The organism is Olivibacter sitiensis DSM 17696, from assembly GCF_000427965.1.
Lineage (GTDB): Bacteria > Bacteroidota > Bacteroidia > Sphingobacteriales > Sphingobacteriaceae > Olivibacter > Olivibacter sitiensis.
Map to the genome: position 1 here is coordinate 1 of NZ_ATZA01000024.1, position 57,671 is coordinate 57,671.

General features: G+C 46.3%; 49 protein-coding genes (1 of these 49 running past the window's edge). 10 read left to right on the forward strand and 39 right to left on the reverse strand.

Annotated features, from left to right (window positions below; translation table 11 throughout):
- The coding region (locus A37S_RS24650; protein WP_028298265.1) for a transposase at nt 1–218 on the forward strand (218 nt) is incomplete at its 5' end.
- 269 nt (nt 219–487) lie between these two features.
- On the opposite strand, the gene A37S_RS0113030 is transcribed toward A37S_RS24650, so the two are convergent.
- From A37S_RS0113030 to A37S_RS0113040, 3 genes are all read right to left on the reverse strand, one after another.
- The gene (locus A37S_RS0113030; RefSeq protein WP_211229792.1) at nt 488–1,303 is read right to left on the reverse strand and encodes a DUF4249 family protein; all 816 of its coding nucleotides are present in this window, start codon (nt 1,301–1,303) and stop codon (nt 488–490) included.
- Nucleotides 1,304–1,356: 53 nt separating this feature from the next.
- Nucleotides 1,357–3,675 carry a TonB-dependent receptor gene (locus tag A37S_RS0113035; RefSeq protein ID WP_036602472.1) on the reverse strand — a complete coding sequence of 773 codons (2,319 nt, stop codon included), beginning with the start codon at nt 3,673–3,675 and terminating at the stop codon, nt 1,357–1,359.
- A gap of 63 nt (nt 3,676–3,738) precedes the next feature.
- Nucleotides 3,739–5,658 (reverse strand): sigma-54-dependent Fis family transcriptional regulator, encoded by a 1,920-nt coding sequence (locus A37S_RS0113040; RefSeq protein ID WP_028297372.1) that lies wholly within the window; start codon nt 5,656–5,658, stop codon nt 3,739–3,741.
- A gap of 309 nt (nt 5,659–5,967) precedes the next feature.
- Here A37S_RS0113040 and A37S_RS0113045 point away from each other — a divergent pair, with 309 nt between their 5' ends.
- Complete coding sequence (locus A37S_RS0113045) at nt 5,968–7,008, forward strand: zinc-dependent alcohol dehydrogenase family protein (protein ID WP_028297373.1); 1,041 nt, start codon at nt 5,968–5,970, stop codon at nt 7,006–7,008.
- A 140-nt stretch (nt 7,009–7,148) separates the two neighbouring features.
- Here the strand turns inward: A37S_RS0113045 and A37S_RS0113050 are convergent, their stop codons facing one another.
- From A37S_RS0113050 to A37S_RS0113155, 22 genes are all read right to left on the reverse strand, one after another.
- Nucleotides 7,149–8,591: a phytoene desaturase family protein gene (locus tag A37S_RS0113050; RefSeq protein ID WP_028297374.1), complete on the reverse strand. Its 1,443-nt coding sequence runs from the start codon at nt 8,589–8,591 to the stop codon at nt 7,149–7,151.
- Between the two features lie 42 nt (nt 8,592–8,633).
- A complete protein-coding gene (locus A37S_RS0113055; protein ID WP_028297375.1) occupies nt 8,634–9,401 on the reverse strand; it encodes a hypothetical protein in 768 nt (255 codons plus the stop codon).
- 74 nt (nt 9,402–9,475) lie between these two features.
- Complete coding sequence (locus A37S_RS0113060) at nt 9,476–10,732, reverse strand: YeiH family protein (protein WP_028297376.1); 1,257 nt, start codon at nt 10,730–10,732, stop codon at nt 9,476–9,478.
- Between the two features lie 72 nt (nt 10,733–10,804).
- Complete coding sequence (soxC, locus tag A37S_RS24655; protein ID WP_051293149.1) at nt 10,805–12,043, reverse strand: sulfite dehydrogenase; 1,239 nt, start codon at nt 12,041–12,043, stop codon at nt 10,805–10,807.
- Complete coding sequence (locus A37S_RS0113070) at nt 12,040–12,573, reverse strand: peroxiredoxin family protein (RefSeq protein ID WP_028297377.1); 534 nt, start codon at nt 12,571–12,573, stop codon at nt 12,040–12,042. The genes soxC and A37S_RS0113070 overlap by 4 nt, the downstream gene beginning before the upstream one ends.
- A 36-nt stretch (nt 12,574–12,609) precedes the next feature.
- The gene (locus A37S_RS0113075; protein WP_245586378.1) at nt 12,610–13,236 is read right to left on the reverse strand and encodes a c-type cytochrome; all 627 of its coding nucleotides are present in this window, start codon (nt 13,234–13,236) and stop codon (nt 12,610–12,612) included.
- The gene (locus tag A37S_RS24660; protein WP_051293151.1) at nt 13,226–13,987 is read right to left on the reverse strand and encodes a HesA/MoeB/ThiF family protein; all 762 of its coding nucleotides are present in this window, start codon (nt 13,985–13,987) and stop codon (nt 13,226–13,228) included. Before A37S_RS24660 ends, A37S_RS0113075 begins: the two co-directional genes overlap by 11 nt.
- 16 nt (nt 13,988–14,003) lie before the next feature.
- Entirely contained in the window at nt 14,004–14,231 is a 228-nt protein-coding gene (locus tag A37S_RS0113085) for a MoaD/ThiS family protein (RefSeq protein ID WP_028297379.1), read from the reverse strand.
- A gap of 14 nt (nt 14,232–14,245) precedes the next feature.
- A complete protein-coding gene (moaCB, locus tag A37S_RS0113090) occupies nt 14,246–15,166 on the reverse strand; it encodes a bifunctional molybdenum cofactor biosynthesis protein MoaC/MoaB (protein ID WP_157278640.1) in 921 nt (306 codons plus the stop codon).
- A complete protein-coding gene (locus A37S_RS0113095) occupies nt 15,129–15,605 on the reverse strand; it encodes a molybdopterin synthase catalytic subunit (protein ID WP_051293154.1) in 477 nt (158 codons plus the stop codon). The genes moaCB and A37S_RS0113095 overlap by 38 nt, the downstream gene beginning before the upstream one ends.
- Nucleotides 15,602–16,819 carry a molybdopterin molybdotransferase MoeA gene (locus A37S_RS0113100; RefSeq protein WP_028297382.1) on the reverse strand — a complete coding sequence of 406 codons (1,218 nt, stop codon included), beginning with the start codon at nt 16,817–16,819 and terminating at the stop codon, nt 15,602–15,604. The genes A37S_RS0113095 and A37S_RS0113100 overlap by 4 nt, the downstream gene beginning before the upstream one ends.
- A 2-nt stretch (nt 16,820–16,821) precedes the next feature.
- On the reverse strand, nt 16,822–17,439 hold the full coding sequence (locus tag A37S_RS24665; protein WP_036602453.1) for an ABC transporter ATP-binding protein: 618 nt from the start codon (nt 17,437–17,439) through the stop codon (nt 16,822–16,824).
- Nucleotides 17,436–18,107 (reverse strand): molybdate ABC transporter permease subunit, encoded by a 672-nt coding sequence (gene modB, locus A37S_RS0113110; protein WP_028297383.1) that lies wholly within the window; start codon nt 18,105–18,107, stop codon nt 17,436–17,438. The genes A37S_RS24665 and modB overlap by 4 nt, the downstream gene beginning before the upstream one ends.
- 3 nt (nt 18,108–18,110) lie before the next feature.
- On the reverse strand, nt 18,111–18,881 hold the full coding sequence (modA, locus tag A37S_RS0113115; protein WP_028297384.1) for a molybdate ABC transporter substrate-binding protein: 771 nt from the start codon (nt 18,879–18,881) through the stop codon (nt 18,111–18,113).
- Nucleotides 18,882–18,889: 8 nt separating this feature from the next.
- Complete coding sequence (locus tag A37S_RS0113120) at nt 18,890–19,423, reverse strand: molybdopterin-dependent oxidoreductase (RefSeq protein ID WP_084163896.1); 534 nt, start codon at nt 19,421–19,423, stop codon at nt 18,890–18,892.
- Nucleotides 19,424–19,440: 17 nt separating this feature from the next.
- Nucleotides 19,441–20,424 (reverse strand): GTP 3',8-cyclase MoaA, encoded by a 984-nt coding sequence (moaA, locus tag A37S_RS0113125; protein WP_028297386.1) that lies wholly within the window; start codon nt 20,422–20,424, stop codon nt 19,441–19,443.
- Nucleotides 20,425–20,435: 11 nt separating this feature from the next.
- Nucleotides 20,436–22,124, reverse strand: a complete 1,689-nt coding sequence (locus A37S_RS0113130) for a hypothetical protein (protein WP_028297387.1) — start codon at nt 22,122–22,124, stop codon at nt 20,436–20,438.
- A gap of 27 nt (nt 22,125–22,151) precedes the next feature.
- Entirely contained in the window at nt 22,152–23,519 is a 1,368-nt protein-coding gene (locus A37S_RS24670; protein WP_036602478.1) for a hypothetical protein, read from the reverse strand.
- A 13-nt stretch (nt 23,520–23,532) separates the two neighbouring features.
- On the reverse strand, nt 23,533–24,864 hold the full coding sequence (locus A37S_RS0113140; RefSeq protein WP_028297388.1) for a RagB/SusD family nutrient uptake outer membrane protein: 1,332 nt from the start codon (nt 24,862–24,864) through the stop codon (nt 23,533–23,535).
- Between the two features lie 10 nt (nt 24,865–24,874).
- Nucleotides 24,875–27,928 (reverse strand): SusC/RagA family TonB-linked outer membrane protein, encoded by a 3,054-nt coding sequence (locus A37S_RS0113145; RefSeq protein WP_028297389.1) that lies wholly within the window; start codon nt 27,926–27,928, stop codon nt 24,875–24,877.
- 608 nt (nt 27,929–28,536) lie between these two features.
- Nucleotides 28,537–30,087 carry a RagB/SusD family nutrient uptake outer membrane protein gene (locus A37S_RS0113150; RefSeq protein ID WP_028297390.1) on the reverse strand — a complete coding sequence of 517 codons (1,551 nt, stop codon included), beginning with the start codon at nt 30,085–30,087 and terminating at the stop codon, nt 28,537–28,539.
- A gap of 4 nt (nt 30,088–30,091) precedes the next feature.
- A complete protein-coding gene (locus tag A37S_RS0113155; RefSeq protein ID WP_028297391.1) occupies nt 30,092–33,094 on the reverse strand; it encodes a SusC/RagA family TonB-linked outer membrane protein in 3,003 nt (1,000 codons plus the stop codon).
- 603 nt (nt 33,095–33,697) lie between these two features.
- Between A37S_RS0113155 and A37S_RS0113160 the strand changes: the two genes are divergently transcribed.
- Complete coding sequence (locus A37S_RS0113160) at nt 33,698–36,127, forward strand: heavy metal translocating P-type ATPase (protein WP_028297392.1); 2,430 nt, start codon at nt 33,698–33,700, stop codon at nt 36,125–36,127.
- A gap of 73 nt (nt 36,128–36,200) precedes the next feature.
- Nucleotides 36,201–36,413, forward strand: coding sequence for a heavy-metal-associated domain-containing protein (locus A37S_RS0113165; RefSeq protein WP_028297393.1), 213 nt, complete (start codon nt 36,201–36,203; stop codon nt 36,411–36,413).
- Here the strand turns inward: A37S_RS0113165 and A37S_RS0113170 are convergent.
- The 3 genes from A37S_RS0113170 to A37S_RS24675 all read right to left on the reverse strand — a co-directional run bounded on the left by A37S_RS0113170 (nt 36,410) and on the right by A37S_RS24675 (nt 39,666).
- Nucleotides 36,410–38,194 (reverse strand): family 2A encapsulin nanocompartment cargo protein cysteine desulfurase, encoded by a 1,785-nt coding sequence (locus A37S_RS0113170; RefSeq protein ID WP_036602457.1) that lies wholly within the window; start codon nt 38,192–38,194, stop codon nt 36,410–36,412. The two genes, A37S_RS0113165 and A37S_RS0113170, sit on opposite strands and share 4 nt — an antisense overlap.
- Before the next feature lies 1 nt (nt 38,195).
- The gene (locus tag A37S_RS0113175; protein WP_028297395.1) at nt 38,196–39,122 is read right to left on the reverse strand and encodes a family 2A encapsulin nanocompartment shell protein; all 927 of its coding nucleotides are present in this window, start codon (nt 39,120–39,122) and stop codon (nt 38,196–38,198) included.
- A gap of 67 nt (nt 39,123–39,189) precedes the next feature.
- Nucleotides 39,190–39,666 (reverse strand): DUF4395 domain-containing protein, encoded by a 477-nt coding sequence (locus A37S_RS24675; protein ID WP_051293158.1) that lies wholly within the window; start codon nt 39,664–39,666, stop codon nt 39,190–39,192.
- A 462-nt stretch (nt 39,667–40,128) separates the two neighbouring features.
- On the opposite strand from A37S_RS24675, the gene A37S_RS0113185 reads away from it, so the two are divergent.
- The gene (locus tag A37S_RS0113185) at nt 40,129–41,157 is read left to right on the forward strand and encodes a methionine ABC transporter ATP-binding protein (RefSeq protein WP_028297396.1); all 1,029 of its coding nucleotides are present in this window, start codon (nt 40,129–40,131) and stop codon (nt 41,155–41,157) included.
- Nucleotides 41,150–41,803: a methionine ABC transporter permease MetI gene (gene metI / locus A37S_RS0113190; protein WP_028297397.1), complete on the forward strand. Its 654-nt coding sequence runs from the start codon at nt 41,150–41,152 to the stop codon at nt 41,801–41,803. The genes A37S_RS0113185 and metI overlap by 8 nt, the downstream gene beginning before the upstream one ends.
- Before the next feature lie 16 nt (nt 41,804–41,819).
- Here metI and metQ read toward each other — a convergent pair whose 3' ends face one another.
- The 7 genes from metQ to A37S_RS0113230 all read right to left on the reverse strand — a co-directional run bounded on the left by metQ (nt 41,820) and on the right by A37S_RS0113230 (nt 48,841).
- The gene (gene metQ / locus A37S_RS0113195; protein ID WP_036602461.1) at nt 41,820–42,656 is read right to left on the reverse strand and encodes a methionine ABC transporter substrate-binding lipoprotein MetQ; all 837 of its coding nucleotides are present in this window, start codon (nt 42,654–42,656) and stop codon (nt 41,820–41,822) included.
- A 53-nt stretch (nt 42,657–42,709) separates the two neighbouring features.
- On the reverse strand, nt 42,710–44,923 hold the full coding sequence (locus A37S_RS24680) for a transferrin receptor-like dimerization domain-containing protein (RefSeq protein WP_036602483.1): 2,214 nt from the start codon (nt 44,921–44,923) through the stop codon (nt 42,710–42,712).
- 13 nt (nt 44,924–44,936) lie between these two features.
- Nucleotides 44,937–45,953 carry a TlpA disulfide reductase family protein gene (locus tag A37S_RS0113205; RefSeq protein WP_028297399.1) on the reverse strand — a complete coding sequence of 339 codons (1,017 nt, stop codon included), beginning with the start codon at nt 45,951–45,953 and terminating at the stop codon, nt 44,937–44,939.
- 424 nt (nt 45,954–46,377) lie between these two features.
- On the reverse strand, nt 46,378–47,052 hold the full coding sequence (locus tag A37S_RS0113215; protein WP_157278642.1) for a pirin family protein: 675 nt from the start codon (nt 47,050–47,052) through the stop codon (nt 46,378–46,380).
- Between the two features lie 11 nt (nt 47,053–47,063).
- Nucleotides 47,064–47,555: a hypothetical protein gene (locus A37S_RS24685; protein ID WP_051293160.1), complete on the reverse strand. Its 492-nt coding sequence runs from the start codon at nt 47,553–47,555 to the stop codon at nt 47,064–47,066.
- A gap of 3 nt (nt 47,556–47,558) precedes the next feature.
- Nucleotides 47,559–48,281: a dioxygenase family protein gene (locus A37S_RS0113225; protein ID WP_028297401.1), complete on the reverse strand. Its 723-nt coding sequence runs from the start codon at nt 48,279–48,281 to the stop codon at nt 47,559–47,561.
- A 92-nt stretch (nt 48,282–48,373) separates the two neighbouring features.
- Nucleotides 48,374–48,841, reverse strand: coding sequence for an NUDIX hydrolase (locus A37S_RS0113230; RefSeq protein ID WP_028297402.1), 468 nt, complete (start codon nt 48,839–48,841; stop codon nt 48,374–48,376).
- Nucleotides 48,842–48,948: 107 nt separating this feature from the next.
- Between A37S_RS0113230 and A37S_RS0113235 the strand changes: the two genes are divergently transcribed.
- Nucleotides 48,949–49,701, forward strand: coding sequence for a ThuA domain-containing protein (locus A37S_RS0113235; RefSeq protein ID WP_036602464.1), 753 nt, complete (start codon nt 48,949–48,951; stop codon nt 49,699–49,701).
- Here the strand turns inward: A37S_RS0113235 and A37S_RS0113240 are convergent.
- The 3 genes from A37S_RS0113240 to A37S_RS0113250 are packed head-to-tail and all read right to left on the reverse strand — an operon-like array spanning nt 49,695 to nt 52,615.
- The gene (locus tag A37S_RS0113240) at nt 49,695–50,225 is read right to left on the reverse strand and encodes an adenine phosphoribosyltransferase (RefSeq protein WP_028297404.1); all 531 of its coding nucleotides are present in this window, start codon (nt 50,223–50,225) and stop codon (nt 49,695–49,697) included. The two genes, A37S_RS0113235 and A37S_RS0113240, sit on opposite strands and share 7 nt — an antisense overlap.
- Nucleotides 50,215–51,153 carry a helix-hairpin-helix domain-containing protein gene (locus A37S_RS24690; RefSeq protein WP_051293162.1) on the reverse strand — a complete coding sequence of 313 codons (939 nt, stop codon included), beginning with the start codon at nt 51,151–51,153 and terminating at the stop codon, nt 50,215–50,217. The genes A37S_RS0113240 and A37S_RS24690 overlap by 11 nt, the downstream gene beginning before the upstream one ends.
- A gap of 40 nt (nt 51,154–51,193) precedes the next feature.
- Nucleotides 51,194–52,615: an APC family permease gene (locus A37S_RS0113250; RefSeq protein WP_028297405.1), complete on the reverse strand. Its 1,422-nt coding sequence runs from the start codon at nt 52,613–52,615 to the stop codon at nt 51,194–51,196.
- A 346-nt stretch (nt 52,616–52,961) separates the two neighbouring features.
- Between A37S_RS0113250 and A37S_RS0113260 the strand changes: the two genes are divergently transcribed.
- From A37S_RS0113260 to A37S_RS0113270, 3 genes are all read left to right on the forward strand, one after another.
- Complete coding sequence (locus tag A37S_RS0113260; protein WP_028297407.1) at nt 52,962–54,434, forward strand: amino acid permease; 1,473 nt, start codon at nt 52,962–52,964, stop codon at nt 54,432–54,434.
- Between the two features lie 252 nt (nt 54,435–54,686).
- Nucleotides 54,687–55,262, forward strand: coding sequence for a MarC family protein (locus A37S_RS0113265; RefSeq protein WP_028297408.1), 576 nt, complete (start codon nt 54,687–54,689; stop codon nt 55,260–55,262).
- Between the two features lie 123 nt (nt 55,263–55,385).
- Nucleotides 55,386–56,642, forward strand: a complete 1,257-nt coding sequence (locus A37S_RS0113270; protein ID WP_028297409.1) for a cation:proton antiporter — start codon at nt 55,386–55,388, stop codon at nt 56,640–56,642.
- A 50-nt stretch (nt 56,643–56,692) separates the two neighbouring features.
- Here the strand turns inward: A37S_RS0113270 and A37S_RS0113275 are convergent, their stop codons facing one another.
- On the reverse strand, nt 56,693–57,671 hold the 3' portion of the coding sequence (locus A37S_RS0113275; RefSeq protein ID WP_245586379.1) for an RsmB/NOP family class I SAM-dependent RNA methyltransferase. It continues 176 nt past the right edge of the window; 979 of the gene's 1,155 nt are visible here — the last part of the coding sequence; its start codon lies beyond the right edge, outside the window; it ends in the stop codon at nt 56,693–56,695.

A 57,671-nucleotide genomic window follows, 5' to 3' on the forward strand; every position in this document is an offset into this window, starting at 1 on the left:
TCACCGAGAAATCGGACGCCAAAACCACCAAGGAAACGCTCAAATGGGTACATATCGCTATCAGCAATGCAAAACGGACATTGCTGGGCAACTACCATAAAATCAAAAGGAAGTACCTCCAGCTCTACCTCAACGAGTTCATTTATAAGCTCAATAGACGGTATTTCGGAGACAAACTGTTTGACAGAATGGTCATTGCAAATATAACAGGTGCGTAAACGGAGAATCAGTAAAAAAAATAAAAATCTATAGAAAAAAAATAAAAAGAAGCGATTCAATTGGATATAAAACGCCATTCGATATACTTATCTAAGATATAGGTAGGCTACAAGCAATTGTTATAGTTATTTTACTCCAATAAGCTATATTGCCAACCCAAAGCTTATCCTTAGGTTTGGCTTATATAGATCGTTATGGCCATTCTGGCAAAAGACCATGTAAAAAACACATCAAGCGAAAAAAGCATCAGACTTCACTTAAATAGCACCTATGGCGCCACCACCTCTTTGCGTTGTATCGTATGCGCACTGAAGTAGCCCAAGGCATTCCCTCTCAAATTGCTCACGGGATTGGCGGGTGTGGCGGAGTTGCTATCGCCCGTGGCGCTATTGGCCAAGCTGAAAAAATATTTGTAAACCGCGGCATCTGTGGTCAACATCTCTACCCTCACCACGTCGCCACTTTTTATTTTATCCTCATCATCTTCAGCCTCCGTAAGGACATATAGACTGAGCGAATTGGCATTGCCATCCGTAAGTTCGTCATTGAAGGCAAAAATCTGTTTGATCTTCCGATCGTTCACGTACAGCACAAATCGATAGTAATTGGGCACTCCGAAAGGGTCCATAAAATCAATGGTGGCCAGTTTTTGGATCTCGCCAAAGATAAGTTCTTCCCTGATATAAAGGCTATCCATCCTAATCAGATCGGGCATGGTAGAGCTAGCGGTGATCTGCTCATCGCCTATTTGTACACGGAGGTGATAGGTCGTCCCAGGCGTGCCTAGCCATGTAGGTGAAGTATATTCACCAGGAGCCGTTTCTTCCAGATCAATTGAGTTTGTCCCATCGCTCATGCTGACGATAGCACCGCTCACGGTAGCTCGGGTATTATCTTCATCAAAGTCCTTGGTTTGGCTGATCAGTACCTTAGACCCGCCTTCCTCATCGGTCACTACCGCTTCGACGACATACCTTTTCTCCACGCCATCCAGCCGGATGTCTATCTCCTTTTCGCAGGAAAACAAGATACCCGAGAGTATGATTAATACCGACATCCATATATAATTGTCAATCCGTTTCATATTTATGTTTTGCTTGTTGCTATATCGATTCAATAGATCCATCATATTTTTGATTACTTGAACTTGAAATTGTAGGAAACAGAAGGGATAAACCGGAAAAGGGAAATCTGATTGGCTACGGTCCTATTGGGATCGTCCTTGCTATCCTGAAACTCGATTACATAGGCATTCTCCCGACCATAGGCGTTGTACAGGCTGAAACTCAACTCCGAGCTCCATCGCTTTTTCTGCTTAAGCTGCCAAGTGGCTCCCAGATCGAGCCGATGGTAGTCGGGCATTCGGTATCCATTGCGTTGCGTGTAATAATAGGTGGTTTGGTCATCGATAATGTACTTCCCCGCGGGAAAGGTTATGGCGTCTCCCGTGTAATATACCCAATTGGCAGATAAGGTCCATTTCTTGTTCAGCTGGTACATGGCCACGATGGCTATATCGTGCGTCCTATCCTGCCTGGCATTGTACCATTCGCCATTATTGATGCCATCTATCTGCCTTTCGGTCTTGGAAAGGGTGTAACTGATCCACCCGCTCAACCTGCCCGACTTTTTCCTAAGTAGCCACTCTATGCCATAGGCTCTACCCTTTCCATAAAGCAGCTCGGTTTCTATGGCGTTATTGCCATTGTACACATCGGCGCCATCGCGATAATCGATCTGGTTCTGCATGGTCTTGTAATAGGTTTCCACGTTCAGTTCATAGCGGTTGCCCGCCAAGTTGCGATAGTACCCCAAGGCGAACTGATCGGATACCTCTGGCTTGACAACATTGGTACTGGCTATCCACTTATCCGTAGGGCTCGCCGCAGTACTATTGGCAATGAGGTGCAGGTTTTGCGTATTCCGCACATAGGATCCTTTGACGGACGAATAGTCGTTCATCTGATAACTGGCCGCCAGGCGCGGTTCCAGATTAAGGTAGGTTTTCACAAATTCGCCCCGATCGTAGCGCATGGTATCGATCACCCGACCCTCACCATCCACATCATAGAAATCGCCCTCTCCCAGAATGCTGAATGCGCTAAGGCGCAGGCCATAGGTGAGCTGTAGCTTATCCGAGGCTTTCCACGTGTCCGTGGCAAACAGGGCATTTTCCCAGGAATAACGCTTTTGCATGAATATATCATTGACACTCGATTCTTCGTTCGCAACCACTTCCCCGGGACGGATGGTATGGTATGTGGAGTTGAGCCCAAACCTGACGTTGTTCCTATTGCCGGCATTCCATTGAAATTCCTGCTTGAGCTGGTAATCTTCTATACTGGAATAGATATTGAACTTATTCGTACCGCTGTTGATACCGATATTGTAATCGTAATTGCTATAAATCATTGACGTATTGGAAAACAACCTGCTGTTGAAAATATGGTTCCACCGCAAGGTGCCCGTCGTATTGCCCCAGTCCAGGCCGAATACGTCTCCTACCCCCAAGCGATCCTTGCCCAGATAACCGGAAAAGTACAAATGATCTTTGTCGCCGAGATGAAAATTCAGCTTGGCGTTTAAATCATAGAAATACAGCTGATTGTTGTTGATGGACGAATCGCTGGACAGCTTCAAGAACATATCGAAATAGGTTCTCCTGCCCGATACCAGGAACGACGATTTGTCTTTCTGTATGGGGCCTTCCACATTGAGCTTTGCCGAGATGAGCCCCAGGCCACCGCTTACATTGAAGTCTTGGTTGTTGCCATCGTTCATCTTGACATCTAGTACCGAAGAGAGTCGACCGCCGTACTGTGCCGGCATCCCACCTTTGTATACGGTCATATCCTTGATGGCATCCGAATTGAAGGTGGAGAAAAAACCCAATAGGTGCGATGCATTATAGACGGTTGCCTCATCCAGCAATATCAAATTCTGATCGGCACCACCGCCCCGTACGAACATACCACTATTGCCATCCCCGGCGGGCTTTATACCAGGCAGCAACTGTATGACTTTCAGCACGTCCCGCTCGCCCATCAGCACCGGCACATGTTTCACTTCCTGTAAATCTACCTGCTCCACGCCCATCTGGGGGGTTCCCAAACTCCGCTCTTGGGATGACGAAATGACCACCTCGTCCAGTGCCTGGGCAGCATCGTCCAGGCGGACATGCAACACGACATCTCCAGATGCCCTGATGGTATCACTGTAAGTGGTAAACGATACGTAGCTCACCACGAGCTGGTATGTACCAGCGGGTATTTGTAGGGAAAAGAAACCGTACTCATTGGTTTTCGTACTGAATTTGCCATCAACGCTCACCGTGGCGCCGATAATAGTCTCGCCTTTGCTTTTTGACCTGACCGTGCCGCTTAGCGTGACCTTGTTCTGCGCATACGAATGAATAGAAATAAAAAAAATAGGGATCAATAACCAAGTTAACTTCATATCTGCCATTTATTTTAAGCAAGACGTTCAACATGGATAGTACCCCTATGTCATAAAAAAAGATTATTCAGATGCCAATGTTCGCAATTTGCGATAAATGGTCATTCTGGAAATCTGAAGTATTTCTGCCGCCCTACTCATATTGCCACCGGTTTGTTCCAGTACGGATCGTATCAATAGGAGTTGTTCCTGGGCGTCAAGATCTTTAGAATAAGACTTTTTGGTATCATTTTGTTCCTGCTCAAACCGGATGATCCTTTCCTGCAAATGCTCGGCGGTTAGTTCCAGTTCACCTTTCAGCGCAAAGACTGCATACTGTGCTGCATTTCTAAGCTCACGTACGTTTCCCGGCCACGGATAACGAAGCAAACTTCGTTGAGCACTTGGATGTATATATACATGAGACGAAACATGCTCTTCCAAAAAATGCTTGAAAAGGGGTAAAATATCCTCCCGTCGATTCTTAAGATCTGCTATGGCAAGGTCAATCACATGCAACCTAAAGTATAGATCTTCCCGAAATCGCCCCTGCGCCACTTCCTCTTCCAGATTTTTATGCGTAGCGGCAATAATGCGCACATCTACAGGCACGCCTTTCTCTGCCCCCAAAGCATATACCATGTTATCTTCCAGTATTCGTAACAGATAGGGCTGTACGTCCAAAGGTAGCTCTGCAATCTCATCCAAAAACAAAACGCCTTTATGAGCCTGTACGAATTTTCCCTTTTTGCCTTTGCCATCCGCCCCAGTAAATGCTCCGGCAACATAACCAAACAGCTCGCTCGCAATCAATTCCCTAGAAACCGCCCCACAGTTCATGGCGACAAATGGCCCTCCACGCCTCTGAGATTGCTGATGAATAAAGAGTGCCAACTTTTCCTTTCCCGTGCCAGTACTGCCATGAATAAGAACCGGAAAGTCATACATGGCTGCCTGTTCGGCTTTTTTCAGGCAATTTATAAAACTGGCAGACTCTCCTATAATTCGATTGGCATACACATTTTCATTATCGATAGAAGATAAACCACCTTGTACTGGTTTGAAAACCGCTATGCCTCCTAATAATTGGGTATCCATTGCATGAGGAGAAATCACAATCTCCCACTCCTTTCCCTCCTCTTCTTTATAGTGCATGGTTACTTTGAAATTGAGATACATTTGGCTCGTTTCCGGCAATCTAAAATGACTTCTGAAATTCATCCCTTCACGCGCTCCCAATAGTACCTGCGCCAACCTATTGCATCTCGTGACTTTACCATTTATATCGAAAACAAGCACAGGCCGTGTATTCTCCAATAAATGGTGGTAGGGCGTGTACATCGCTTTCTTCATATACTCCTGTTCGATGGCATTTTCTATCAAAGCTTTTGCCGTATATACAACGCCAAAATTATGAGCACCCAGCAAATCCTTTCTCCCGGTAAAATCCAATATACCTAAGGGATTACCGGTAAATGGGTCGACAATTGGAATTGCAGTACAAACCAAATGATGCCAGCCTTCGCAATAATGTTCGGCGCTAAAAATCGTAACGGCAGATAAACTCTGCAAAGCCGTACCAATGGCATTGGTACCACAATTGGATTCATCCCAAATGGCTCCGTTAGTGAAATTCAATTTATCGAATTCCTTTATCGTGCCACCGTCCGCTTCCGTTTTCAAAATGGTGCCTTCACTATCAGCCAATACCATAATAAGACCGTGCATATCAAACTGATTGGACAACATTTTGATGATGGGCTGAGCAATGGACAGAAAGTGCCCGTTTTTTTCACGACTGATTTTTAGGGCATGATCTGACAACTGCTGAGGAGCCTGATTCAGGTTCATCGCCACATTGTTCTTTTTACAACGCTCCCATGAACTCGATACTACATCACGTAACGACATAAATGTTTCGCCCTTTAAGGCATAAGAATGCCATGCCTGTTGTATAGATTGATCGATCTCGTTATATCGGTCAATTTGCAATAATGGATACATAATAGCTACCTCCTAGTTTATGATTGGCCCAAATTAATCCCAAGCAAAAATAATCATAATTACTTTGAAATAGCAATCCTCCTCCCCGGTTACTTATTGTCCATATAAGGCAAGTGACTGTAACGAAACACTGAAACATGTTACGCATATACTATAAACATGTTTCAAGGCGTGATCAACATAAAAACAACAAAAACCTGCTATTCAACACATTAATAAAACAGGCACAAATATGGCATGGGAATGAAAAATAGGGCATTCCCTTGACTAATGGGATTGCTCTTTGCAACATAAGAACAATATAAAAAAATGAAATCACTAGTATTTAATGGCGATCACGACATTGCCTTGGAAGAGAGACCAATACCAAAACTTCTAAAACCAACAGATGCCATCGTTAAGGTCTTGAAAACAACCATTTGCGGAACAGATTTAGGAATTTACAAGGGCAAGAACCCCGAGGTAGCCAAGGGCCGTATCTTGGGACACGAAGGAATAGGAATCATCGAGGAAGTGGGTGAAAGTGTGACACAGTACAAAAAAGGCGATAAAGTATTGATTTCATGTGTCACCTCTTGTGGCTCGTGCGAGTATTGCAAAAAACAGCTATATGCACATTGCAAGGACGGGGGCTGGATTTTGGGATATATGATAGACGGCGTACAGGCCGAATACGTTCGCATACCCCATGCAGATAACAGCCTTTTCAAGATTCCCAACACCATAGACGATGAAGTAGCGGTATTGTTGAGCGATATATTGCCCACTGGGCATGAGATAGGTGTGCAATATGGCAACGTGAAGCCAGGTGATACCATCGCTATTGTAGGTGCTGGGCCTGTAGGCATGTCGGTGCTTTTGACTTCGCAATTCTATTCCCCTTCCATTATTATTGTTATCGACATGGATGAAAACAGGTTGGCCTTGGCAAAAGAACTGGGTGCCACTCATACCATCAATTCTGCCAATGAAAATGCCTTAGAAGCGGTAAAGAAAATTGCTGGTGAGGAAGGGGTTGATACGGCTATCGAAGCAGTCGGAATTCCACCGACATGGAATATTTGCCAGCAAATTGTCAAACCTGGCGGCCACATCGCAAACGTTGGGGTACATGGTGTGAAGGTAGACTTTGAAATCCAGAAATTATGGATTAAAAACCTGACGATTACGACAGGTTTGGTAAATACCAATACGACGCCTATGCTCATCAAAGCTGTTTCTGCCAACCGTTTTGACTTGAAAAGACTCATTACCCACCATTTTGATCTTTCTGAGATTGAAGAGGCATACCAAGTCTTCCTCAATGGGGCAAAAGAGAAAGCATTGAAAATAATCATAAACAACTCTTAGAAAGTACGAGAAAAGCACCGCAAACAAATACTAGTCTATTTGTGAAGTGCAGCAGAACAACTATTTCCCCCGGTAGCCGGAGCAAACTGCTTCGGCTATCGGGTTTTTAGCGGGTTATGAAAAACATTGCATTCATCCCGTTATAGGTGTACTTCTATACCAAACACATCTTTCAATGCCGTTCTAGCCGCATAAAAGCCGCTCATGCCGTGCACACCACCCCCTGGCGGCGTGGAGGCCGAGCAGAGATAGACTCCTTTTGCCGATGTACGGTAGGGAGAAAAGCGCAATACGGGTCTATTGAACAATTGTGCGAGATTGACCACACCACCATTAATATCGCCACCTATATAATTGGGATTGTAATGCTGCATTTCTTCCGTATTGAAGGTATGCTTGGCCAAAATGGTATCCCTAAAACCCGGGGCAAACCGCTCGACCTGCGCTTCTATAGCTTCGGTCATATCTCTGGTAGAACCATTGGGCACATGGCAATAGGCCCAGCCCGTATGCTTCCCTGCGGGTGCCCTGCTTTCGTCAAACAGGCTCTGCTGAGCCACGAGCACAAAGGGCTTGTCGGGATGTTGGCCTTTCCATACCTGAGACTCTGAATGAGCCACCTCTTCAAAGGTATTGCCCAAGTGTACCGTCCCTGCCTTGCGGCATGCTTCCGAGCGGAAAGGAATGGGGCTATCCAATGCCCAGTCGATCTTGAAAACGCCCATACCGTATTTATAGTCCTTCAATTGCCAACGATAGAAGCTAGAAAGTTCGTCGCCACAAATGGCCAGTAACTGCCTGGGCGTTACGTCCAGCAACACCGTGCGCGCATCGGGTAGGTCGCTCAAAGAGCTTACGGGACTATTGAGTTGTATCTCCCCTCCCAACGATTCGAAGTAAAAAGCCAAAGCATTGGCGATACTTTGCGAACCACCAATGGGTATAGGCCAGCCACCGATATGCCCGGCTGTGGAAAGTACCAGTGCAATGGCCGCCGATGTCTGGGCAGACAAAGGAATCATACTATGGGCTACGATACCCGCCCAGAGCCCACGGGCCTCCTTGGTCTTGAAACGGGCGGCGATCTGCTTGCCCGATTGCAAGGCCTTCCATCCAAAACCGGCCATGGCAAAAGGATGACGTGGCAGGGAAACCAAAGGCCCCAATACGTCCCTCTCTATTTGCGGCCAATGGCGTACAAGTGGGGCAAAAAGCTTTTTATAAGCACCTTCGTCCGCGCCAAATCCTTTAGCAGTTTCATCTAGCGACCGTAAAAGTGCCGCCGCATCATCTCCCGAATCAAAAGGGTGCGCCGCCAGTACAGTTGGCTGCACGTACTTTAGCCCATGTTGTTCCAGCGGAAGCGATCGCAAAAAGGGTGATGCTGCCCCCATGGGGTGGATAGCGGAACATACATCGTGGCGGAAACCCGGGAGCGTCAGCTCTTGGGTACGCATACCACCACCAACGGTGGCTTTCGCTTCGAGCAAAAGCACCGAAAGCCCCTCACGCTGCAAAGTAATGGCTGCAGCCAAACCATTGGGCCCAGCCCCCACTACCACCGCATCGTATCTTTTGGACATAAAATTTCAAATAAAAGATGATAGAACCGAAATGCAGACAGCCTACTGTATGACAAAATTAATCTTGTCTACCCCCGTATTGTTTCCTTTGGCATAAAAGGCATACACCAGCAATTCATAATTTCCCTTTTCCGAGATATCTATATCGCCATCGTACAAATTATCCTCGCTCAACTTACGCAAATCGTATTGCCCTATCTCAACACCCTCTTTTTTCAGGACAGCCTTGATCTCTATATCATCGGAATCCCATATCCCGCCTTTACTGATTACGCAACCGCAAAGCATGGTCAGGCTTACCTTAAAATTAAGTGCCTTGCCCTCCAAAGAGCTCAGCGGGATGAACTGATGAGTAGTAGGACTTAGAATATCAAGTATCAAGCCCGACAATTCAATAATGAGCCCATCGCCGACAATGTCTTTACCAGGAATGAGCCAAAACTGCGTAGTCCCTTTGATAGCCGCCCCCTTTCTGCTCAAGGGAGCTAGCACTTCCACGTCCAATAAGGTAGGCTCTTTGATATCCAGCGTGGCTTCAAATTTCGCCGTTTTCTCGTCTGTAAGCGCGTGCCCCCGTGCCAAGAGCGTTTGCAAGAGCAATTTGGTATCGCCAGAACTCCCCGTTGTTACCCCTTTTGCCAACAGTTCCCCTGTCAGATTATCTTTTATGACTACCGAAGCCCCTCCGATACCCGTTCCCATGAACTTGGCATCCTTTGCTTTTACCCGAACGATCAGCTTGGTAGGTGTAGCAACCAAGCTACCTGCGTATAAGCACAATACTACCAAACCTGCAATTTTTCTAAACATCTTGCTTCTTTCCTTTTTAATTTTTCTCTCCCAAATACCTTGCCGTCAAATAACTAAACAACAACACGCACTGTCTAGTCAAACAACAGGTATGCCAACAATAAGGTCACCAATATATTAAAAACCTGCGCAATCAGAAAAGCATAGAACGGTTTTGGACTATTGTCCTTGATCAAGTCCTTGAAATTCGTTTCCAATCCTATACTCGTAAAGGCCAGGGCAAACCAAAGTCCTTGTATATCCTTTATCGTGCCTTTGACAGCGGCCGTTGTCTCTGGACTCACCACAAACGAAAACAAAAGCGATGCGGCAATGAAGCCCAGAACAAATTTAGGGAAGCGTTCCCATATGATTCCCAAACTGGGCTTGCTGCCCGGTTCTGCTCCTGCTGGATGATTCGTATAGCTCCAGTAGATAGATATGGCCAATGCCGCAATCCCCAATAGTACGTTTTGCGAAAATTTCACAATGGTGCTGATTTTCAAGGCCTCCTCTCCCACCAAGCTACCCGATGCCACTACGGCTCCCGTGGTATCTATACTTCCGCCGAGCCAGGCACCCGTAACTTCTTGTGATAGCCCAAGATAATGCGCCAAATAGGGCATGCCTATCATCATGGGGATAGCGGTGATAAGCACCATGGAGACCACGTACGACAGCTTTTTGGGATCGCCCTGGATGGCCCCCGAAGTAGCAATGGCCGCCGATACGCCACAGATAGAGACGGCGCTGGAAATCATGAGCCTGAGTTCTTCATCTACCTTGAACTTCTTGCACAACCAAAAAGCGAAATACCATACGGACAGTACCACCACAAGCGCTTGTACAATCCCTTTGCCGCCCGCTTTCAATATATCTGAAAAGATGACACTGGTACCGAGCAGCACCAACCCAATCTTTACCAACAATTCCGCCGATAAGGCTTCCTTGAACCACACGGGCAGTTTAACGGTATTGCCCACCAGTAAACCGATGAGCAGGCTGAATATGACGGCTTCCAGTCCCAAATCTTTTACGGTAGCGTTGCCCGCAAGGAACAAGGCCACGATGGTGAGTGCATACACAATGGGAAAAACCCGTAGATGTGCCTTGACGGATTTCCCGGTAAGTATCGCCCCCAAGACAAACACGGCATAGGCAAAGAGAAACTGAATAAGCAGGTGTACAGCGTTATCCGAATGAAACAACGCGCCGATATCTGACGCGGAATGCCAAGTAAACTTGGGGCTGGGGATATGAAGCCCAAGTAAAATCAAGACGATGATGATAAAACCTAAAGCCACAACGGCCCAGTCTTCGGTGAGCAGCGTTTTTTTATTAATTGATGTCATAGTATACGATAAAGTTCAAAGTTGACGCATTCGCATCACAAATGTGGTTATTATTAAATTAGTTTTATAAAGTTACTTTTCCCAAGAAATTCCCGAAAAATCATTATTATCCAAAAACACACGCCCATCGCCTTTTAAGGCCCATGCCGTAACAGGATTGAAGTGATAGCCCCCTTTACTTTCTCTAGCCGCCACTAGTTCCTCATAAAAAGGCTGGCGATATCCCGTTTCGTCAAATGCCCTACTCATAATAACCGTTTCCTTTCCGTTCCATTCCCACAGAAAGCGAAATGCCGTATGCGCCTTGTCAAGCACGGGCTCCTGAAGCCTTGCAGGATACCAACTGCGCCCAGCATCAACACTCACCTCTACCTTGGTAATTTTACCCCTGCCAGACCAAGCTATCCCACGAATCTCTATCCAGCCTTTCTCTACCGTTACGGGATATGTTGGAAAAGTGATAATGGAACGGGCATCCATAACCACGCTGAATTGCCTGACCTTCCCATCCTTCACCGTTTCCGTATATTTGGATGTCTCCTCCCTTGTCATAAATGGTGCATCTGCCACTTCTATGCGCCTCAGCCATTTCACCGAAGTATTACCTTCCCAGCCAGGCAAAAGCAACCTAGCGGGATAGCCCTGTTCAGGTCTGACAGCCTCTCCATTTTGTGCATATACGATCATTGCATCATCCAAACCCTTCTCCAAAGGAATGCTTCTAGTCATTACGGCGGCGTCTGATCCTTCGGCCAAAAACCAGCTCGCCTTCGGCTTGACTCCCACCTCCCTGAACAAGGTGGACAACATCACACCTGTCCACTCACTTTGACTCGTCAAGCCACAGATTTCCTGTGGCGTCATCTCCTCCTTGCCAGAACGGAAATTGCCGGAGCATTCCAAAAAACATATTCTGGTCACTGATGGGAATCGTTTCAGATCCGTCAGAGTAAATTTCATGGGTCGCTCCACCATACCGTGGATCAAAAGCTCATATTTCTCTGGCAGTATAACGGGAACTCCTCCGTGGTGGCGCTCGAAATGCAGATCGGATGGCGTAATGGTGCCATAAAAATTCTGTAGCGGGCTTCTGGAAGAAGTAAATGTAGGCAATTTTTCCAGTTGCTCTGCCGACGACCTTGTTCCAAGCTTACCCGGAAAAACACCCAATTTTTTGGTAGGGTCATCGGTATTTTGAGGCAGTGGCACACCTTGCTGAATTACCTTACCTAGAGGATCCTGACTCAATACCAGCCCCAAAGCCGCCATTTTCCCCAGTAGTTGCCGCCTGCTTATTTTTTTTTGTTTCATTCCCTGCTCAGTTTATCAACGGCAGCGACCATGCCCTTGAATTCGTCTTCATCATACAGACGGGTCAAATAACGAATCACCCCATCCTTGTCGATCAACACATTTCTCGTTACGCCAGCCTTCCTATCTGCATATCTGGCAAATACATCTGCCCCGGGATCGAGCGCCAAAGGGTAACTGATCTTCATGTCCGCATGGAATTTCCTTACTGTTTCCAGCGGCTCATCACGATCTACCCCAATCAAGACAACGTCCTTATCCCGATAAGCTTGCCAAAGCTCCTTTTCCAAATGCGGCATTTCTTCCCTACATACCTTGCACCACGAAGCGGTAAACTGCAACACCACAATTTTACCGCGAAGATCCTTCAATGAGGTTTTAGTACCATCGTGTAAGATCAGTTCAAAATCATCGGGAGCACGATCGCCTACCTGTACCAAATAACCTCTGTTGTCTGCAATCGGTTCCTGCGCAAACAAATTGCCTAGCGAAAGCACTAAAAGCAAGATTCCAAACAAATACTTTTTCATTTTTCGTTTCATTAATTTCTAGTTCATATTACATTATCAACGCACTTCTGGACCGCCCTTTCGGTCGTCAAGCACAAACCTCGACCTAGCGGGCATTTCCACTTTGGATAGATTTCTGGCGTTTATCACGGACATGGAATCGATAATCCCATTTTCATACAACAGGTAGGCCGTAAGATGATAGACCTCTTGATCATTCAAAGAGCCCGGCGCATCAAATGGCATCGCTCTCCGGATATAGTCGAACAACGTCGTTGCATAAGGCCAATAATTTCCGATAGCCTTTTTATCGCTTTCTCCTTTGCTGACCAGTACATCATAAGGTCCTTCCTTACCCGTCGCCCCATGACAAGCAATGCATTTTTGTCGATAGATCAACATTCCGTTCTTCACGCGACCGGTGCCTTCTGGCAGTCCTTTTCCATCTGGACCAATGTCTATATCAAGGGCAATAATATCTGCAGTCGAAGCCTTTTTACCAAAGCCAAAACGTTCGGGCCAATTGGCTCTTGAGCTATCTTCTTTGCTATATGTAGCATCTTCCGAGATTTCTTTCATCGTAGGCGCGCTGAACCTTAAATCTCCTTTTCTGTCTCGTTCCCCACAAGCATTATAGAGAAAGAGGCAAGCGGCAATCATTAACGAAAATGTCCTATGGCTCATGCAACACTCCTTTATCAGCTTTCGAAAGAAATTGTTTCTTTATCGCATACTTGAATATCTCGTTGCGCAAAAAATCATATACCAGCACGCTATTTCCTAGCACATCACCAGAACCCGTAAGCAGCTTCAGCACTTCTCCTGCCTGGATATTGCCCAATATCATGGGAAAGACGCCCAATACACCATTATCTGTACAATTGGGAGCTTGTTCTTCGGACCTTCCTTGCGGAAATAAATCTTCATAGCCGATAGCTTTGGCATCGCCTGTCGGAAAATTGAAGACGGCCACCTGTCCCTGAAATTTATGAATGGCAGCATAAACAAGACTTCTTCCCACCTCTGCACATGCCTTACTGATGAGATATTTGGCCTTTGTATCATCCGTACCGTCCACTACTACATCGTATTGTCCAATCAGTTCATGGGCATTCTGTTCATTGAGATAGGTTGAATGTATACATACTTCCGTTTCACCGTTGATCTTTCGAATTGCACGCTTCGCTGCTTCTACCTTCGGTGTTCCTATGTCATTGTCCGTATAGAGTATCTGCCTATGCAGATTGGAAATCGAAACCCGATCGCCGTCCACTATACCCAATGTACCTACGCCCGAAGCCGCTAGGGCTTGCAATACGGAACAGCCCAAACCGCCTGCGCCGATGACCAATACGCTACCCTCGCATATTCTTTGCTGTCCCAATATACCTATCTCACCCAAGGTGATATGGCGCATATATCTTTTTATATCCATACTACTTTCTTTTGTCCTATCCTCCTGAAAAAGGCGGCAGCAAGGCAATCTCCATATCCTGATCTAATGCGACATTTTCGGAGACTATCTGCCTATCGATGGCCACGGCGTAGGAAATTCCCACAAGCGCTGGATAATTTTCTTGCAATACCAAAATCAATTGCGCTCTATCGTAAACTTGGTCTATCTCGATCTCTCTTTGACCGGTAATCTCCACTAGTCGACCAAATAATTTAATTTTCATTTGAGTATCCTGTTTTACAAGTCAAACACATGCAATACCTGTGGAAAAAGTGCATCCATTGTTTCGGAAACACCTTTTTTGGATCCAGGCAAGGTCATTACGAACATTTTTCCAATAAATCCGGCCACACCTCTAGACAGCATGGAAAAGGGCGTGCGCTGTTGTCCATAGGCCCTTGCCGCCTCCATAATTCCAGGTATTTCCCGATCGAGCAAAGGTTTTATGGCGTCGGGTGTCACATCCCTGGCCGACAAGCCTGTTCCCCCCGTAAAAAGGAGCAGGTCAACACCGGCTGAACTAAATCGCTCGGCTATTCTTCGGATCCCGTCAAGATCATCTGGCGTAACAATATATTCCCCAACTTCAATCCCATGTACGGCTAATTTCTCGATAATGACCTTTCCAGCGGTGTCCTCATAGACGCCTGCCGTCACCCGATCGGAACAAACCACTACCGCTACACGCAAATGTCCATAAAAGCCACTATCAAAATCAGACTTACCCCCACTTTTGGAGAGCAATTTGATATGACTGATCTCCAACTCCTTATCTATAGGTTTCAACATATCATAAAGGGTAAGTGCCACAACCGATGCCCCATGCATAGCCTCCACCTCTACCCCCGTCTTATAGATGGTACTGACCTGTACCTTTACAATAATTTGCCTACCGTCGACAGTATAATCGATAGTCGCCTGTTCAATAGGCAAGGGATGACAGTCGGGAATCAGATCGCTCGTTTTTTTGATGGCCAACAAACCAGATGCCCTGGCAAACTCGAATACATCCCCTTTAGGCACCCGCTTTTCCAAGACCGATTGGATGGTCTCGTCTTCAGAGGCCAGAACAACGGCTTGGGCAATGGCCTGCCTGTAGCTATACCGTTTTGAGGTAATGTCATTCATGATTTCTTTTCCATTGAGTTTGTTCGTCATCAAAGCGTTCCAGCCCCCATATAGGCACCTCCGCCTTTACTTTATTGACCATTTCCTGGCAGGCCTGCATAGCCTCCGTCCTATGAGCAGCGGTGACGGCTACCAAGAAACAGCATTCGCCTACCGCTACTTCACCCAAGCTATGTACTACCTGAATGTCGGAAACCTTATATTTACCGATCAATTCATTCCTCAGTCGCTGAATACGATCCTTGGCCATATCTTCATAAGCGGTAAATATGATGGATATCACCTTGCTATTTCCTCGATAGTCTGCCCTCACCCATCCCAAAAAACTACTTGACGCACCCGTTTGCCTCTCGTTGCCCGACGGGGGAGAGACGGCCTTCAAAATCAAGTCTGCAGGAAGCCCTTCCTCTACGAACAACGGCATGCGCTGTTCGGTATGGAATTTTTCAAGTCTTGCCAAATCTGTCATATTTCCTCTGATTGATCATTAGGAATAGAGTAATAAGGCAATAAATGAACCTCTACCAACTCCCCATCCTTAAATTCCGATTTTCCTTCGGGCAAGAAGACCAAACAATCCGCCCCAGCAAATGAAGAAAGGCGATACGATTCCTGTGCCGGCAGAAGTTCTACGCTACCGCTGTGGATCTTCCCTTTCAAAAAAAATGCTAAGTCGCCCCCCTTTACAAAGGATTGCCTTAAAGGCAGGAACACGCGCCTCAAAGCACCTTCTTTACCAGAAAGCTGTAACACTATGGGCAATACGTATTCATAGAAGCAAGTCAATACGGAAGCGGGATTGCCCGGTAGCCCAAATATTTCCACGTGTCCTTTTTTCCCATAAAACAGCGGCTTTCCTGGTTTTTGCCTTATGCGATGGAAAAGTGTTCTTACGCTGCAATGCCGACAGGCTTCTACCACAAAATCATAATCGCCTACGCTGACCCCACCGGTCAGCAATACGAGATCGGAAGTTTGCAAGGCCTCGCCCAATACGAAGATGAGTTGCTCTCTACTATCCAAAACATGCTGTACACGTATGTCTGACACGTTCAAAGTGGACAAGGCGGCCCTAAGTGAAAACGAATTGGACTCATAAACTTGCCCATTTCTCAATGCCTCGCCCGGCTGGACCAGTTCATTACCAGTAACGATAATTGTCACTTTGGGCGATCCGTAAACCTTGACCGAAAGAAGACCTAAACTAGCCAAGAACCCGATAGCCGGTGCATGCAGAACGCTTCCTTTTGGCAAGGCCAATTCTCCCTTTTTAATCTCCGAACCCACCAGCCGCAGGGCGTTGCCCTTGGAAAGCTCTTTGTCCCGTACATATATGAAGCCGTTTTCCTTCTCCACCTTTTCCTGCATCACCACTGTATCTGCGGGGAGAGGCACTGGCGCCCCCGTAAATACACGGGCAGCCTGATTTGGCGACAGTGTCTGATGGCCGTGGCTTCCTGCTTCTACCTCTATCCCTATCTTCAATCCCTTCCCTTTCAGCAAATCGCTGTACAGAAAAGCATAGCCATCTACCCCCGACTGTGGAAACTGGGGCAAGTCCAATGGTGCATGCACATCCTCTGCCAGTACATGCTCCAATGCCGACAATAGCGAAAGTTCTCTCTGTACCGGCAATCGCTCAACATGCGACAAAATCCGTTTTGCTTCTGTTACCGTAACCATATCTAAACGATTTCCAATACTTGATCAATTATTCCCGTCACTTCTTCCACATAGTGTGTCGCAATGAAAGAAGAAATGGACAATTCTTGTTGCAGTTGACATAATTCTCCAATGATTTCCTTTTTCATCGCTTTATCCTGCGCAGAGAAAGGTTCATCCATTAGCAATACACTGGGCCTGGTACTTAGTGCCCTGGCTATTGCCAGCCGTTGTTGCTGCCCACCGGAAAGTTGGTGTGGCAAATGCTTTTCCAGGCCTTCGAGTTTCATGATTGTCAGCAATTTCTTTAAATATGCTTCATCTTTGGTACCATATCTCAGATGCCGCTCTACAGTGAGGTGAGGAAACAAAGCGTAATCCTGAAATACAAAACCCACCTTACGTTCTTTGGCAGGCAACGTGAATCCAATGCTTGCATCGTTCCATTTTTGCCCCCCGACAAAGATGGTTCCCCGGTCTGGCGTCACCAATCCCCCCAATATTTTCAGGAATGTCGTCTTTCCGATACCCGAAGGTCCTAACACGGCTATATTACTGCCCAAACTGAATGTCGCTTTCACCTTAAGCAAAGCAATGTTCTTATGCCTGTTTATATTTTTCTCGATATTTAAACCTATCATTCCAAAGGGCTTTTAGCTATATGACGATTAATGACAAACACCAACAGGACTATTGCAAAAGAAATAGCAAATAGAACCGAAGCATGGCTACCGGCAGTGATATAGTCCATCTGCTCCACTGCATTGTACACCGCAACAGAACCCACTTGGGTAACTCCTGGGATATTGCCCCCAATCATCAACACGATGCCGAATTCGCCCATTGTATGTGCAAAGGAGAGAACGGATGCCGTAACGATAGCGGGCTTCACTACCGGTACGGAGATGTGGATGAAAGTAGCCAATTCGGATTTGCCCATCGTGTACGAAGCTTCTATAATTGAGCGAGGCATGCGTACAAAAGCAGACTTTATGGGACCTACCATAAAAGGTAGGCTGTAAATAACGGATGCCAGCACCAATCCTTTAAAGGAAAACACCAATTGTATATCGAATACTTCATTCAGATTTTTCCCCAACCAACCCTGAGGGCTGAAGGCCAGCAGCAAATAAAAACCTAAAACCGATGGTGGAAGAACCAGCGGCATAGTCAAAAGTGCCTCGATAACGATCTTCCATATCGAATTGCCTTGCGCCAACCAATAAGCCAATGGCAAGCCGATGAATCCCAATATCACGGTAGTGACAACGGAAAGCTTAACGCTCAATATAATAGGTGTCCAATCCATATATTACCGTACTATTGGCACTTGATATCCATAATCCTGAAATATTCTTTTTGCCGATGCCGAAGACAGGTAATCCAAGAAAGCCTTGGCCTGCTCCAATCGATTCCCTTTTGCATATTGACATATCAATACCCCTTGCTCGATCTTACTATATAAACTTTCGTCTACCCTCGCCCAATATAAGCGATGTTTATTGCCACCCTCATGTACCAATGCTTCCGTCGTAAATGCCAAATCCACCGCGCCATTTGTGAGGTATATATTTACCTGGGAGATACTTTCGCCATATACCAGTTTGGGGGTCACTTTTTCCAAAAGCCCATAATGCTTCAACACCTCTTCTGCGGCTTTACCATAGGGCGCAAGCTTCGGATCGGCTATGGCCAATTTGTTAATTCGACCACTTTTCAATAGTTCTTCCCACTTTGCTATTGGCTGTATTGTTTGGCTTGCAACAATCAGGCGGCCGTAGGCATATACCTTAACCGCTGTAAGGCCAAATCCCGCCTGCGCGACCTTTTCTGGAAAATACATGTCGGCAGACAGGAAAAGATCGTAAGGTGCGCCATTCAGTATCTGCGCGGCCAGCTTGCCGGAAGAAGAAATGATGGCCTCCGTGGCTATACCCGTCCGCTCTTGAAAATCCGACTGCAATTGACCAATAACGAACTGCGCATTGGCCGAGACAGCCAAGCGCAAGGGTTGCGCCAATAGCTTCCACTGAAAAAAACAGCAGGCAAAAACCCAAAAAAATACCCAGCATATTCTTCTCATCGTGTTGTTTACCTCGATTCTACGTCGCCTATTCTTAGACTGGTTACATTTCTTATATAGCGTGCCTTTCTTTTCTCTCCGCCCACAATAACCCTAAAGGGTCCTTCTCTTTCGGGCAGAAAGCTTCCATTTTTCCTGTTGGCAAGGATCACCTGTTCGTCTTTAAACAAACTGTCAATTTCTGCCAATGAAAACATTACCTTATAGCCATCACTAGCTTCTATCAAAAGGTATTTTGTCAAGTTCGCTCCGCGTAGTTCTTCACCGGAAGGCACTCCGGCCAAAGCCAAGATCTGCGTTAGCGACACGCCTGAATAGGTATCGTGTTGTCCCGAATCGGCCGGTATTCGGATGCTTACCACTTCCATCTTATCCAAATTGTCAAATGAAAGCACTAAGTTCTTTTTCACCAGACCTTCCACTCGCAATGTCTCCATTCGTGACTGGGCACTTGTCATCCCGCCCATCGCAAACATCATGGCAACCAATATCAGTTTAGCAATAAAAAAACGGCTCATTCCCCGAGAATAAATTGATTTCATTTATCTAAATATTAATATTAACCTCCTATCGTAATCATACTTCTATTGATCAGTGACTCTGCCTCCCACTCCTCGGATCCAAAAGGCAATTGACCACCAGTTTGTGCAGCCTTCGCTCTCAATGAACGACGGATAAGTGGAAGGATATCTCTCCCTGCCCGATAGGGCATCAATAGGTCTTCTTCCGTTTGAGAAAAAAGACAATTTTTCATCTTGCCATCCGCCGTCAGCCTTATCCTATTGCATCCGGAGCAAAAAGGTTGGGTGATGGTGCTGATTACAGCTATTTTGCCTCTATGGCCCTCAACCTGATATTTCCTTGCCGTATCGTGCTTATGATCCGGCACCTTATGACAGCTATATTTTTGGCCTATCAGCCGCATTAATTCTCCGGCGCCCACTATCTTTTTCTGCCCCCAGCCATTCCCACTGAACGGCATAAACTCAATAAAGCGAACCTCTATGGGCCAAAACCTTGTCAGCTCCACAAAGTCGTTGACCTCATCATCATTGATATCCCTCATCACTACCACATTCAATTTCAGCTTCACCTTCATCCCTATCAACGAGCTGATATTTCCAAATACAGTATCAAACTTATCTCGTTTGGTGATGGCAAAAAACCTATCTCTGCGCAAGGTATCCAGACTAATATTGATCGACTCCAAAAATCCGGCTTCCACTAGATCGATGATTTCAGCAAGCCGAACCCCATTGGTGGTCATGCTCAATGGCACCCGCAAACGCGCCAGATAGTCCATGATCTTTTGGATGTCCTTACGTACTAAAGGCTCACCTCCCGTGAGCCTGATTTTATTTATACCCGCTTGTTTGAATATGCCCGCAATGCCATATATCTCCTCTGCGGTCATCCATCGATTGTCCAAAAAAGGATGTTCCCCGTCTTCTGGTATGCAATAAAGACAGCGCAGGTCACAATGGCTAGTAAGTGACAATCTCAGATAATCATGTATCCTGCCATGGGAATCTATCAGTTGCATATGCTCTCCCTTTAATCGTACTGCCCGGCATCCAATTTGCCAGGGGATAACTTGTAGTCCTTTTTCACTCTATCGAGCACCACGTATATCGAATCCTTGTTTTCATCTATGCCATTCAATACGATCCTGTTGCCGCCGTCGATCACCTCATAGTCTATCACAAAGCGTTTCCTTATTTCTTTTTTGGCCAATTCGTCGGCCTTTGCAAATTCCCGAATACGCCTTGTCGTGCGTGCACGGGGATGGACAAAATTGACTTCTTCACCAATACGCAGCCTCGCCTCCTCCGGAATCCACTCGTCCAAGCTCAATCCAGAGCCTGCGGCAGACAAAGCTTCCGGCAATATGCCGTAATTCCTCACGCCGCCATCTCCCCCAGAACCGGAAGTAACATTTCTTCTATCGGGTATGGGCTTATATTTATCTTCGAGGTATAGGCGCCGCTCCAATGTATCTGCGTAGTAGTGAAATGCTCGCTGCCCGCCAGCGACCCCTGCAATCTCGAAGGTGCGGTTGACATCGCGCTTGGGGTCGCCACCACCATTGGACAAATCCAAAGGAAGAGACCTATTGACCCTAAACGTCAGCGTGGTCCATCTTTCAAAGGTGGCAGATTGCCACCTTACCGTATCTAGTGGATCGTATGGCAACACCCGATTGTTCAACCTGAACTCGGTGACGTCGTAATTTCCCCGCAGTTCCTTAATGCCGGCAGTAGACGGCTGCTTGTAGGGGTCGTACAGAAAATCGACCAGTTGCAAATAGAAGAATACGCCCAAAAAGACAAACAAGGTCAAGGCCTTGAGCCCAAAGCGTACATACGGCCAAGCCCCGTTAAAGGTAGGAAAGAAAAGTGCCACCTTTGCCGCCCGTTCATGGATGAAAACATCGCCAAACGGCTTGTAATAGGGAACCAATAAAAACAGTCCCAACAAGGTAAAATAGGAGCTATAAACATGTACCCCCCCATCATATACCAAATTGACGACCACAATAACACCCAATGCCCCTACCAACAGAGCCGCCCCGATACCTACCGTTTTCCTGAACAGGAGCAGTGCGCCAGCAGTGACCTCGAGAACCCCCGCAAAAACCTGGTACCAAGGTACAATGCCAAAAGACAACCAAAAGATCTTTTGAGACGTCAGCTCCCCATAATCGGTGTCCAATATGCCCAAAGACGGATAGGGCATTTGTACCGGTAGCAATTTGGTAAAGCCAAAGCCGATGATTCCCAGTCCAGCGCGATAACGCACAATAACGTTCAACCAATAATAAAGAAGATTGTATTCCTTTCTTTCTCTTTTCTGGATCTTGGCAATCAATGTCCACAACAGTCCACCGCCAACAGCTATGAGCAAAGTAGTGATCCAATTGGCATAGCCCAACAACCTATATCCAAAAAAACTGTTGCCAAACAGGTTGATCCCTGATCCGAACCTACATATATCGTAGAGATCGCGGTAATCCAGGTTGAACCAATCGATCTTCAGCACATGTTCATACCAAAGCGGGTTGTTGGGAATGGAGAGCGCAATAAAGAAAATGAAACTTATCCTGAAAAGGATTCGCTGATATTCCCTCCAATTTTTACCTTCGGTCGCTGAGAATGAATGATCATCCGATGCGGTCTTGTCCTTTTCTTCGGCCTTTACATGAACGTCCGCGGATGTAAAGGCATGTTTGCTTATTGATGCCATAAGTCTAATTTTAAATAATTTGCTTTTCTACAACCTAAATCCCAATGTAGATCTGCCCACCTTCTTCACTTCCTCTATGAGGTATTTTTTGTCCAGTTTATCCAGCTTTACCAACAGCGAGTCTCCTTTATTGTCCCTTCCGCTCAAGAAAATGGTATTATTGTCTGGACGAGCAATATCCAATTCCAGATGCTCATCGGCATAGTGGGGATTTCTGTTTTGCAGGTGAAGTTTTTTACCATCCTCGCTGACCTGGTAGCTGTAGTAATGACGGTCGCCCACGAGCGCATACTCGTAATTGCGGAGACTGTCTTCACGCTGCAGGCTGATGCCATTGAGTTCATTCAAGTCTACTGGCCTATTCGATCGTATGCTCAGGGTATTCCATTTTTCAAATACCACATCCTTCCATCTGAAGGGGTGATTGGGCGCATAGGCCACCGTATCCCTGTTCTGCACAAAAAGGCTCGCATTATAAATCCCTTCGGCGTCTACCAGTCCTGCGGTTTGAGGGTAATATAAGGAGCTATGGTTGGTGTATACCGAATAGCTTTTGCTGCCATAAAGTGCAACGAGCACAAAAACAAAAATTAATTTCAAGGGCACTTTAACCCGCGCACTTATTGCTTCATCCAATTTCTGTCCAAGAAAGGCAGGTTCGGTGTGCGCATGGCCTATGACCAGACGGACGAACCTGCGAAAATCGTACAGGAAAGGTACAAAGGCCAAAGTGAGCAAAAACAACGAAAAAACATACCCTTTGCCTTCATAAGCCAGATTGGCAAGGAAGACATTTCCATAAAATGGGATAATGAAAATCACGGCCAAAAACGACGTTCGCCGAAAAAGAAGAAGTATTGCCGTCGTTACCTCGATGACGCCCAAAAAGGAAAGATAGGCAGGAGCTACACCAAGGCTCAAATAAAGCTGCTTCAAATCTGCAAAATAACCGTAGGCCGTATTGAGATGGCTCAGTGAGGGCTCCGGTGCAAAAAGTGGAAACAACTTGATGAAACCTAGAGCAAACAAGGCTGCGGCCAACCGAAACCTAACCAATACCCTCAAATAATAGTAGCGCGTATCGTCGTCTAGCTTGCTTTGCCTACCCTTTGCCAGCAAAGGCCATACAAAAGTGCCCAAAAGAGCAATGGAGGCAATAAGCAACCAATCCAGAAGCGTACTTTCAGTGCCGAAGAAATGTGGCGTGTACGTGGCCAACTGGAATACGTCAATAACAAATGTATTCCAGTTCACGTTAAAGAGCTGTCGATAGAAATCTGGCTGAAAAGGAATAAGCTGCAATGCAAAATAAATCCATGCAAAGCGAAGCAATCCAACTTGGAACGCCGTCCAATGGTGGAATGGTGTTGTTGTTTTTGTTGTTTCTGAGGACATAAGTGATAAAGTTTTAATAACCTGGATTTTGTTCAAGTGCATCGTCCAAAAGCAGCTGTTCGGCAGGCAAAGGCAATAGCAGACGGTTGTCATCTGTAATACCCAATACCGCTTTGGCTCGGCCAGTTCTTACCAAATCAAACCAACGATGGGCTTCCAGTCCAAACTCCAGCCGTCTCTCGTTTTCAATGGCAAGCAAAATGGCGTCCTGCCCTTCCGCTTGGCTATCTGCCAAGCCAGCTCTATTTCTTACCTCATTTAGGTCGGTCAAGGCACCATTACTATCGCCTAGATTTGCCTTAGCCTCGGCACGTATCAGGTAAAGCTCAGCTATTCGGATCACATAGGTCGGATCTGTAGCCGGACTGCGATAGTACAGATTTCCATACCACCGGCCTTGATTGTCCAGAGCCACCAAGGCACTCCTACTACCTCCTACCTCGGGGTTGTTGACGAGCGCCACGAAAGTATCATTGGGTGCCCACTGACGTGTGCCACCCCGTTCTTGCGGCTGCCATTGATTGCGATGGGGGTTGAGCTCATTGGCATTGTAGTAGATTTCGAACACCGATTCGCGTGTTCCTACCACATTATTGACAAAGAAAGCGGTATATGGAGCCAATAGTTCATAGTTCTGAACATCGGCAATTAACCTAGAAGCATAATCGAGGGCCTGCTGCCAATCTTGCCTATAGAGGAAATAGCGTGCCTTCAAAGCCCAAACGGTCTTGCGGGTCGCCTGATAGCGATTGGTGGTCTCCGACAGCAGGCCTTCCGCTATATCCCAATCCGAGATCGCCTGTTGATAAGTTTGCTCCTGCGTGCTGCGAGGGATTCCACGATTGTCATCCACATTGAGCGTAGGCGACGTAATCAAGGGCACTCCGCCCCATACCCTTGCCAAGTCAAAATAGGTAAGCCCCCGTATAAAATAGGCCTCACCCAATATGCGGGAACGTTCGCTATCGCCAATGGCTCCAGCGTCCAAATCGGCCACTTTGGCGATGACGTTGTTTGCCCGGTTTATCGTTTCATATATGCCCACCCAAGTACTGCTTATGGTTGCATTTTCGGCACGCACATTGTGATTGATAAATTCTTGGATTTGCGATTGCGAACCCGTCCATTGTATATTGTCGCCCGATAGGTATGCTATAGACTGAAAGTTGATGCTGTAGTAAGAGCGAAGTGCACTATACACGCCGTTCAGTGCCGTATTTGCCGATTGTGCATCTATTATCGTATTGTCGTCAGAGATGGAAGCCCTGGGATCCACTTCCAAGAAACTGCTGCATCCCGAAAACAGGATAAGTGGTATGGATAATATAAAAAATAATTTCTTCATGTTGTATAGGTTATAGGGAAACATTAAGACCAAATTGAAAACTACGCGGCTGAGGGGGAGTACCCAAATCTATTCCTTGCTGATTGGGGCTGCTGTTGGCAGCAGACTCTGGATCCAATCCGGTATAATTTGTCCATGTAAAAAGATTGTTGCCTTCTACGAACAGCCTCAAGCGATTTAAATGAAGGCGATTGGTCAATCCTTTGGGCAGCGTGTATCCAATATTTAAGGAGCGTAAGCGCAGGTAGGACCCATCCTCGAGCCATCTTCCTCCCCCGTCGCGGTAGTTATTGACGTTCACTCCATCTGCACGAGGCACGTCCGTAATATCTCCCGGCTGTTGCCACCTCGCCAGATTGGATGCTAGAATCACGCGAGCTGCATCCCTTGCCCCACCTGCTTCACCAAAAAAGCGGTTGTGATTGTATATTTTGTTGCCGTAAGAAAAAACGAAAAACAGGGAGGCATCAAAGCCCTTATAGGAAAAATTGTTGGTCAACCCGCCAAAGAAGTCGGGCCAGATATCACCCTTTATTTGTCGGTCGGCCACGGTAATCTGCCCATCTTGATTGACGTCCTCATACACGGCATCTCCCGTTTGTGGATCCACGTATAATTGATTGTACACCCAGAAAGAATACATCGGGCTACCTTCTTGGAAGATGACCAAATCCCTACTGCCAGCGTAGATGGTGTAAGCAAGCTTTTCTATTTTATTGATGTTTCTCGAAACGTTAAAGCTGGTCTGCCAAGAGAAGTCCTTCTTCCTGACATTGGTACTGGTGATGGCCAATTCGAAACCTTTATTACTGATTTCGGCCGAATTGCTGGTGTACGAATCAAATCCAGTAGTGGCCGCTAGGCTAAGGGGAAGCAGGCCATCCTTGGTGTACTTGTCGTACACGTTAAAAGTGAAATCCAATCGTTCATTGAAAAAGATGGCGTCGAGCCCGATATTCAGCTGCCTAGTACGCTCCCATTTCAGTTCGCTATTTGCCAATTGTTCCGGAGCTATACCGGCCACTCCCTGATAAGATTCACCGCCAGACCACAAACCTCTGGCGGCAAATGGGCCTATTCCGTTTTGATTGCCAGTAGAGCCATAACTAGCCCTTAATTTCAAATCGTCTAAAGCCTTTGCGTCAGCTAAGAAAGCTGCCTTTTTGATACGCCATGCAGCACCTACCGCTGGAAAATAGCCCCATTGGTTAGCTGTTCCAAAACGCGAAGACCCATCGGCCCTAAGTGAAAAATCCAATAGGTAAGTGTCCCTAAAGGCATAATCCACACGCCCAAAGAATGAGGCCAATCGGTATTCCCACCAATCTTGGGTGGATGTAGTCGTGGCTGCAGAAGAAATTAATTTAAAGGAATTATTGGCAAAGCCTCTTCCTTCCGCACCGGTAAGTTCAAGTGTACTTCCCTGCAAGGTATTACCTACCACAATCCCCAAATTGTGTTGATCGTCCCAATTTTTGCGGTAAGTCAGAGTCTGTTCGTTTATCCATGTAGAAGATTGCGTGATGGTAGACGTGGCCAAACCATCTGGACTTCCTTCAATCAAGAGATTATTCCAATATTCAGATTCATCGTAGTTGTTGTAATCCAAGCTAAAGGTCGATCTGAATTTGAGATTTTTCAACAAGTCCGCTTCCAAGTAAACATTGCCAATATACCTTAAGCTGCGCGAACCCACGTCGTAATTTTCAAGCAAAAGCGTGAGATTATCAAAACCGGCACGTCCCACCAATTCTCCAGCGTCATTATAGGGAGACAGATAGGTAGGGGTGTGCAAGGCCGACTGCAGCAGTCCACCCCGTGGTCCATCACCAGCACGGGCTTGATTTCTTCCGGTCCTTGCAAAACTATTGCTGACACCTATTTGCACGCGTTCACTCAGCTTTTGATCTATATTGGCCTTAAAACTCGTCCTATCAAAACTGACAGGCTTTATGATCGCTTCCTGTCTATTAAAACCTGCCCCAAAATAGTATTTGGTCTGGCTTGTACCGCCAGACACCGATAGATCCGCATTGGTAAGCGCGGCAGATCTAAACAGCTCGCCCAAGCGGTCATAGGTCTGTTGCTCTTCAGGTAAGCCTCTACCAGCAACCCCGTTAATCACCTCGCCTACGGGACGAAAGGGTGCCGGTTGACCGATATTTTGGAAATATTCATTGACCAATTGTGCATGCTCTGGTCCCGTAGTCAATTCCCACAATTTGGCAGCCTTCGAAAAACCCTGTGAAAGATTGAGATTTACCCTTGCTTTTTCATTGTAATTTCCTCTCTTGGTAGTCACAATGATGACGCCGTTGGCTCCTCTAGAACCATATAGGGCAGTAGCTTCTGCATCTTTCAATACTTCCACGCTTTCTATATCGGCAGGATTTATATCGGCTATGGGCGATGTCGCCTTTCCGCCCGTGTTAATGGTTTGCAGGCTGTTTGAGTTGAGGAACACACCATCTACCACGTACAAAGGATCATTGCCCGCATTGATGGAAGTGGCGCCACGCAAGCGGACGTTCAAGGCCTCTCCTGGTACGCCAGTATTACTAGTAATCTGTACGCCCGGCACCTTGCCCTGTAGCTGTGCATCAAAACTACCCGTAGGAATATTCACCGTGGCAGCAGGGTCAACTTTGGAAACAGAGCCTATGAGATCCTTCTTTTTTTGTGTGCCATAGCCTACCACCACCACGTCTTCCAGTTGATTAAGATTGGGCGCCAGCTCAATGCTTATCGGCGATCCCTCCGCTCTAACTGTCTTACTGTCATAACCCAGATAAGAAATCACAATATTGTAGGGGAAAGGCTGCCCTGTAATAAGTTGAAACTTTCCATCTTTATCTGTCTGCGTTTGATTTGTCACCCCCTCTATCTTCACCAATGCCCCTGGCAAAGGTTCTTTACTACTAGCGTCTACCACCAATCCAGATAGGGTAGAATTGATCAAGGGCTTGTTCTGTGCGCTCGACTTTTCAGAAAATAGTAGAAAAAAAAGAAAGCAAACGGACACCAACCACCTCACAGCATCCCGGAGATGCGGATTATGCTCCATAAATAAGGCTTTACGATTATACTGATTATACATATAGGATTTATTTTACACATGAAGCCAGTACCCATTCACAAAAGGCAATACGGGGTACTGACCAAAAAGAATTTGGTTTCGATTAAGTCAATAAGACGATGCTCAATTCATGAGCAAACAGTCAACATGAAAAAATATTGAGGGCAATTAACAACAGCAGCCGCTAGGCATTCGGCGCCAGGTAACGTGTAGGTAGTGAATATTTACATTTAGACAAGTACTCAAACTCGGTTGTAGATTTGTTTTCATCGCATTACTTGGTTATTTGTTTGTTTTACAAGGACAAACATAAGTCAAAATATTTAATCTACAAAATCTATAGACAAAATATTTATTATATCTATAGATTAACTGACAACGACAGCATTATTCAAGTAAATCGGCGTACCCAATGGGTTATTGCATGGCGGACACACGGCATTTGTTCGTACGCGCGTTCCCATATCCAAGATAGTATATATAGTCAATTTGTTTCACGATAAACAGCAATAGTGGCCGAACTAGCGAATGCTGTCTGGCCACTATTGCTGTTTCGTTTGATACGTCCTTAAACGCAGCCTATCGTTTATTATAAGTTATTCCGAAGGTTTCCAACCCTTGTTTGCGGCGGTGACTGTTTCGCCAAAGTTTCCCTTTTCGCCAAAGTAGTCCTTACCTCCAAAAGTATATACGTCTATATTTGCCAATTCGGCCTGCAACTGCGGCACAGGATATTGCGTGGGCGTACCGCCAATGAGCAGATCATTTCTCCTCATGAAGGTAAAGGGTACGAATGCCCCACCTGCGGCGTCTATTTCAATAGCGTATTCATAGTGCAAAGCCCGCCTAAGAGCCTCCCTTTCGGCGCCCACATCGGCTAGGAGGCCTTTGCTTTTACGGGCAGCGAAAGGCGCGTTGAGCAAAGCGGCGGCACCGGCATAATCATCCAACCAGTAAAGGGCCTCTGCCTCTATGAGACGCAACTCCTCTGCCAGGAAGAAGGGATTTTGTGCACCGGGCACGTTGAGGGTATTACTGGCATTATACCAACGCTTACGGTAGTAGTTGGTAAACAATCCTCGTCCGCGCGACTCCATCAGAATACCGAAGCTGGTGGTGTAGCCAAAATAATCGTCAAATCGCTCATCGAGCGACGATATGGGAGGCAATATACCGGTTTGTGGGTAGTAATTGGGCGTTTGGCCGCTTTCGTCTGCCAAGTAGGGGATCTTGATATCAGGTGGCAGCCATCCAGAACCATCGGCATTTCGCTGTACCAAGAGCGATACCAACTGGTTATAATAGCCCCCCGTGGTAGTAGGCAATATATAGTCGCCGCTTACTCCTTTCTGGGCAAAAGCGATGACCTTGTTCCAGTGGGCCGCTCCCAACGCCCTAGCCTCTTCTTCGTCGCGCGCTTGGGAAGAAAGTATCCTGGCGGCAAGGCTGTTGGAGAGGGCAATGAATTCGGCCTTGGAAAGGATGATTCCGGAAAGGAAATCAAAGCGGAAGTTGGCGCTGGCCTCTGCCAGTTCAACGGCCTTTTCAATATGCTTTATACCATTCTCTATCAACTCCTTGTAGCTATTTGGAAAAGCTCTTTCGGACACGTCCACATCGTCTACGATGATACCTCGATCGAAAATGACCCCCAAGTATCCCTGTGATACGCCCTTAGCAAAATAAGCGGCAATGCGGCAATCTGCCGTCCTGTCCTCTCCTTGGCCGTCTATGATAGGCTTTCCTTCGTTTTCGATGATATTCAGGGCCAAGGTTGCGTCCAAATTGGCCTGATAGAAATTGTTGTAAAAAGTATTCCAAGTTACTGCTCCTCTATAGGAGGTATTGTTGTTGAGCCGCAACCGGGGTTCCAGCGCAAACTCCCACCATGACGAGTTACCGTTGGTATTGGTGGTTTGGTCTGCCAAAAGGCTGAAATGCACACCTGCACTGCTGGTAGTTGTACTAAACGTAGTTTGTACACTGCTGGTACTGAGCTTATAACCCAAGTCCTCGATTTTATCGATGGCTTGCTCATTGGTGAGTATGGCCGGATTGTCAAACCCGATACCAGAGCACGCACCTAAGAAGGTTTGGGTTGCTAGGGCCGCTATCAAAGCGAATCTATTATATTTTTTCTTGTTCATGAGATCAAAAGTTAAGTGTCAATTTGCCGCTGAAGATCCGATAAGTGGGATATTCAAAGAAATCCATATTGCCTTCGGGCGTAACGCCCGTAAAGTCTGTCCAGGTATATAGGTTGCGTGCTACAAAGGCTATTCTGCCACTCTTTACGGCATTCTTGAACAAGCCTATCCGGGGCAGGTTGTAGGCCACCGAAAGCTCTCGCAGTGAAAGGTAGCTGCTCTTGTGCAGCCAATAATCGGTTACCTGTTGGGCATTGAAAACACCGGTGGTAAAGGCCAAGGGTAAACCCAACTGGGCCGTTTCATCGGAGAAAGGCGAGCGGTACTGATAGGTAAGATACTGCTGGGTCATGTTGTACTTCAGCCCCCCCTGCTGCCAATCCAACAGACCATATATGCTAAAGGATTTCCAGCGGAAGGTATTGGAGAGGCCTAAAATAAAGTCTGGTTGCGCATCGCCTATGACCTTGGAATTGCCCGTGGCGGCATTTTGGTATAGCAGTGGCACCTCTGCGGCCGTTCCCAGTTGACTTTTAAGCACGACGAAACCCACCGAGTTCATGGTAAAATCATCGGGACGGAGATCTCCTCCTGCTGCATTGGTCACCAGCCCATCGGCATTCACTTCCAATTGATCCAAGCTGGTGAGCACGCTGTAGCCGTAATAGGCAAATGGGCTTAGCCCCATGGCCTTTCGGAAATTGCTGCTGGTAAACTCGGGCACATTGCCCAGTGAAGTGATCTCACTGCGCACACGGCTAAAGGTGATGCCCACGTTCCATGAGAAGGCCGTACGCTGGATGGCGGCCCCATTGGCCTCGAGTTCCCACGCATGGGATTTCACCGCACCTAGGTTGTCGTATATCTGTGCCGATCCGGTGGTGGGCGAAAAAGCGGGCACCAGTATGAAGTCGTTCTTGCTATCGGAAGCGGCGTAGTTGGCCTGTACGTTGATGCGATTGAACACCACGGCGTCTATACCCAGTTCTATTTCGGAGGTCACGGCCCGCTTTAGATCGGTATTGGCCCGCTGTGTGTAGCTTACGCCACCGGTACTGTTCAGCTCCACACGGCTTTCCTTGGCATTGAAAGGAGGCAAGCTGCCCGCCTGTCCATAGGCTGCACGCAGCTTAAGCTCATTGACAAAGCCGAGGTCCACATCCTGCGTGAGCCTATAGGCAAGGGATGCCCTGGGAAAAAAGGCCGTGGCCACATCCTGCCCAAAGCGCGAACTCTGATCCAACCGGCCAAGCACGTCTAGGAAGACCTTTTCTTTCCAACCGGCCTTCACGTTCAGGAAATAGCCATAGTTGACCGTCCGGCTCCAGTCCGAACCAATGCTTCGCGTATCTGCAGCAGCAGCGGAGAGGTTTTTTACCGGTGCACTCAGGTTATAGCCAGAGGCCCTCAGTTCCGTATAGCGATAATCTTCGTAAACGGATTTGAGCGAGACACCCAGATCCAACACGTTGAAACGGCGCTGATAGTTGATCTGTGCCTGCGCGTTCTTGGTGGCCACCTTGGAGGACAGCAATCCATAGTAGCCGTTGTTACGGCTAATGTTGGCCGTCAAGGTCTGGAAGCCAATCGGATAATAGTCCTCACTGTTAAAATACTCGTTCTGTATGGAGCCATATACCTCGGCATTCAGGTACTGGCTGAAGGCATAGCGCAATTTAGCACCACCCAGCACATTGTCATTATTGTTGGCATACTCGCGGTAGCTCAACTGGTAGAAGGGATTATCTACGTTGAATTTCTGTATCTCAAAGCCATCTGGGCTAAAGGCGTACTTGCCATTTTCATCGCGCTGGCGCAGGTATATGAATGGCTCATAGAGCGTGGTGGCATAGAGCAGCGAACCCGCACCGCTATTGGTCGTTGCCGACGAAGGCGTTACCGTATTGAAGTATTGCAGGGTGAGGTCTACGCTCAACTTCTGATTGGGCCTGTAGCCAAAGTTAAACATAGCCGTCTTTCTCGTATCGGCATCTACTACGGAAGCTACGCCTCCCTTGTGCTGGTTTTGGAAAGAGGCATACAGGTTGTACTTGTCGCCCGCTGCCGTGGCAGAGAAGGTATTGCTAAAGAAAGCGTTGTTGTTCAACATGTTGCCCACATTGTCATAGTAATGGGTATAGGGGTGCAGGTTGAGCGAGAAGCCGTTGTCCTGGTAATCCAAGAGGCGGTTGGTACCGTTCAGCACAAAAGAGCCATCGGCATTTACCTGAAAATGGTGGTATTCCGATACGGGTGGCGTTCGCTGCACGTTGGATATACCCACCTCGTTATCCAGCGTCAAACGCAACCCCGAGCTGCCCTTTCCGGTTTTGGTGATAACCTGTATGGTGCCTCCTTCCCCACGGGTTCCGTACAGCGCGGAAGCGGCCGCACCCTTTACCACCTCTATGGACTCAATGTCCTGCGGATTGAGGTCGGAAAGGGAAAGGTTGGTTACAAATCCGTCCACCACGATGAGGGGAGCCACGTTGCCCGATACGGATTTTGCACCGCGCAAGGTGACAGTGGCACTTCCATTGCCCGTGCTTTGCACGATGCGGATACCGGCTACCTTTCCCCTCAAGCTTTGCGAGGCATCTACACCGGGCACAGTTGCCAGCTGTTCGGTGTTCACTTTTGTCAGCGCAAATGCCAGCTGCTTGCGATCCGTGCCCTGTGCCACACCCGTCACCACCACCTCATCGAGGGTGGTATTGTCCGGCACCAAGATGACGCGCAGGCCTTCCTTTGCGGGCAAGTTGGTGGTGACATAGCCCAGCGAGGAGAAAGTAAGCTCGGTGCCTGGGGCTATGCTCACCGAGAACCGGCCATTTGCGTCGGTCGTTGCCAAAAGGGAACCCCTTTCCTTCCACGTCACATTGACTCCGGGGACGGGTGCATTTGTTTCGCTATCTATGACTTCGCAGTTAACGGCTATCTGTTGTGCTCCGGCACTGGCGGGCAGCCACAACAAGAAGATGATCATCAACTTCAAGAATCTATTCATTGCATCAGTATGTGAAAAAATTTGCGTAAATGTCCTACAAGCCTATCGTCGCAGGCCTGCATGGTGATATCCAGAAATAAAAATTAAGTGCATCAAGATCCAAAATGAAAGGGGATCGTGCATGGAATTGGAAGTCGCTTAGCGACACATTCGCATTCGGAGGCAGCTTATATAAAAGCCGAAAAGGCAGGTTGTGAATAAGGTCATGGCAAAAGGCCTTGCAAGACCAAGTGTGGTTATTACTGCGCAAGACGGTATGGGTGCATTCATAAAAATTGTTTAAGTAAATTAATATAAGTCTGGTCTCTAAAACGATTGCAAACATACGTATAAAATCTATTAAATCAATAGGCTTTATATTTATTATTAGAAAAAGAACTGTAAAGGCTATAACTACTTCATTATTTGAGCGTAAAAATACCGCAACATGCCTTATATCTAATCATCGAGGTCATTTGTACCTAGCTACATAGCGCGTTCATGCACAAGCATGGAAATATCTGACGGAAAAACAGCCAAATAATATGTAACTATTCGCCCGAATTATATAACATACTTTAGCCAATCGGTCCCGATATTTGTAGTATTAAACGAAGGACAATGATGGAAACCGTAAATAAAAGAACATTCGACCTTCCATTGGAAAATGTGGATAGCGAGCATTGTGCCATGATAGTGGACAAGGGATTGGCACAGGTGCAGGGCATTAGCTCGCATAAGGTGGAGCTCAACAATAACAGGGCGCTCATCCAAGTGGACCAGAATACACAAGCCACTGTCGCAAACGCCGTAAATGCCATTCGCGACTTGGGTTATGGCGTCACTACCGTAAAAAAAACATTTCCCGTAATGGATATGTCGTGCGCGTCCTGTGCCAGCAGTGTGGAGTCTGTCCTCCAACACCATGACGGCGTGATCCATGTAGCGGTCAATTTTGCCAACAACAGTGCACAGGTGGAATACATACCTACGATTACCGATCCAGGCGAGCTCAAAAAGGCGGTACAGCAAGCGGGCTATGACCTGATGATCGATGAGCATGAAGACGCACATGAATCCCTTGAAACCGCCAAGGCAAACAAACAGAAAACACTGGCTAGAAAAGTTTATGGAGCGCTACTCCTTTCGGTACCTCTGGTCATCATCGGTATGTTTTTCATGGACATGCCCTATGCCAATTACATCATGTGGGCTCTTTCCACGCCTATGCTGTTTTACTTTGGACAGCAGTTTTTTGTAGGCGCCTGGAAACAGGCCAAGCACCGCTCTGCCAACATGGACACCTTGGTAGCCATCAGCACGGGTACGGCCTATGTGTTCAGCGTGTTCAACACCTTATTGCCCGGTTTTTGGCATAGCCGTGGTGTCCATCCCCATGTCTATTTTGAAGCGGCAGGGGTGGTCATCGCTTTCTTGCTATTGGGCAAACTGTTGGAAGAAAAAGCAAAAGGCAACACCTCCAGTGCCATCAAAAAACTGATGGGACTACAACCCAAGACGGTCACCGTCATCCACCACGGGGGGCATCAAATGGAAATGCCCATTACTAAGGTACAGGTGGGAGATACACTACTGGTGAAGCCTGGGGAACGGATTGCAGTAGACGGAACAGTTGCCGAAGGCAGCAGCTATGTAGACGAGAGCATGATCAGCGGAGAACCAGTACCCGTAGCTAAGCAAAAAGGTGATCCGGTATTTGCGGGTACCATCAACCAAAAAGGTGGCTTTCAGTTTACGGCCAATAAGGTAGGTGGCGACACCGTGCTGGCCCAGATCATCAAGATGGTGCAAGATGCACAGGGAAGCAAAGCGCCCGTACAGAAATTGGTGGATAAGATCGCTGCCATTTTTGTACCCGTGGTGATGCTGATTGCTATCCTTAGTTTCTTTATCTGGCTATTGGCGGGTGGAAGCAATGGTTTCAGCCAAGGACTCATTGCCTTTGTCACAGTGCTGATCATTGCCTGTCCCTGCGCCCTGGGGCTTGCAACGCCCACGGCTGTCATGGTAGGGGTAGGCAAAGGCGCAGAGAAGGGAATCCTTATCAAGGATGCCGAAAGCCTGGAACTTGCAAAGCGTATCACGGCCATCATACTCGACAAAACAGGAACCATCACGGAAGGCAAGCCTTCGGTAACCGACGTGCGATGGCTTGCCCAAACGGATCAATTGCTGCAAAATATCCTCTACAGCATTGAAAAGTCGTCAGAACATCCCCTAGCTGATGCCGTGGCCGACTATTTTAAGGGAAAAGCCGAGTATCTAAGCAACGTAACGATAGAAAACATAAGCGGCCAAGGCATCCAGGGCACATACGAAGGCGAAACCTACACCATCGGCAATCAACAATTGATGCGTGAGAAAGGCATAGCCATTGGCGAAGATGCAAGCGCATGGATGAATCAAAAATACACAGAAGCGCAAACCGTTATTTTCTATGGCAAGGGACAAACTTTATTGGCTATGTTGGCTATAGCCGATAAGATAAAGCCTAGCTCTGCCAGTGCCATCCACCAACTGCACAAAGAGGGCATCAAAGTGTATATGCTCACTGGCGACAACGAACATACTGCAAGGGCCGTAGCGGAGCAATTGCATATAGACGACTACAAGGCCAACGTGCTGCCTGCCGAAAAAGCTGCTTTTGCCAAAACACTGCAACAACAGGGAAATGTCGTAGCCATGGTGGGCGACGGCATCAACGACAGCAATGCACTGGCACAGGCCGATGTAAGTATCGCCATGGGTAAAGGAAGCGACATTGCGATGGACGTGGCCAAGATGACCATTATCTCATCCGATTTGTCCAAAATCCCGGAAGCCATCCATCTTTCAGACCAAACGGTGAAAGCCATAAAGCAAAACCTCTTTTGGGCATTCATTTACAATATGATTGGCATTCCACTTGCTGCCGGAATATTGTATCCCATCAATGGCTTCTTGCTGGATCCCATGTGGGCGGGTGCCGCAATGGCGTTCAGTTCGGTGAGTGTGGTAGCCAATAGCTTAAGGCTGAAATGGAAGAAAATATAGCATGAAATAAAAAGTAAAAAAATTAAAAAACTTGCCTGCCGTAGGCATGGTGAAAAGATAAAAATCTAAAAAAATGGAAACCTTAAAATTCAAGACCAATATCAATTGTGGAGGCTGTGTGGCCAAAGTGACCCCAGCGTTGAACAGCGATGAGAAGATAACAGAATGGCACGTGGATACGGACAATAAGGACAAAATACTTACCGTATCCGGAAAAACAGTAGACAAGGAGAAGGTGATGGAATTGATTGCCAAAACAGGCTTCAAGTCCACCCCTATTGATTAATGCTTCAAGCTTTTTATTACGTCGATAAATTGGTCTATTTCAGCGCAAGTGTTGTAAAACGCGAAAGAAGGCCGCACCGTCGACTCGAGCCCATAGCGTCGCAGTATGGGTTGTGCACAGTGATGTCCGGCACGTACTGCGATGCCCTCCTTGCTGAGCGCTTCACCCACCTGTGTCGTTGTATATCCATTTAGTACGAAAGATAGGACGCTGGTTTTCTCCTTGGCAGTGCCTATCAATCGTATACCGGGTATAGCCTTCAACTTGCTGGTGGCATAGTGCAACAGAAAATGCTCATATTGGTAAATATTGTCTATCCCCAATTTGTTCACGTAATCAATGGCCGCCCCCAAGGCTACCGCATCAGCGATATTTCCGGTACCTGCCTCAAAGCGGCTAGGTGCCTCGTGGAATTCAGTATGTTCAAAGGTGACATCCTTGATCATGTTTCCTCCGCCTTGGTAAGGCTGCGTTGCATTGAGCAGACCCTCCTTACCATATAGTACACCTATTCCCGTGGGACCAAATATCTTATGTCCCGAAAAAACAAACCAATCTGCGCCCAACTGTTGCACATCCGTACGGATATGCGATACGGACTGCGCCCCATCGGCCAGTACCTTTGCTCCTGCCGCATGGGCGATATCTACAATTTGCTTGGCTGGAGTGATGGTACCCAAGGCATTGGAAACCAACGTAAAGGACACTAACTTGGTCCTAGGGCTTATTAGCTTGGCATATTCATCTATCAATACTTGCCCATCATCATCCACGGGTATTACCTTAATGTTCAAGTTCTTTTTCTTGGCCAACAATTGCCATGGAACAATATTGGCATGATGCTCCAAATGACTAAGGATAATCTCATCCCCTTCATGGAGGTATTGCTCGCCCCAACTACTCGCCACCAGGTTGATGGCCTCCGTCGTTCCTCTAACAAAGACGACCTCGTTGATTGAGCGTGCATTTAGGAAATGCTGCACTTTGATGCGCGCCTCTTCGTAAGCATCCGTTGCTCTCGCTGCCAAGGTATGGGCAGCTCGATGGATATTGGAGTTCTCGTGCTGATAGAAATAAGCCAACCTGTCCAATACCGATTGAGGCTTTTGCGTGGTAGCCGCGTTATCAAACCAGATGAGCGGCCGACCATTTACCCGTTCGTTCAGAATGGGAAAATCGTTCCTTACCAAGTTGACATTGAAAGTTGGGCTTGCACCATAACTGGACCACTGTGTTTCGCTTCCCGAAGCAAAAGGCGAAATCGGGGTGAAATAATAGGCACTTTCGTCCAATACACTAGAGGGAGGATTGGAAAACTGCGCTGACGGACCGCTAAGCTGTATATGGCGCAATGCATCGAGCAATTGCTGCTCGAACGACGATTTCCCCCCTTCAAAGGGCAGGGCATTTATGCCTAGATCGTGATCTTCAACACGCGAGCCCGATACCGCATCGCCAGCAGACGCCCCACCGCTGCCTGCCGTAGAGTGAGGTACCTCGCCATAGCCCTTGGCATTGGGATCGGGCAGACTGGTCTGCGGATCGTACAAATCGATGGCATTGCCCTGATGTATGGCCGATGGAGAGATACCACCATTATCATGAAGCGATACGGGGGCATGATACCCTCCTATGTAAGGATGGACACGATCAGAAGTACCAGGCGGACTCGCTGGATCTATACCACCTGGAGATGTCTGGAAGAGACTATTGGCCAATCTCTCCAATTCGCTCTCTTCGGGCAGTTCATAGTTGTGTTTATTGAAATTGTTGTCGCTCATGTTAGTACTTGTACTCGTGATACTTGTTTATTTCTACATCGTCCAGTACCGCAATGGCATCTTCTACCAAAACGGCAAGAGAACAGTACAGGGAAACCAAATAGGAAGCAATGGCCTTTTCGTTAATCCCCATAAAGCGAACCGAAAGCCCTGGCGATTGCTCGCCCTGCAAGTTGGGCTGGTAAAGCCCTACAACTCCCTGCCTGCTTTCTCCGGTACGTATCAAGATGATCTTGGTTTTGTTGTTCTCAATGGGCACCTTGTCCGAAGGAATCAACGGTATGCCACGCCAGGTGATAAACTGCGAGCCAAACAAGGATACCGTGGGTGGCGGCACTCCGCGTCTGGTACATTCTCTTCCAAAGGCGGCTATGGCCAAAGGATGCAAAAGAAAAAATCCCGGTTCCTTCCACACCTTGGTAATCAATTCATCCAAATCATCTGGCGTGGGCGCACCTGTCCGTGTCTTTATCCGTTGGGATTTTACAACACTATGAAGCAATCCGTATTCCCTATTATTTATCAACTCACTCTCCTGACGCTCCTTAATCGCTTCGATGGTCAGCCGCAATTGCTCACTGATCTGGTTATAGGGTTTGCTATATAGGTCGGACACACGGGTATGTACGTCCAATACCGTATTCACTGCACTCAACAAATATTCCCTAGGTTGCTCCACATAGTCTACAAAGGTATTCGGCAGTGCACGCTCATCACGGTTGGAGCAATCTACTTCTACCGTGTTGCCTTCCTTCACTCTGTTGACCCGATATATACCAGCCTCTACCGGTACCCAGCTCAATAGATGTGGCAACCAGCGCGGCGTGATAAAGGAGGTTTGAGGTACGGTACGCGTGGCTATGGCCAGCGGTCTTGCCGCAATATCACTCAGTGCGGTCTGTTGTTGATTCTTTACTTGTCCTGCCATAAAAAATGTGTTTTTGGTTTTAGATTTAATAGTGATTGTTATAAAAAATTGACTTTATCCGTTTAGGTCATATGGGCTTACGAATCAGGCCAAACTTTACCAACAGACTGAAAACATGGCATCCGGCACAGAAGCCAAACACAGATTCCAGTAATGCGAATAAAGCCAATATGGATGCCAATACGACGGCACTTACGGTGCTGTATCCCGCCAAGCTCAATATAGCTATTGAAAAAAGAAGCCCAATGGTAGCTGCAAACCGCTTCGGGGCTCGGTCGGTCCCTCTAAATCCAATCTTAAAACCACTTACGATCAGTCCCGCAATACGCCAAAAAGGACTGTAACTACCCTTGTTCGCAACACGCAGGGCAAAATCGACTACCAATAGCACAGGGATTCCCCAAAAGCCCGTCAACAGGTAGAGCGAGGCGCTAATAAAAACAAGGCCAGCTGTTACCCTAGCCTGAAAGTCATTGATCAATATAAAATCGGTAGGGCAATTCAGCCCATCGAAAGATGTAATTTGTTGTTTTACCCGTGCCATTAGCTATGATTTATTTGGTGATGACTCCTACATTATTTAATTAAAGTGTCTTTGTAAAGAACGCTTGTTTTATATCAAATGAATTATTTGGTCTTCCTATACTCGTTCTGTTTGCCATAAAAATAGTTTTCCGTAATGGTATCCGGTTTGCAGCTTTTCGATCAAAACAAAAAATTACCCAACGGCGTTCAGAGCAAACATACATAAAGTCTATAAAAAAAGTAGACTTTATGTATAATTTATTTATTTTTGTCGAAACAAGATTGGTTTTGGCTGCAGTCGCGTGACCGAGTGGCTAGGTGGAGGGAGGCATACCCTTTTACGGTAGTTCGAATCTGCCCGCGACTTCTACTCGTAGCACCTCACCTGCCTGCAAAAAGAAAATGAATAGACTAGGGGTAATCACAAAAAAGTATAAAAGTAGCCCTAACACCTATTCGGATCACTAAGCAACACAACAACATGATAACGATAAAAAACGTTTCCAAAACTTTCTATCAAAAAGACAAGGCATTCAAGGCGCTTGACAATATAAATCTAACGGTAGCAGAAGCAGATATTGTCGGTGTCATTGGAAGTTCAGGAGCGGGAAAAAGTACTTTGATACGTTGTGTTAACCTATTGGAAAAGCCCGAGGAAGGACAAATCATTGTCAACGGGACAGAGCTGACCAGGCTGACCGAGAAACAGCTGGCGCAGGAACGCAAAAAAATCGGGATGATCTTTCAGCATTTTAACCTGCTTTCTTCAAGGGCAGTATTCAACAATGTGGCATTGCCCTTGGAACTAGATGGTGTACCGAAAGCCGAAATTCGCCGAAAAGTGACCGAGCTATTGGAGGTAGTGGGACTTCGCGAGAAAGCAAATGATTATCCCAAAAACCTATCTGGAGGACAAAAGCAACGCGTCGCCATTGCCCGGGCCTTGGCGAACGATCCTTATGTACTACTTTGCGATGAGGCAACAAGTGCCCTGGATCCCGCCACCACGCAGTCCATCCTGCAATTATTGAAAGACATCAACAAAAGATTGCACCTCACCATCCTACTCATCACCCATGAAATGGAAGTAGTAAAATCTATCTGCAACCATGTAGCGGTGATAGATAGGGGCAAGCTAGTGGCAAAAGGTACCATTCGCCAATTGCTCGCCAAAGACGACAAACATATCATTCACCAATTTATTCAATCGGACGCCATGACCCTACCAAAAGAGCTGAGCGAGAACCTGCAGAAAGATTATCAGGAAGGCCTATGCCCGATAATCGAAATCCAACTCAATGGAAATATGAGGTTTGATGTCCTGATAGCCAAAATATCGGGCGAATACCAAGTACCGTTTAAGGTGCTAAGGGCAGATATTGAATACTTGGGCGACACAAACTTCGGCAAACTATTGCTACACCTAATGGGCAGCACTGAGGAAAATGCAAGAGCTATTTATTATTTTAATCAACATCAGCTAAAAAACACTATAAAAGGATATGCTTGACAACACCACACTGCTGATTTTAAAAGGACTCTGGGAAACCATTTTTATGACTTTTGTTTCTGGCATTTTTGGCTTTGCTTTGGGACTCCCTACGGGTATTGCACTATTCTTGACCCGAAAGGGGCAGTTGCTGGAGAGACCGCTATACCACCGCACACTATCTATACTGGTCAACGCTTTTCGCTCCATTCCTTTCATCATCTTGATCGTATGGATGATCCCTTTCACGAGGGCATTGGTGGGGACTTCCATAGGCATCAGCGCAGCTTTGGTGCCCCTTAGTATCGGTGCCGCCCCGTTTATAGCAAGGCTGGTGGAAAACAGCCTACTTGAAGTACCAAGCGGATTGATCGAAACAGCTCGCTCCATGGGAGCCCGGCCGTTTCAAGTAATCACCAAAGTACTGCTGCCAGAAGCCTTGCCTTCCCTCATAAACAATGCGACGATTACCCTGATTACGCTGGTGGGCTATTCGGCCATGGGAGGCGCCGTAGGCGCTGGAGGCCTCGGGCAAATTGGCTATCAGTATGGATACATCGGCTATGACGCCCTTATCATGAATATGGTACTCATCCTCTTGGTTGGGCTGGTTTTTGCCATTCAGTTCATAGGAGATCGCTTGTCGAGAAAATTCGATCATAGGTAAGTAGGATTTTTCGGTTTTACCAACCTTTAACCGCTCCCCCCTTGAATACCTTTTCCGCTGCTTTCTCAACCGCTTCAGACTGGTATGCCTTAACGAAGTTCCGCACTTTTTCGGCGTCTTTGTTATCCTCTCTAGCCACTATAACATTCACGTAGGGAGATTCCTTATCTTCCTTTAGGATACCATATTGCTCGGGGTCTATCCCGGCCTGCGCGGCAAAGTTGTTGTTGATAACAGCAATGGTTACTTCCTTGTCGTCCAATACCCGTGGCAACTGTGGTGCTTCAATTTCGAGGATTTTCAATTGCTTGGGATTTTGCGCGATGTCGGTGACCTTGGGCAGCAAGCCCACGCCATCCCTCAATTGCAGCAGTCCATGTTTCTGCAGGAGCAGTAATGATCGCCCACCGTTGGTCGGATCATTGGGAATAACGATGGTGCTCCCGTTCTTCAGTTCCGATATATTCCCAATCTTTTTGGAATAGGCAACTATCGGGTAAACGAACGTATTGCCCACAACGGCCAATTTATAGCCTCGCTGCTTGGCCTGCTCCTCCAAATAAGGCACGTGCTGAAAGGCATTTATATCAATGTCGCCTTGGTTGAGTGCTTCATTTGGCACAACGTAATCGTTGAAGGTAACCAGCTCCACGTCGAGATCATATTTCGCTTTGGCCTCTTTTTGGGCAGCCTCTGCAATTTCTCTTTCCGGACCAGAGGTAATGCCTACTTTCAGGTATTTTGGATTGTCGTTCTTGGATCGTCCACCGCAAGCATGGAGCAAAAACAGGCCAATAAACGCCGCGAATAGGAACAGTCTTTTCTTGCCACCATGGCATATCATCAGGTTCATATAACTATATTAAGGATGTATATTCGATTTTAATAAAACATGAACTCCTTAACTCAAAAAGTCGCGTTTAGAAACTCGGTTAGTATGAGCAATTGCTGCTCCAACAACCGGAGCTGATGCTGAAACTCATCGTAATGTCCTTCTTCCAAAGCCTCCCTTATTCCCGGCAGTGTTTTCACACCATAGCCGGTATAAAATCCGGGCGCATAGATGCTGTGCTTGTACCAAGGTCTCCGTGGCAAACCCTGCTCCAACAACAGCGACTTTTCGGCTTGATACAACCTTCCGTTTTGTGCTGTCAGCTCTTTCTTACTACCCTGAAAAGCAGCAATTCTGGCGTTTAACTTATCTGCCGCGACGGATAAGCTGTCCAATGCCGAAAATAGTGTATCAAGGGCTATCTGAGGCACTGGCGCCTTTAGTTTGGGTGTTGTGTACGTCTTTTTTGGATCTGCCGCTACTTCAAATATGCTTTTGTCCAATAATTGTTGATTGAGTTCCTGCTGCTGTTTCAGTTCTTTCGCTAGTGATTGTACCTCAACGGCATATTCCAATACGGCTTTATGTAAGCCTTCAAAGTCAAAGGGCAGCACTTCGGCCTGCGAAAGCCTCAAAACCGCTCTGCCGGCTGTCTGAGCCAAGGCTTTGCCATAAACGAAATCAGGATCCTTGAAACGTACATAATGATTATAATTATCATAAATACTGTGATAATCGCCTCCTGGACCTTCTCCCCCGAAGGAAAAATTGAGGCTAGGGATACCAAGATGCTGAAGAAATGCCGAATAATCCGAACCGGTACCCAGCGCTTGCAAAGCGTAATCCTTTTTGTCCAATAGTTTCTTCTGGGGGGCAACGGAATTGGTCGAAGTGATTTCCTGCGCTCTTTTCCTGTCGAACAAGCTGACTTCCTTTAAGGGATCCCGTACGTCCCTTGCTATTTCTGTCACCAAGCCGGTTAATGCGTGCGATCCCCCTGCACGGAAAAAGCCCCTGCTGTTGCCGTCGGTATTGATATAGGCCACTACTTTTTCCGAGAGCTCCTTTGCATGATCTTCTACCCACTCGGTAGATCCCAGCAACGATTGCTCTTCCCCATCCCAAGCGCAATACACGAGCGTACGGCGTGGCTTAAAACCCTTTCGCGCCAGTTCACCAATGGCTTTTGCTTCTTCCAACATGGCCGCCAAACCACTTACAGGGTCATCGGCTCCGTTTACCCAAGCATCGTGGTGATTGCCCCGCACTACCCATTCATCTGGATAGTCGCTTCCTTTCAGCGTAGCAATCACATTGTACGCAGGCACAATATCCCAGCTATGCTTTACCTTCAAGTGCACTTTGACATCCCCATTCCCTCCCACATGATAGGTAATGGGCAATGCACCACGCCATGCAGGAGGAGCTACAGGCCCCTTGAGTGCCGTAAGTAATGGCAAAGCATCGTGGTAGCTAATAGGCAGTACGGGGATTTTCAAAATCGTAGGCGCCTCTTCCCTTTCCAGTCTTTCTGCTTTCTCGGTGGCACCGCGATTAGGAGTCAGGGGATCTCCCGGATAGATAACCATGTCCATGACCGACCCGCGCTGCACGGTATGCTCATTCTTATAGGGACCTTGCGGATATCCTTCGCCCTGAAAATAGCCATCTTCTTTGGGGTCAGAATAGATAAGACAACCAACTGCCCCATGCTCATAGGCTACCTTGGGTTTTATTCCTCGCCAGCTATTGCCGTACTTGGCAATGACGATCTTTCCTTTGACGCTGATGCCCTGACGGTCCAGCTCCTCATAATCTGCAGGAAGTCCATAATTGACAAACACCAACGGAGCCGTCACATCACCATCGGCTCCCCATGCATTATAAGTGGGCAATTGTCCCTCTTGAGTAGAATAGCTGTCTCCCTCCACCACCTGCTCCTTGAGCAAGGCCGTGAAAGGAGTGGGTGATAGCAGCTGCAGCTCGCGTTCCACCGGCGTGGGAAAAAGTACGTGATATGTTTCCAGCTTGGCCTGCCAACCATATTGCTTGAACCAAGCCAAGATGAGTTCCGCCACCTCTTTCCCTCGTGCAGAGCCCAAATGGTGCGGCCTATCGGCAAGCAGCTTCACCTGCTCCCGAATACTCTCGGAAGATAATAGGGCATCGAACTGCTGCTCCAGCGCTTGCTGATCAGCACTAGGCTTTTCCTGGGCATAAATCACATGGCCTAGGCTCTGTAAGGAAAAAAACAACCCCATTGCCCCGGCACCTATACGATGTTTCATATTTACCATCTGGTTATTTCTTAACCACTAAGTTATCTTTTTTATCCAACAATTCACCCAACTTATCGTGCAGTTCCTCGCCACGCAAATTTTTGGCTACGATAGTGCCATCGGGTGCTATCAGCAAGTTGGCAGGGATAGCACGTACGCCATACAGCTTGGCCGGTGCGCTATCCCAGAAAGTCAAATCTGTCAGCTGTACCCAATCCAGGTGGTCGTCTGCAATGGCTTTTTCCCAAGCATCCTTCTTTTTGTCTAAGCTAAAGCCTACCACACTAAAACCTTTGTCCTTATATTTTTGGAATGCGGATACCACATTGGGATTTTCCTTGCGGCACGGCGGACACCAAGCGGCCCAAAAATCCAATAACACATAGCCCTTACCCAATTGCTCACTGAAAGACACCGTTTCGCCATACTGATTGCGCGACTGAAAATCCGGTGCTTTCTTGCCTATCGCTACTGACTGCAGCACGCCTACCAAATCCTTTAATACCTTCACGTACTCCGTTCCCTGCAGGGAAGGCGATAGTTTGGTCACATAGCTTTCTATTTCTTCCGGAGAAAGGCGGTAGGAATAGTTGCGATAAAGAATGTAGGCGGTAGCGATGGATGAAGGATATTTATCCACAAAGCTGGCAATATCTACTTCCCTTTGCTTGCTGTACTCAGCAAAGACATCCTGCGAGAACGATCCTTCTGCCAAGGTATTCCGATAACGGGCGGACGTGTCCAATTGCACGTTCACTGGACTGTCTTCCAGAAAGAGAAAGTAGGGACTTTTCTGTTCTTCCAAGGTCAGTCCATATAGTTCGGGGAGCTTCACCGGAGTGGAAAAGCTAAAATTACCGTTAACGATCGTCACTGAATCTATCGTAAAGAACATCTTGTTCCTAAACTCCTGTAGATAGATCTTGCCGTCTTTCACATCTTTGACGGTTCCGGAAAGTTGTAGATTCGCTTGCTGGGCATTTACCGCAACTATGCTCGATAGCCATATAAATGCCAATAGATTGAATTTTCTTTTCATAATGTCCTATTTGCTACGTTGTTCACTTTGGGCTATTAAAATCTTTTTGCCTTTGAACGCACAAAAATACAATATTTAATCCACCTGTTAAATAGATTTTTTAGAGTACATGGCAAAAAATGAAGAACAGTTCCGTCGTACCCGTTGAAACATTAAGAAGATTAAATCCTTTTTCTTAATTTATCTTAATTCCTTAATGGTTTTTATTGAAGAAATGAAGCAATTTTTTTCAAGCACTAAAACTTGTTTTAAAAAAAACAAATCCCTGAATGAGAAATATTTCCATTTTCGCAAATCGAAACAAAGCATGCCTCTCCTTAGGCTAAATTGCGGGTTTTGAAAAACGGAGCGGATGGCTTCACGTATGTATGTATCCAATAGGACGAAGTGCAGAAAACAGCCTAGTTTTCAGGACCTGATACGGTCAAAAATTGATACCAAACAATATGGAACCATCTTGCAGGGATTCCAACTCAGCCTGATCTAAATCCCATAGCAACAAACTGTCGCCGCTACGCAGCAAGCGTCCTTCTATTTCAAAACTTCCTTGTAGTATATATGCAAAAAAAGACGATTTTCCCTGCGCCATATACAATGTGTCTTCCTTTCGCCCCTCCAATATGCCGATGTACAATGAAACAAGCGGACTACTTCCGTCCAAGGCCACCAAACGATCTTTCTCCTCATTTATACCCAATCTAGCAATGCGGATTCCGGAAGACAAACCCTTATCTATCCTGCACGAAAACTGAACGAAGGAAGTCGGATGTTCCTGATATGGATTCCTGATCAGCAGATCTGCCTTATCCGCGCCGTGGTCATAAATAAGTATTTCACCTACATCTATCATTTTGGCTCCGTTATCGGCCAAAAGTATTTCCCCACCTATAGGCAGTAGATAGGTTTGTGCCCACTCGGGGATGTCCAATAAAATATCCCTCCCAGCTTCCAATATCACGGCATTGGCCTGCAGCAATCTTCCCTGTTCAGCTGCAAGGCTATCGTAAAACGTACTGTACATCTCACTTGAATCACTCTTGTAACGCATTCTTCTTTCCGCCAAATAGATATTTCCTTGCAGCATATTTACGGTTTTCATCTCCTGTGTTTTTAACATTCTTTCACTGAATGAATATTTACATAAGGTCTTAACTCAAAAAGGTGCGTCAAGCAATTTTCGTCTCCTAGCGGTTGTAGCAGCAAATAGTTGCTTATGGTATCCAGCCAAAGCAAGGGATCCGTAAAAAAAGACACCGCTATGCGAAAAGTGCTTTGCTTGCTCCTATGGGCATCAATGATCTCAAATTGATACTGACTGAAGCGAAGAAAATATTTGCCTACGTTATTGACTACATCGGGCACTCTCCCGTTCAGTTGTTGCAAATAGCCATTGATCGCCCCGCTTACCAAAAAAGGCAATTTCTCTGCTCCATTTACGGCCAACAACAGATCTGAATACCGATCCCATTTCCCTTCCGTATCAAAATACTGTACTTGCATGTGATATTCCTCATATGCCGCATCGTACAGCAGTCGTTCCCATCTACCTTTCGAAGAGTTGTCTATGAGCTTGCGGTAGCATAAGACCAATTCCCTAGCCATTACTTAAACGCTTACCCTGATAGTTATCGACATCTCAAAACCCGCCGCCAAACTTCCTGTTACCGTAGACATTTCCTTGGCTACCGAATCACTGAATACGCTATCATATGCGTTGTAGGTATATCTCGACATCCCCTTGGTGTAGCCATAGGCAGAACCAGTAGTATTTACCGTCGTAGACAGGCTATCCTGAAAAGCGATTTGGGTTACCAATAGGGACCGGCCAGCAGAATTGTAAATATGTACATGGATATGCGTGGCCCTACCCTGATACCATCCCGGAAATATGGTTTGAAACGTCACCAGACCGTTGCTGTCCGTTACCTGTCTACCACGAAACCAATGGACGCTCTGGTAATTGGTAGACTGCATCTGAGTTCCTCCGTATTCGGAATAATCGCCATTTACGTCACAATGCCATACATCAACAACGGCGCCCTCCAATGCTGCGCAATTATTGTTTGCATTTACGACGGTGATTTTTGCGTTCATATTCGCCCCTACGCCATCTCCTTTTCGAATATCGCTGCGCACATAGGATGCTGGGTTTTTCGTAGGAAACGGTCCTTCTGTCTCACTGGGGCTCACCACACAGCTACCATCGGCTACGACTTCTTTGCCGCCATCAACAGCATCGGTCGATTCTTCCTTAGCACAAGACTGGGTTGTCAAGGGCGCTGCCAAGGCAAACATCGATAGCGATTTTAAAAACCTCTTCCGTTCCATAATTCATCTTTTTGTAATAGTTCAGTTTAGTCCATACAAAGTAAATTAACGGAAGTGTCAAATATATTCAACAGAAGTTAAATCCTGTTAAATCACTCAACACCTGTCCTTTTCCACAATTCCAGCAAAAACTCTCTTTGCTGTTCATTGATCATCTTCAAGGCATCGTCCAAGCTAAACCACTCTGCCCTATCAATCTCGGGAAAACTTTTTTGCAAACCCGATCTTGGAGGCCATTCCAACGTGAAGGTATTGCAGATTATCTTCTCAGCATCCAAATCTCCTTCAACGGCCCAGCAATGCACCGTTTTACCGCCTTTCTGCTTGACAGGCAGCAAGGAGTAAAATGGTTTTTTGGGCTTATAACCTGTTTCTTCCTCAAACTCCCTAATGGCTGTTGCCAAAAGTTCTTCCTCCTCGTTGGGCTCTCCTTTGGGGATGGTCCACCAGCCCGCATCCTTTCTGGCAAAATAGGGCCCACCGGGGTGTACCAGAAAAAACTCCAACACGCCATCATTAGGTGAGTGTCTATAAAGCAATATACCTGCACTTAATTTCATAATCAATTGGCAATTTAGTCATTTTATTTCCCCCACCTTACGAAAACCGATCATGAAATCAATACCTTTACGACACGATTGCCATTATGAACTTAGCCATACTATCAATGAAAAGAACAAAACAACTGTTATTGAGTCTTGTCATGACTGCCATTACCTATACAACTTGCGCGCAGAAAAGGGACCAAATATTGGTATTCAGCAAGACTGCCGGATTTCGGCATCAGTCCATTGAAAAAGGAATACAGACCATTCGAGAGCTTGGGCAAAAGAATGACTTTGAGGTCATTGCCTCGGAAGATGCAAAATTGTTCACAGACGACAAGCTGAAGAAATTCAAGGCCATATTGTTTCTTAACACCACGGGCGATCTATTCAATGAGCAACAGAAATCGGCATTTCAGTCCTATATCAGGCAAGGAGGTGGCTTTATGGGCATCCACGCCGCTACGGATACGGAGTTCAACTGGCCGTGGTACAATCAATTGGTGGGAGCCTATTTTGTGAACCATCCCGAGGTTCAAGAGGCAAAGCTCATAAAGACGGATGCTGCTCATCCCGCTACTGAGCACCTCCATCAGGTGTGGATGCACACAGACGAGTGGTACAACTTTAAATCCATCTACCCCGAAATTCACCCTTTACTTCTACTGGACGAAACCAGCTATTCAGGCGGCAACAACGGCAAGGAGCATCCCATCACCTGGTATCACGACTTTGATGGAGGCCGCTCATTCTATACAGGCCTAGGGCATACAGATGAAAGTTATGATGAAAACGCATTCCAGCAACTGCTCTTGGGAGGCATCAACTATGCCATGGGCAGAAAAGGGCCCCGCTTCGGCGTGGCTCCTCAATAGGAAACCAATGACACCACTTCCTCAGAAAAGGATTTGAGACGCGACCTACCATTAAGGAAGTCCAGGCTGATCAAGAAGGAATAGCCCACAACCTCACCCCCAAGCGACTTGATGAGGTTGCTGGTGGCAACTACTGTCCCTCCCGTAGCCAGCAAATCATCGTGCACTAGCACTTTCGTACCGGGAGCCAAGGCATCTTCGTGCACTTCTATAGTTGCCGACCCATATTCCAAGTCGTAAGAATGACTAACGGTTTTATAAGGTAATTTACCTTGTTTTCGGATTGGTATAAAAGGAATGTCGAGCTTATTGGCAAGCATCATCCCAAACAAAAAGCCCCTGCTCTCTATTCCTGCAACTGCCTCTATTTCGAAAGGACTTAAACGCTCCACAAAAGTCTCGACCACCTCCCTGCACAATACGGAATCTTTCAATATGGGCGTAATGTCCTTGAAAACAATACCCGGCTTGGGAAAATCCAACACATCACGGATTACCGCCTTTAGTTTATCTTCAATCTTCATTTATATGGATATAAGGTGCAATTTTACGTAAAAAATCCTCATCAAAAACCGCAATCTTCAATAAATCGGCTATAGATTTATAACTGCCATGCTGCTTTCTATATTGAACGATCAACTGGGCCTGTTTATTGGATATATATGGATGGGCACGCAATATAGCATAATCGGCCTTGTTGATTTCAATTTTTGAAATCACCGCTTTATCGACATGCAATGAAGGCAAGAGGGGCATCAATCGCAGTGAGTCCATCCCATAAACTTCCAGCAACTGTTCGACGGAATGGTAACCACCCAGCAGTTCCCTATACCGCACTATACGCGAGGCAAACACAGGACCTATTCCTTTTAGTCCGGTCCACTGTACGGAATCAGCCTTATTGATATCTATACTTTTGATAGCGTCGGCAGGTTTGTTATACGCACTATTTCCTGTATCATCGGTTACCTTCCGTTGTTCAAAAGTAGCCTGTTTACGCGACTCTTTATGTTTATCCACATCTTCCTGAATACGAACATAGGGCTCAAGCCTGGCATAATCTTGATCGCTGATCGTATAAATACGCTTCAAATCGATTGCTTTTCGAAACTTACCACCTTTAGCAACGTAATTCTGTATATTGCGAATCTGCCCTTCATGAAGCCCCAGTCGTTTACCTTGTTCCAAGCTCAACTTGTTCGGGTTAAAAGGAAAATAGACCACCTCCGTTTGCTGTACCTTTTCTCCCTTGCCTTGATCAGTGCCCGATACCGCGTCATATTGCTGTGGTAAAGGAACAATTTCGACATTAAATGGAACAATTTGATTATTGCCAACATAAAGTCCATGCAAAAATGGTATAAAAAGAATGGCGGCAATTATGCAAAGTAAAATGACAATGCCGTTCCGTTCCCGCTTATTAAAGCCAAAATATTTTTGCAACCAGTGCATAGTAAAAATCAAAAGTCAACAAAAACCAAGCGTCCATTTGTTATACTTTCAGCTTCCTCCTGCCCATCATATAATAAATTGGGATGCCCAATATGATAATGATAAGCCCTGGCCAAGTAAAGGTGGGTTGATAAATCAACAAACCTACGCAAATGGTCAAGGCAGCTACAATGTATACGGCGGGTAGTACTGGATATAAAAATGCTTTATATGGCCGCGCTAGATCTGGCTTTTTGACCCTGAGAACAAAAATCCCCAAAATGGTGAGCGCATAAAAAATAAGCACCACAAAGATAACGTAGTTGAGCAAATCGCCGTACTTGCCGGTAAGACATAAAATGGATGCCCATAGCCCTTGTGCCCAAAGCCCCCAAGCTGGCACTTCAAAACGATTGAGCCTTCCAGCTTGTTTTAGAAAGACACCATCTTGCGCCATGGTATAATAAACCCTAGCACCGGATAAAATAAGCCCATTGTTGCATCCGAAAGTAGATACCATGATCATGATCGCAATGATATAAGTACCTGCATTTCCAAAAATGGCGTTCGCGGCAGATACAGCAACCCTATCGGCAGGAGCAAAGGCGATATCATTTAGGCTAAGGGTGGCCAGGTACATCAGATTGGTAGACACATAGATAATGGTCACGATCAACGTTCCAAGGAATAAGCTCAACCCAATATTTCGCTGTGGGTTTTTGATCTCACCGGCTATAAAAGTCACATTGTTCCAGGCATCGCTGGAAAACAAGGAACCGACCATAGAGGAGACTATTCCTGCGAACAAGGCAGCACCAGCGACTGGAACCCATTCGGCAGACGCAAAATCCCAAGTCATGGCCTGCCACCCCATACTCCAGTTCTGTTCCCAAATCCTGGCGTTAAAAGCTGCCACAAGCCCGAGCACCGTCAATCCCAGCAAGGAAAGAATTTTCACCACGGTAAAAATCGTCTGCAAAACTTTCCCATTCTTTACACCCCGCGTGTTGAACCAAGTAAGCAATAATATAGTGAATATGGAGAGCACTTGGGCCGCATTAAGCTTGAAAAAGCCCAAATCCAAAAGGATATGTTCATCACTCACCACCGGAAACAGATAAGCCGTAAACTTGGCAAATGCTACCCCCACTGCCGCTATCGTACCGGTCTGAACAACGGTAAACAAGGCCCAACCGTACAAAAACGCAACAATTTTGTTATAGGCTTCGCGCAAGTAAACATACTGGCCTCCAGCTTTTGGAAACATGGCCGAAAGCTCGCCATAGCTTAACGCGGCCGTTAATGTAATGAGGCCAGTAATCAACCAAATTAAAATAAGCCATCCCGCACTACCCACATACCTCACGATATCGGCACTTACTATAAAAATCCCGGAACCTATCATGGATCCCACTACCAGCATGGTAGCGTCCAACAAGCCAAGTTCCCGTTTCATTCCTTCATTTTCGCTTATTTCACTCATATAGATTTGATTAATATTTAGTTTGATTACCCATTGAGCGACGAATATATAAATTAAAATAGAAAAGTGTACAAAACTCAATAACAGTTCCATTTAAACTAGCTAAAACATAAAACTATTAGCAACAAAAGCCTTTTCATCCCAAAAAACAAGAAGCAAACCAAGCATAGTGTATCCAAAACACTTTCCACCTCCCTTAAAAAAGAAATTAGTAAACAAAAAAACATGTATTTTGAAATAAAAATTGTAGGTTTGGCTCTCATATTGATTTTCAACAGAAACAAACAACACATAACAAAAAAATCACAACTGAAAAAGTTAGCAAAAGCTAAATTCAAATCACTATATGTTATACAAAAAATCTATTCCAGCATTAATTGAAGAGGCTAAGGCCAGTGGAGAAGGAACACTAAAAAGAACACTCTCGAGCTATAATTTAGTAGCCCTCGGCGTTGGGGCTATCATAGGAGCTGGTTTGTTTTCGTTAACGGGCATAGCCGCCGCAGACAATGCCGGCCCTGCCGTTATTCTTTCGTTTATTGTTGCTGCTGTTGGCTGTGGTTTTGCCGGACTTTGCTATGCAGAATTTGCCTCTATGATACCAGTAGCGGGAAGTGCCTACACGTATTCATATGCCACTATGGGCGAATTTGTGGCTTGGATTATAGGATGGGATTTGGTACTCGAATATGCGTTAGGTGCCGCCACGGTTGCTTCAAGCTGGTCACAGTATTTTTCGGATTTCATGGCCCATCTGGGCATGGAGATTTCTAGCAGTTTCCTACATGGTCCTTGGGAAGGTGGAATCATCAATCTCCCAGCTATCGTCATTGTTTGTCTTTTGTCTCTTTTACTGATGAGGGGGACGGAAGAGAGCTCTTTGGTAAACAATATCTTGGTCGTAGTAAAAATCATCGTAGTACTGGTTTTCATTGCTCTGGGCTGGAAGTTTATAGATCCCGCCAATCACACCCCCTTCATCCCTGCCAATCCGGGTGAAGACGCTGTAAAAGCTGGCGAACTGGGTTTCTTCCAATTTTTTGGCAGCCCAGATTTCGGGCATTTCGGTATTAGTGGCATACTAAGAGGCGCAGGCGTAGTGTTTTTTGCCTTTATTGGTTTTGACGCTGTCAGCACGGCCGCTCAAGAAGCAAAAAACCCTCAGAAGGGAATGCCAATAGGCATCATAGGATCCCTAATTGTATGTACTTTGCTTTACGTGCTCTTCTCTTATGTAATGACAGGATTGAGAAACTATACCTTATTTGATGGAGATGCTAGCCCCGTTGCTTCGGCTTTTGCTACTACAGGCTACACCTTCTTGAATATGTTCCTTATCATCGCCATATTGGCTGGCTACACGTCCGTGATATTGGTCATGTTGTTAGGACAGAGTCGTGTATTCTATACGATGAGCAAGGACGGCCTGCTACCAGCATTCTTTTCAGACCTGAGCAAAAAACAAACTCCCTGGAAAACGAATCTTATATTCATGATTTTCGTGAGTGTTTTTGCTGGCTTCGTTCCTGTATCGGATCTGGGTCATATGGTGAGCATCGGTACATTGTTTGCTTTTTCATTGGTCTGCATAGGGGTGATTATACTTCGGAAAACAGATCCCCATTTGGCTAGGCCTTTCAAAACACCGCTTGTTCCTTTGGTACCTATATTGGGCATCGTCGTTTGCGTCACTATGATGGCGTCGCTTCCCATAGAGAGTTGGGAGCGATTGGCTATATGGATGGCTCTGGGCATTATCATCTACTTCCTTTATGGAAAGAAACACAGCAAGGCTCGTTTGGCACATGAAGCCAAATAAGCTCCTTTTGTAGTACAAAAAAAATATTCTAAGAGCTATAGCCTTTCCGGTTATAGCTCTTTATATTTCCTGAAGCCTCTAACGCTGCCAATCAGTTATTTTCTACAATTTCTTTTCGCTTAACCCATTCCGAAATACTATCGTTTTTTCATTCATTGACATTCAAAAAAATATACTACCTTTGCCGGCCATAAAAACAAGTATATATCATATATTTACCTTGTTTTCAAGCACTTTAAATAATTAATAGCGATGAAGCCGTTATATTTTGATTTCAAGGAAATCCTTTCTGTCACCATGATTTTGTTTGCCATGATAGATATCTTGGGCAGTATCCCCGTCATTATAGACTTGAGGCAAAAGGCTGGAAAAATAGAATCGGAGAAAGCAAGTATCGTTGCTTTGGTGTTGATGGTCGCTTTTCTGTTTGTAGGGGAGAGTCTATTACATCTTATAGGAATAGATGTCGCATCCTTTGCAATAGCGGGTTCGTTGGTGATTTTTATCATTGCCATGGAAATGGTATTGGGAGTGGATTTCTTCAAAGGCGATTCGTTCGAGACAGCTTCCATTGTGCCTCTCGCATTTCCGTTGATAGCAGGTGCAGGCACCATGACCACGATCTTATCTCTGAAATCGGAATACTCCACACCCAATATTATCATTGGGATATTGATCAATATAGGCATCATCTACCTGGTACTGAAAAACACTTATCGCCTCGAAAAAATCTTGGGAAAGACAGGGCTTGCAGTACTCCGCAAAGCTTTTGGAATCATCTTGCTTGCCATAGCCATCAAATTGTTCAGGACGAATACTGGACTCTAACACAAGTCTAATTCGGGTCAAAAAACCTTTTTGTAGGGTGAATTGCCCTCTTATTGGAGCTTTTTGTAAAAAAAATTGTATTTTTCCCTGTTTGTTAATTACAAAGTCAGCTAAACTACTTCTATGGAATTATACTATACCTTTTCCGTACTTATAGTCCTATCGGCTATCTTTTCTTATGTCAACGAGCGCTTTCTACGGCTGCCTGCCACTATTGGCGTCATGGTAATCGCGCTTCTAATATCTCTAGGCCTAATCCTTACAGATAAGATGATCCCCCACATCTTTGAAGAATTTTCGGGTTTCATATCAAACATCGACTTCACAGAAGTACTCATGGGCGCCATGCTGAACTTTCTGTTATTTGCGGGAGCCATACATATCCACCTGAGCGACCTTAAGGAACAAAAGGCTCCCGTCATTGTCTTCTCAACTGTCAGTGTCATCATAAGCACTTTTGTGGTGGGTTTTCTACTGTTCTACGTATTACAATGGTTGAATATGGGCATTCCCCTCATTCAATGCTTGGTTTTCGGTGCCCTAATATCGCCTACTGACCCCATTGCCGTGCTAGGAATTCTAAAACAAGCAGGTGTCCCCAAGTCCTTGGAGACCAAAGTAGCTGGAGAGTCCCTTTTCAACGATGGCGTGGCCGTAGTGGTCTTTATCATCATGCTATCCATTGCCCAGGGGCAAGATGTGGACCTTTCCGTAGGCAGCGTCACATGGCTTCTAGTGAAAGAAGCCCTAGGCGGTGTCGGATTGGGATTACTTTTGGGTTTTGTCGCGTCAACGGCTATTGGTAAGATAAACAACTATAAGGTAGAAGTATTGATTACGCTAGCTGTGGTGATGGGAGGACATCTAGTGGCCAAAGCCATGCACATGTCTGGCCCACTTGCTATGGTAACCGCAGGACTGGTTGTAGGCAATTATGGCAGAAAGGTGTCCATGTCGGAAGTTTCAAGGGAATACCTAGATAAATTCTGGGAGCTTGTTGACGAAATCATGAATGCGATTCTATTTCTCATCATCGGTTTCGAACTCATCGTTATCACCAATATAGGCGATTATTGGCTCATCGGCATCATATCGATCGCCATGGTCTTGTTGGCCCGCCTAGTATCTATCTTGCTACCCGTAAAGATTATCCCTATGAAAACCAAATTCAATAAGGCCACCATCACTATATTGGTTTGGGGAGGGTTGCGCGGAGGGGTTTCGGTAGCCCTGGCGCTATCCATAGACAATTACCTCAACAAAGAGCTTCTACTGTCCATTACCTACTATGTGGTGCTGTTCTCTATACTGGTACAGGGACTAACTATAGGCAAGTTGACCAATTACGCCAAGAAAATAGCACAACAGGACGAGGCTTGAGGAGCTAAGGTGTAGGGTATAAGGCAGGTTTCTCCTTCATTCCTTAAACCCTACACCTTATTTACCATTCTAGCCACAAACATGGTGTCTGCATGGTGTTGATAGCCCTTTAATACCTCCATATGGTCTACATGAAGTCCTAAGTGCTCTTCAAAATGGGCAACCTGCAGCTCATTCTCATCGGCATAGGCAGAACAAGTGATATAAATGAGAGGACATCCCTTTTTCAGATAGGGTACGGCATGAGCCACAATTTGACGTTGCAACTGCACAAAATGCTTCAACTGTTGTATAGAAAAACTACTCATCATCTCCGGTGTACGTGCCCAAGTTCCCGAACCCGAACAAGGAGCATCCACGATGATCCCGTCAAATCGTTCATTACCCAGTATGTGTGAGATATCTTTTGTGAGATCAAGCAGTTTTTTTCGGTAATCACTGATGCCTACCTTTTCAAAGCGTTCGTCCAAATTACGCAGTATACTTGCTCGTACATCTGACACCAACAAGTTAACAGTAGGCACTTTCTGTTTGAGAAGCAGAGATTTGCCACCAGAAGCAGCGCAGGCATCCCACCACCGTTCACCGGCTTTGGCACCAAAGAAACGGTGGGTTTGCTGGCTGGAATAATCCTGAACCTGAAACTTCCCCTGTATTTCTCTTATTTGATCGAGAGGTGCACCGTTGGCCAAGACCAAGGTTTCGAGGGCCCATTCATCAAAAGCAATTCCCTTTTCTCGAAGTATGGACACGACATATGCTTTGTCATCAGGCAGAACCCTAATGAACAAATAAGGCTGCCCTAAGTGATTTTCCACAAAAGCAGTGCTATCAATGGACGCAGATAGACGTTCCCTAAACGGAAAAATCCGATCGGCTTGAAAGCCAAAACGCGAACATGCCATTTCGAGTTTCTCTTGCTTTGTTAAGGCAAGATAAGGCATTAGTTCTGGGTACAGAACCGACAATAGGTCACTCTCTTCGGCACATAGGAACTCTGCACAGCACAACCTATCTTCCATGGAAGAA

Excerpts from the sequence above, each read along its gene's own strand:
- A37S_RS0113045 (WP_028297373.1), top strand. The coding sequence starts at position 5,968 with ATGAAATCACTAGTATTTAATGGCGATCACGACATTGCCTTGGAAGAG.
- A37S_RS0113260 (WP_028297407.1), top strand. The coding sequence starts at position 52,962 with ATGTTATACAAAAAATCTATTCCAGCATTAATTGAAGAGGCTAAGGCC.
- A37S_RS0113230 (WP_028297402.1), bottom strand. The coding sequence starts at position 48,841 with ATGAAATTAAGTGCAGGTATATTGCTTTATAGACACTCACCTAATGAT.
- A37S_RS0113215 (WP_157278642.1), bottom strand. The coding sequence starts at position 47,052 with ATGAAAACCGTAAATATGCTGCAAGGAAATATCTATTTGGCGGAAAGA.
- A37S_RS0113155 (WP_028297391.1), bottom strand. The coding sequence starts at position 33,094 with ATGAATAGATTCTTGAAGTTGATGATCATCTTCTTGTTGTGGCTGCCC.
- A37S_RS24685 (WP_051293160.1), bottom strand. The coding sequence starts at position 47,555 with ATGGCTAGGGAATTGGTCTTATGCTACCGCAAGCTCATAGACAACTCT.
- moaCB (WP_157278640.1), bottom strand. The coding sequence starts at position 15,166 with ATGACGAACAAACTCAATGGAAAAGAAATCATGAATGACATTACCTCA.
- A37S_RS0113205 (WP_028297399.1), bottom strand. The coding sequence starts at position 45,953 with ATGAAAAGAAAATTCAATCTATTGGCATTTATATGGCTATCGAGCATA.
- A37S_RS0113225 (WP_028297401.1), bottom strand. The coding sequence starts at position 48,281 with ATGGAACGGAAGAGGTTTTTAAAATCGCTATCGATGTTTGCCTTGGCA.
- A37S_RS24660 (WP_051293151.1), bottom strand. The coding sequence starts at position 13,987 with ATGGATATAAAAAGATATATGCGCCATATCACCTTGGGTGAGATAGGT.
- A37S_RS0113070 (WP_028297377.1), bottom strand. The coding sequence starts at position 12,573 with ATGAAAAAGTATTTGTTTGGAATCTTGCTTTTAGTGCTTTCGCTAGGC.
- A37S_RS0113055 (WP_028297375.1), bottom strand. The coding sequence starts at position 9,401 with ATGTTTAGAAAAATTGCAGGTTTGGTAGTATTGTGCTTATACGCAGGT.
- A37S_RS0113145 (WP_028297389.1), bottom strand. The coding sequence starts at position 27,928 with ATGGAGCATAATCCGCATCTCCGGGATGCTGTGAGGTGGTTGGTGTCC.
- A37S_RS0113265 (WP_028297408.1), top strand. The coding sequence starts at position 54,687 with ATGAAGCCGTTATATTTTGATTTCAAGGAAATCCTTTCTGTCACCATG.
- A37S_RS24675 (WP_051293158.1), bottom strand. The coding sequence starts at position 39,666 with ATGGCACGGGTAAAACAACAAATTACATCTTTCGATGGGCTGAATTGC.
- A37S_RS0113085 (WP_028297379.1), bottom strand. The coding sequence starts at position 14,231 with ATGAAAATTAAATTATTTGGTCGACTAGTGGAGATTACCGGTCAAAGA.
- A37S_RS0113165 (WP_028297393.1), top strand. The coding sequence starts at position 36,201 with ATGGAAACCTTAAAATTCAAGACCAATATCAATTGTGGAGGCTGTGTG.
- metQ (WP_036602461.1), bottom strand. The coding sequence starts at position 42,656 with ATGAACCTGATGATATGCCATGGTGGCAAGAAAAGACTGTTCCTATTC.
- A37S_RS0113150 (WP_028297390.1), bottom strand. The coding sequence starts at position 30,087 with ATGAACAAGAAAAAATATAATAGATTCGCTTTGATAGCGGCCCTAGCA.
- A37S_RS0113240 (WP_028297404.1), bottom strand. The coding sequence starts at position 50,225 with ATGAAGATTGAAGATAAACTAAAGGCGGTAATCCGTGATGTGTTGGAT.
- metI (WP_028297397.1), top strand. The coding sequence starts at position 41,150 with ATGCTTGACAACACCACACTGCTGATTTTAAAAGGACTCTGGGAAACC.
- A37S_RS0113050 (WP_028297374.1), bottom strand. The coding sequence starts at position 8,591 with ATGTCCAAAAGATACGATGCGGTGGTAGTGGGGGCTGGGCCCAATGGT.
- A37S_RS0113075 (WP_245586378.1), bottom strand. The coding sequence starts at position 13,236 with ATGAGCCATAGGACATTTTCGTTAATGATTGCCGCTTGCCTCTTTCTC.
- A37S_RS0113060 (WP_028297376.1), bottom strand. The coding sequence starts at position 10,732 with ATGACATCAATTAATAAAAAAACGCTGCTCACCGAAGACTGGGCCGTT.
- A37S_RS0113175 (WP_028297395.1), bottom strand. The coding sequence starts at position 39,122 with ATGGCAGGACAAGTAAAGAATCAACAACAGACCGCACTGAGTGATATT.
- A37S_RS0113235 (WP_036602464.1), top strand. The coding sequence starts at position 48,949 with ATGAAAAGAACAAAACAACTGTTATTGAGTCTTGTCATGACTGCCATT.
- moaA (WP_028297386.1), bottom strand. The coding sequence starts at position 20,424 with ATGCAACTGATAGATTCCCATGGCAGGATACATGATTATCTGAGATTG.
- A37S_RS0113140 (WP_028297388.1), bottom strand. The coding sequence starts at position 24,864 with ATGAAGAAATTATTTTTTATATTATCCATACCACTTATCCTGTTTTCG.
- A37S_RS0113185 (WP_028297396.1), top strand. The coding sequence starts at position 40,129 with ATGATAACGATAAAAAACGTTTCCAAAACTTTCTATCAAAAAGACAAG.
- A37S_RS0113035 (WP_036602472.1), bottom strand. The coding sequence starts at position 3,675 with ATGAAGTTAACTTGGTTATTGATCCCTATTTTTTTTATTTCTATTCAT.
- modB (WP_028297383.1), bottom strand. The coding sequence starts at position 18,107 with ATGGATTGGACACCTATTATATTGAGCGTTAAGCTTTCCGTTGTCACT.
- A37S_RS0113270 (WP_028297409.1), top strand. The coding sequence starts at position 55,386 with ATGGAATTATACTATACCTTTTCCGTACTTATAGTCCTATCGGCTATC.
- A37S_RS24665 (WP_036602453.1), bottom strand. The coding sequence starts at position 17,439 with ATGATAGGTTTAAATATCGAGAAAAATATAAACAGGCATAAGAACATT.
- modA (WP_028297384.1), bottom strand. The coding sequence starts at position 18,881 with ATGAGAAGAATATGCTGGGTATTTTTTTGGGTTTTTGCCTGCTGTTTT.
- A37S_RS0113095 (WP_051293154.1), bottom strand. The coding sequence starts at position 15,605 with ATGACAGATTTGGCAAGACTTGAAAAATTCCATACCGAACAGCGCATG.
- A37S_RS0113130 (WP_028297387.1), bottom strand. The coding sequence starts at position 22,124 with ATGGCATCAATAAGCAAACATGCCTTTACATCCGCGGACGTTCATGTA.
- soxC (WP_051293149.1), bottom strand. The coding sequence starts at position 12,043 with ATGAAACAAAAAAAAATAAGCAGGCGGCAACTACTGGGGAAAATGGCG.
- A37S_RS0113040 (WP_028297372.1), bottom strand. The coding sequence starts at position 5,658 with ATGTATCCATTATTGCAAATTGACCGATATAACGAGATCGATCAATCT.
- A37S_RS24690 (WP_051293162.1), bottom strand. The coding sequence starts at position 51,153 with ATGCACTGGTTGCAAAAATATTTTGGCTTTAATAAGCGGGAACGGAAC.
- A37S_RS0113120 (WP_084163896.1), bottom strand. The coding sequence starts at position 19,423 with ATGAAATCAATTTATTCTCGGGGAATGAGCCGTTTTTTTATTGCTAAA.
- A37S_RS0113250 (WP_028297405.1), bottom strand. The coding sequence starts at position 52,615 with ATGAGTGAAATAAGCGAAAATGAAGGAATGAAACGGGAACTTGGCTTG.
- A37S_RS0113030 (WP_211229792.1), bottom strand. The coding sequence starts at position 1,303 with ATGAAACGGATTGACAATTATATATGGATGTCGGTATTAATCATACTC.
- A37S_RS0113100 (WP_028297382.1), bottom strand. The coding sequence starts at position 16,819 with ATGGTTACGGTAACAGAAGCAAAACGGATTTTGTCGCATGTTGAGCGA.
- A37S_RS0113170 (WP_036602457.1), bottom strand. The coding sequence starts at position 38,194 with ATGAGCGACAACAATTTCAATAAACACAACTATGAACTGCCCGAAGAG.
- A37S_RS0113160 (WP_028297392.1), top strand. The coding sequence starts at position 33,698 with ATGGAAACCGTAAATAAAAGAACATTCGACCTTCCATTGGAAAATGTG.
- A37S_RS24680 (WP_036602483.1), bottom strand. The coding sequence starts at position 44,923 with ATGAAACATCGTATAGGTGCCGGGGCAATGGGGTTGTTTTTTTCCTTA.
- A37S_RS24670 (WP_036602478.1), bottom strand. The coding sequence starts at position 23,519 with ATGTCCTCAGAAACAACAAAAACAACAACACCATTCCACCATTGGACG.